The organism is Halococcus salifodinae DSM 8989 (assembly GCF_000336935.1).
Classification (GTDB): domain Archaea; phylum Halobacteriota; class Halobacteria; order Halobacteriales; family Halococcaceae; genus Halococcus; species Halococcus salifodinae.
This window is the reverse complement of sequence record NZ_AOME01000068.1, coordinates 1-57,671: the sequence shown is the minus strand read 5'-3', so window position 1 is coordinate 57,671 and position 57,671 is coordinate 1. Positions and strand designations below refer to the sequence as shown.

General features: G+C 57.6%; 52 protein-coding genes and 4 pseudogenes. 30 read left to right on the top strand and 26 right to left on the bottom strand.

Translation table 11 applies throughout. The features are described from left to right. The first annotated feature begins 188 nt into the window (after positions 1-188). Positions 189-1,955 (top strand): C69 family dipeptidase, encoded by a 1,767-nt coding sequence (locus C450_RS12105; protein WP_005043758.1) that lies wholly within the window; start codon positions 189-191, stop codon positions 1,953-1,955. A gap of 316 nt (positions 1,956-2,271) precedes the next feature. On the opposite strand, the gene C450_RS12100 is transcribed toward C450_RS12105, so the two are convergent. Beyond that, positions 2,272-2,916, bottom strand: a complete 645-nt coding sequence (locus tag C450_RS12100; RefSeq protein ID WP_005043757.1) for a helix-turn-helix domain-containing protein — start codon at positions 2,914-2,916, stop codon at positions 2,272-2,274. 758 nt (positions 2,917-3,674) lie between these two features. On the opposite strand from C450_RS12100, the gene C450_RS12095 reads away from it, so the two are divergent. The 3 genes from C450_RS12095 to C450_RS23225 all read left to right on the top strand — a co-directional run bounded on the left by C450_RS12095 (position 3,675) and on the right by C450_RS23225 (position 6,043). Further along, entirely contained in the window at positions 3,675-4,958 is a 1,284-nt protein-coding gene (locus C450_RS12095; RefSeq protein WP_005043755.1) for a Cdc6/Cdc18 family protein, read from the top strand. Positions 4,959-5,171: 213 nt separating this feature from the next. Then, complete coding sequence (locus tag C450_RS23710) at positions 5,172-5,327, top strand: DUF7563 family protein (protein ID WP_005043754.1); 156 nt, start codon at positions 5,172-5,174, stop codon at positions 5,325-5,327. 590 nt (positions 5,328-5,917) lie between these two features. Further along, positions 5,918-6,043, top strand: a complete 126-nt coding sequence (locus C450_RS23225; protein WP_275039280.1) for a hypothetical protein — start codon at positions 5,918-5,920, stop codon at positions 6,041-6,043. A gap of 24 nt (positions 6,044-6,067) precedes the next feature. Here the strand turns inward: C450_RS23225 and C450_RS12085 are convergent, their stop codons facing one another. Continuing rightward, entirely contained in the window at positions 6,068-7,684 is a 1,617-nt protein-coding gene (locus tag C450_RS12085; protein ID WP_005043752.1) for a lamin tail domain-containing protein, read from the bottom strand. Positions 7,685-8,013: 329 nt separating this feature from the next. Here C450_RS12085 and C450_RS12080 point away from each other — a divergent pair, with 329 nt between their 5' ends. Next, the gene (locus C450_RS12080; protein ID WP_049910175.1) at positions 8,014-8,991 is read left to right on the top strand and encodes a mechanosensitive ion channel family protein; all 978 of its coding nucleotides are present in this window, start codon (positions 8,014-8,016) and stop codon (positions 8,989-8,991) included. A gap of 75 nt (positions 8,992-9,066) precedes the next feature. On the opposite strand, the pseudogene C450_RS12075 reads toward C450_RS12080, so the two are convergent. The 13 genes and pseudogenes from C450_RS12075 to C450_RS12015 all read right to left on the bottom strand — a co-directional run bounded on the left by C450_RS12075 (position 9,067) and on the right by C450_RS12015 (position 24,602). Beyond that, positions 9,067-10,100 (bottom strand): annotated as a pseudogene (locus C450_RS12075) (transcription initiation factor IIB). 231 nt (positions 10,101-10,331) lie between these two features. Further along, positions 10,332-11,516 (bottom strand): SPFH domain-containing protein, encoded by a 1,185-nt coding sequence (locus tag C450_RS12070; RefSeq protein WP_005043749.1) that lies wholly within the window; start codon positions 11,514-11,516, stop codon positions 10,332-10,334. Positions 11,517-11,869: 353 nt separating this feature from the next. Continuing rightward, positions 11,870-12,604: a helix-turn-helix domain-containing protein gene (locus C450_RS12065; RefSeq protein WP_241430399.1), complete on the bottom strand. Its 735-nt coding sequence runs from the start codon at positions 12,602-12,604 to the stop codon at positions 11,870-11,872. A 668-nt stretch (positions 12,605-13,272) separates the two neighbouring features. Further along, a complete protein-coding gene (locus tag C450_RS12060) occupies positions 13,273-13,938 on the bottom strand; it encodes a hypothetical protein (protein WP_005043746.1) in 666 nt (221 codons plus the stop codon). 148 nt (positions 13,939-14,086) lie between these two features. Then, positions 14,087-15,880, bottom strand: coding sequence for a hypothetical protein (locus tag C450_RS12055; RefSeq protein ID WP_152424494.1), 1,794 nt, complete (start codon positions 15,878-15,880; stop codon positions 14,087-14,089). 8 nt (positions 15,881-15,888) lie between these two features. Further along, the gene (locus tag C450_RS12050) at positions 15,889-16,677 is read right to left on the bottom strand and encodes an ABC transporter ATP-binding protein (protein ID WP_005043743.1); all 789 of its coding nucleotides are present in this window, start codon (positions 16,675-16,677) and stop codon (positions 15,889-15,891) included. 66 nt (positions 16,678-16,743) lie between these two features. Continuing rightward, the gene (locus C450_RS12045; protein WP_005043741.1) at positions 16,744-18,387 is read right to left on the bottom strand and encodes a hypothetical protein; all 1,644 of its coding nucleotides are present in this window, start codon (positions 18,385-18,387) and stop codon (positions 16,744-16,746) included. Continuing rightward, positions 18,384-19,823: a PH domain-containing protein gene (locus tag C450_RS12040; RefSeq protein ID WP_005043739.1), complete on the bottom strand. Its 1,440-nt coding sequence runs from the start codon at positions 19,821-19,823 to the stop codon at positions 18,384-18,386. The genes C450_RS12045 and C450_RS12040 overlap by 4 nt, the downstream gene beginning before the upstream one ends. A gap of 156 nt (positions 19,824-19,979) precedes the next feature. Next, entirely contained in the window at positions 19,980-20,444 is a 465-nt protein-coding gene (locus C450_RS12035; RefSeq protein ID WP_049910182.1) for a PH domain-containing protein, read from the bottom strand. Between the two features lie 295 nt (positions 20,445-20,739). After that, positions 20,740-21,402 carry a Yip1 family protein gene (locus tag C450_RS12030; protein ID WP_005043736.1) on the bottom strand — a complete coding sequence of 221 codons (663 nt, stop codon included), beginning with the start codon at positions 21,400-21,402 and terminating at the stop codon, positions 20,740-20,742. A 65-nt stretch (positions 21,403-21,467) separates the two neighbouring features. After that, positions 21,468-22,322 (bottom strand): ABC transporter permease subunit, encoded by an 855-nt coding sequence (locus C450_RS12025; RefSeq protein ID WP_005043735.1) that lies wholly within the window; start codon positions 22,320-22,322, stop codon positions 21,468-21,470. After that, entirely contained in the window at positions 22,319-23,326 is a 1,008-nt protein-coding gene (locus tag C450_RS12020) for an ABC transporter ATP-binding protein (protein WP_005043732.1), read from the bottom strand. Before C450_RS12020 ends, C450_RS12025 begins: the two co-directional genes overlap by 4 nt. Positions 23,327-23,714: 388 nt before the next feature. Further along, positions 23,715-24,602, bottom strand: a complete 888-nt coding sequence (locus C450_RS12015; protein WP_005043730.1) for a hypothetical protein — start codon at positions 24,600-24,602, stop codon at positions 23,715-23,717. A gap of 164 nt (positions 24,603-24,766) precedes the next feature. On the opposite strand from C450_RS12015, the gene C450_RS12010 reads away from it, so the two are divergent. Then, a complete protein-coding gene (locus tag C450_RS12010; RefSeq protein ID WP_005043729.1) occupies positions 24,767-25,114 on the top strand; it encodes a winged helix-turn-helix domain-containing protein in 348 nt (115 codons plus the stop codon). Then, positions 25,114-25,452, top strand: a complete 339-nt coding sequence (locus C450_RS12005) for a DUF7521 family protein (protein ID WP_005043727.1) — start codon at positions 25,114-25,116, stop codon at positions 25,450-25,452. Before C450_RS12010 ends, C450_RS12005 begins: the two co-directional genes overlap by 1 nt. Before the next feature lie 144 nt (positions 25,453-25,596). On the opposite strand, the gene C450_RS12000 is transcribed toward C450_RS12005, so the two are convergent. The 5 genes from C450_RS12000 to C450_RS11980 all read right to left on the bottom strand — a co-directional run bounded on the left by C450_RS12000 (position 25,597) and on the right by C450_RS11980 (position 29,919). Further along, complete coding sequence (locus tag C450_RS12000; RefSeq protein WP_005043726.1) at positions 25,597-26,316, bottom strand: DUF7519 family protein; 720 nt, start codon at positions 26,314-26,316, stop codon at positions 25,597-25,599. Then, positions 26,316-27,599: a DUF58 domain-containing protein gene (locus tag C450_RS11995; RefSeq protein WP_005043725.1), complete on the bottom strand. Its 1,284-nt coding sequence runs from the start codon at positions 27,597-27,599 to the stop codon at positions 26,316-26,318. The genes C450_RS12000 and C450_RS11995 overlap by 1 nt, the downstream gene beginning before the upstream one ends. After that, positions 27,596-28,237, bottom strand: coding sequence for a DUF7269 family protein (locus C450_RS11990; protein WP_005043724.1), 642 nt, complete (start codon positions 28,235-28,237; stop codon positions 27,596-27,598). Before C450_RS11990 ends, C450_RS11995 begins: the two co-directional genes overlap by 4 nt. Next, a complete protein-coding gene (locus tag C450_RS11985) occupies positions 28,230-28,895 on the bottom strand; it encodes a DUF4129 domain-containing protein (RefSeq protein WP_005043723.1) in 666 nt (221 codons plus the stop codon). The genes C450_RS11990 and C450_RS11985 overlap by 8 nt, the downstream gene beginning before the upstream one ends. Before the next feature lie 184 nt (positions 28,896-29,079). Then, entirely contained in the window at positions 29,080-29,919 is an 840-nt protein-coding gene (locus C450_RS11980) for an ABC transporter permease subunit (protein WP_005043722.1), read from the bottom strand. A 358-nt stretch (positions 29,920-30,277) separates the two neighbouring features. Here C450_RS11980 and C450_RS11975 point away from each other — a divergent pair, with 358 nt between their 5' ends. From C450_RS11975 to C450_RS11965, 3 genes are all read left to right on the top strand, one after another. Next, entirely contained in the window at positions 30,278-31,102 is an 825-nt protein-coding gene (locus tag C450_RS11975) for an IS5 family transposase (protein ID WP_005043721.1), read from the top strand. A gap of 319 nt (positions 31,103-31,421) precedes the next feature. Further along, complete coding sequence (locus C450_RS11970; protein WP_005043720.1) at positions 31,422-32,150, top strand: DUF7437 domain-containing protein; 729 nt, start codon at positions 31,422-31,424, stop codon at positions 32,148-32,150. 9 nt (positions 32,151-32,159) lie between these two features. Beyond that, positions 32,160-32,690, top strand: a complete 531-nt coding sequence (locus tag C450_RS11965; protein ID WP_005043719.1) for a hypothetical protein — start codon at positions 32,160-32,162, stop codon at positions 32,688-32,690. Between the two features lie 550 nt (positions 32,691-33,240). On the opposite strand, the gene C450_RS11960 is transcribed toward C450_RS11965, so the two are convergent. Continuing rightward, positions 33,241-35,022, bottom strand: a complete 1,782-nt coding sequence (locus C450_RS11960) for a transposase (RefSeq protein WP_080510309.1) — start codon at positions 35,020-35,022, stop codon at positions 33,241-33,243. Between the two features lie 367 nt (positions 35,023-35,389). Between C450_RS11960 and C450_RS11955 the strand changes: the two genes are divergently transcribed. Next, on the top strand, positions 35,390-35,860 hold the full coding sequence (locus C450_RS11955; RefSeq protein WP_005043716.1) for a hypothetical protein: 471 nt from the start codon (positions 35,390-35,392) through the stop codon (positions 35,858-35,860). A 139-nt stretch (positions 35,861-35,999) separates the two neighbouring features. Here the strand turns inward: C450_RS11955 and C450_RS11950 are convergent, their stop codons facing one another. Then, positions 36,000-36,998 (bottom strand): transposase, encoded by a 999-nt coding sequence (locus tag C450_RS11950; RefSeq protein WP_005043714.1) that lies wholly within the window; start codon positions 36,996-36,998, stop codon positions 36,000-36,002. Positions 36,999-37,118: 120 nt separating this feature from the next. Here C450_RS11950 and C450_RS20925 point away from each other — a divergent pair, with 120 nt between their 5' ends. Beyond that, positions 37,119-37,409, top strand: a complete 291-nt coding sequence (locus tag C450_RS20925) for a hypothetical protein (RefSeq protein ID WP_080510308.1) — start codon at positions 37,119-37,121, stop codon at positions 37,407-37,409. A gap of 232 nt (positions 37,410-37,641) precedes the next feature. Here C450_RS20925 and C450_RS11945 read toward each other — a convergent pair whose 3' ends face one another. Continuing rightward, positions 37,642-38,115, bottom strand: a complete 474-nt coding sequence (locus C450_RS11945) for a hypothetical protein (protein ID WP_241430398.1) — start codon at positions 38,113-38,115, stop codon at positions 37,642-37,644. Between the two features lie 692 nt (positions 38,116-38,807). Between C450_RS11945 and C450_RS21670 the strand changes: the two genes are divergently transcribed. From C450_RS21670 to C450_RS11895, 10 genes and pseudogenes are all read left to right on the top strand, one after another. Next, positions 38,808-39,863 carry a hypothetical protein gene (locus C450_RS21670; protein ID WP_152424492.1) on the top strand — a complete coding sequence of 352 codons (1,056 nt, stop codon included), beginning with the start codon at positions 38,808-38,810 and terminating at the stop codon, positions 39,861-39,863. 135 nt (positions 39,864-39,998) lie between these two features. Next, complete coding sequence (locus C450_RS11935) at positions 39,999-40,760, top strand: ABC transporter ATP-binding protein (RefSeq protein ID WP_049910171.1); 762 nt, start codon at positions 39,999-40,001, stop codon at positions 40,758-40,760. Then, positions 40,753-42,414 (top strand): hypothetical protein, encoded by a 1,662-nt coding sequence (locus C450_RS11930; RefSeq protein WP_049910169.1) that lies wholly within the window; start codon positions 40,753-40,755, stop codon positions 42,412-42,414. Before C450_RS11935 ends, C450_RS11930 begins: the two co-directional genes overlap by 8 nt. Before the next feature lie 56 nt (positions 42,415-42,470). Continuing rightward, a pseudogene (locus tag C450_RS22980) lies at positions 42,471-42,704 on the top strand (hypothetical protein); the annotation flags it as partial. A gap of 204 nt (positions 42,705-42,908) precedes the next feature. Continuing rightward, entirely contained in the window at positions 42,909-43,754 is an 846-nt protein-coding gene (locus C450_RS20915) for a halocin C8-like domain-containing protein (RefSeq protein WP_161606962.1), read from the top strand. Between the two features lie 42 nt (positions 43,755-43,796). Then, positions 43,797-44,180, top strand: a complete 384-nt coding sequence (locus tag C450_RS11915; protein ID WP_005043707.1) for a hypothetical protein — start codon at positions 43,797-43,799, stop codon at positions 44,178-44,180. Between the two features lie 13 nt (positions 44,181-44,193). Continuing rightward, positions 44,194-44,670: an SHOCT domain-containing protein gene (locus C450_RS11910; RefSeq protein ID WP_241430397.1), complete on the top strand. Its 477-nt coding sequence runs from the start codon at positions 44,194-44,196 to the stop codon at positions 44,668-44,670. A 73-nt stretch (positions 44,671-44,743) separates the two neighbouring features. Then, positions 44,744-45,814, top strand: a complete 1,071-nt coding sequence (locus C450_RS11905) for a flavin-containing monooxygenase (RefSeq protein WP_005043705.1) — start codon at positions 44,744-44,746, stop codon at positions 45,812-45,814. A gap of 153 nt (positions 45,815-45,967) precedes the next feature. Next, a complete protein-coding gene (locus C450_RS11900; protein WP_049910168.1) occupies positions 45,968-46,651 on the top strand; it encodes an IS6 family transposase in 684 nt (227 codons plus the stop codon). 164 nt (positions 46,652-46,815) lie between these two features. After that, the gene (locus tag C450_RS11895; protein ID WP_049910167.1) at positions 46,816-47,700 is read left to right on the top strand and encodes a UbiA family prenyltransferase; all 885 of its coding nucleotides are present in this window, start codon (positions 46,816-46,818) and stop codon (positions 47,698-47,700) included. A 302-nt stretch (positions 47,701-48,002) separates the two neighbouring features. On the opposite strand, the pseudogene C450_RS11890 reads toward C450_RS11895, so the two are convergent. Beyond that, a pseudogene (locus tag C450_RS11890) lies at positions 48,003-48,512 on the bottom strand (transposase); the annotation flags it as partial. Between the two features lie 180 nt (positions 48,513-48,692). On the opposite strand from C450_RS11890, the gene C450_RS11885 reads away from it, so the two are divergent. After that, complete coding sequence (locus C450_RS11885) at positions 48,693-49,685, top strand: IS110 family transposase (protein ID WP_005043700.1); 993 nt, start codon at positions 48,693-48,695, stop codon at positions 49,683-49,685. 192 nt (positions 49,686-49,877) lie between these two features. Here C450_RS11885 and C450_RS11880 read toward each other — a convergent pair whose 3' ends face one another. Together C450_RS11880 and C450_RS11875 are read right to left on the bottom strand one after the other, a co-directional pair. Continuing rightward, the gene (locus C450_RS11880) at positions 49,878-50,771 is read right to left on the bottom strand and encodes an IS4 family transposase (protein ID WP_005043698.1); all 894 of its coding nucleotides are present in this window, start codon (positions 50,769-50,771) and stop codon (positions 49,878-49,880) included. Between the two features lie 91 nt (positions 50,772-50,862). Next, positions 50,863-51,705 carry a hypothetical protein gene (locus C450_RS11875; protein WP_005043697.1) on the bottom strand — a complete coding sequence of 281 codons (843 nt, stop codon included), beginning with the start codon at positions 51,703-51,705 and terminating at the stop codon, positions 50,863-50,865. Positions 51,706-51,891: 186 nt separating this feature from the next. Here C450_RS11875 and C450_RS21660 point away from each other — a divergent pair, with 186 nt between their 5' ends. The 7 genes and pseudogenes from C450_RS21660 to C450_RS11850 form a co-directional block, all read left to right on the top strand. Continuing rightward, on the top strand, positions 51,892-52,827 hold the full coding sequence (locus C450_RS21660; RefSeq protein ID WP_152424491.1) for a twin-arginine translocation signal domain-containing protein: 936 nt from the start codon (positions 51,892-51,894) through the stop codon (positions 52,825-52,827). A 122-nt stretch (positions 52,828-52,949) separates the two neighbouring features. Then, a complete protein-coding gene (locus tag C450_RS11870; protein ID WP_005043695.1) occupies positions 52,950-53,312 on the top strand; it encodes a hypothetical protein in 363 nt (120 codons plus the stop codon). A 401-nt stretch (positions 53,313-53,713) separates the two neighbouring features. Continuing rightward, positions 53,714-54,598: a flavin-containing monooxygenase gene (locus C450_RS11865; RefSeq protein ID WP_275039281.1), complete on the top strand. Its 885-nt coding sequence runs from the start codon at positions 53,714-53,716 to the stop codon at positions 54,596-54,598. 149 nt (positions 54,599-54,747) lie between these two features. After that, positions 54,748-55,740, top strand: coding sequence for a UbiA family prenyltransferase (locus tag C450_RS11860; protein WP_241430396.1), 993 nt, complete (start codon positions 54,748-54,750; stop codon positions 55,738-55,740). 61 nt (positions 55,741-55,801) lie between these two features. Beyond that, positions 55,802-56,056, top strand: a pseudogene (locus C450_RS23705) (helix-turn-helix transcriptional regulator); the annotation flags it as partial. 3 nt (positions 56,057-56,059) lie between these two features. Further along, on the top strand, positions 56,060-56,605 hold the full coding sequence (locus C450_RS11855; RefSeq protein ID WP_152424490.1) for a transcriptional regulator FilR1 domain-containing protein: 546 nt from the start codon (positions 56,060-56,062) through the stop codon (positions 56,603-56,605). 576 nt (positions 56,606-57,181) lie between these two features. Continuing rightward, on the top strand, positions 57,182-57,671 hold a 490-nt coding region (locus C450_RS11850), incomplete at its 3' end, for a phage integrase SAM-like domain-containing protein (RefSeq protein WP_005043690.1).

Genomic DNA, 57,671 nt, shown 5'->3' with positions numbered 1-57,671 from the left:
CGAGCCAGTTTACGGTATAACTTACGGTAAACCGGCTAGTTCACGGTTGAAGCTACACTCAGCGCTTTGAAAAATCTGACCCTCAGAAGACCAAGAGGCTCTGCCAAGAGCGTATCCACCCCCAATTAATGATGTTCTGTTATTGTGGAAAGTAGTTAATGAACGATCGTCCGATAGGCGACGGCGCAATGAGCCTGATACATCTCACACGACGAAAGTTCGGGGCGCTTACAGCTGCCTCCACACTCCTCCCCGGATACGTGAGAGGAAGCAACGCTTCCGGTGAAAAGGACGCAACCGCACGCAACCCGAACGCCGACGCGACCACTACGACCAAAACAAAGAATCCACCGACCAAGAGTATCGGCTTCTACGTCGGCAGCGATCTGACCGATGATGGGTCGACCATGTTGGGTGGGTTCGGGCACGAACAGTCCAGCCACTGGATCGATATCGTCCCACGTCAGCAGTTCCCTAAAGACGCCACCACTACGGTAGGTGTCACTGAGAACGCCAGTATCTCCGGCGAACTGATGGAGATTCCACAGGCTGAAGAGACCAACAAGTACATCTCCTCTTTCTACTCTGAGTGGGCTGGGTTTCCGCCGCCGCTGACCAACGGTGGATTGAATGAGCACGGCCTGGCTGCGCGGGATATTTGGTCGCCCTCGCGCGAGGAGCTCGTCACGATGGCTGAAGAGGCGGCACCCCTGCGCGGCCCGCAGTATTCGGACTTGGCGCAGGCCGCGATGGAGCGCGCCTCAACCGCTCAAGAGGCCGTCGAGGTCGTCGGTGGGCTGATGGACGAGCACGGCTACTCGACTTACGGTGGCAACTCACACCTGTTCGCCGATGAGAACGAAGGTTGGGTCTTCATCAACTTCGCCCATCCCGACGGTGATCTGTGGGCCGCCGAACGCCTCGGTTCGGACGAGGTCAGGGTGTCGTACTTCGGCTACATCCTCGACTTCCCGGCCGACCACGAGGACAACCCGGACTTCATGGCCTCGGATAAACTGTTGAGCTTCGCCAAGGAGCAGGGGTGGTGGGACGGCAGGGGTGACACCCTGAATCTGCTCGACGTGTACGGCGTCGGCGAGTTCCCTGCCGAGAAGCCGGTCGAGGACTACATTTACGCCACGTTCTTCCAGGATGCCCGTCACCCCCTGAAGCGTGAGAAGGAACTCGAAAACCAGACCCCCCTGAGCCTCGAAGACATGCTTGCCGTGGTCCGAGATCCCCGGTGGTCGACCGACTTTGCTGGCTACGGCCAGGTCGCCCACCTGCGTCCCGACGCGCACAAGAAACTACAGACGCTCTGGACCGCGGTGACGAGCGCGATCACCACTCCCTTCGTGCCGATCCCGATCGCCGCTGAGGAGGTTCCGCCGGAGTTCCGCCAGCATCGGTACATGACGAAAAACTCCGCATCGAACTTCTTGGACCATGGCTGGCAATTTCAGGAGGGCACGCGCTACGCGACCCGTGAGTTCAAACGGTTGCTGTACCTCACCGGTGAGCGACCAAGCGAGTTCCTGCCCGGCGTGGTCGGCGCGATCGAAGGTTTCGAGCAGGAATTGCTCGCCGAGCGCGACACGATCGAGAAGGCTGCTCAGAAGCTCTTCGAGAGTGGTGACAACCAGGCGGCCCACGACCTGATCACCGACAACGTTGAGCAGCGGCTGCTGGACAGCCTACAGCTCGGTATGGACCTCAACGAGGGGGTCGAGGCAGAGATCCGCGAGCGCTTCGGATACCAAGAGCCCGAGAGTCGCAACAGGCCGGGTGAGACCACTCCCCCCGCCAGCCAGGCCATGGCTGCGGCCAACTGGAGTTCGATGGTTCACTGCTACGACCACGGCTTGCACGACGACAACCTTCCGCGGAAGCACGGCGCGTACACAGTCGATTCGTCATCTAACAGCGGCTCAAAGAAGAAGATCCGCTTTCCGTAGTGTTGGATTCGGTGGCCCACTAGACCGTAAACTCGAGGACAAGTAGCGAATGCCCCCGGCGTTTCGATCCTTGGTGCCCTCTAGCGCATGCTGTTCGAAGGTGACACTGCACCGGCTGGTGCGGCTAGTGTCCTCGCACACGGGCTCTCAGTGACATTTGTTGTCTCCGCAATCATTGGCATGATCGCACTCAAGTTCGCCTTCGATATCCTAGTCAACCACCGGCAGGTACCATAGTTCGGGGACGACCGAGCCAGCCACAGGTCGATCGCAGATCCGTCTTCACCCCGTGATACCCACCTTCGATCTCGTCGGCTCAATCCTCTATGAGTGCGGTTTCGACGAGCTTGGCGGTCCCACGTCGGAGCCGACCGCCAATAGCTGTCGGTGACAGGTCGAATTCGTCTGCGATCTCGTCAAGAGGTGCCTCACGTGGTTCTTCGAAGTAACCGCTCTCGTAGGCGGTCATCAGCGCTTCGCGCTGGGCCTCGGTCAACGCCGTGGGTTCCCCGCCGTCCCACTCGTCCTGCCGGAACATTTTCTGGAGCGTGAATGAGATGTCCTCGTTATCGCAGTAGTCCGATAGCGCGGCAAGTGCTTCCCTGTGGGGAAACTGGAGTTGGACTGTCCATCCGCGGGTGTTGGTGGTCGCCTTGCGCATCAGTCCGCTGAGCTCACTGGTCTTCGGCGAAATGAGCTTCGTCTCAGGCGAATGGCGGATCCGATAGACGCGGGTTGCCTCCGAGCCCGCCACTAATTCCCACTCCGCGACTGTGTGATCCTCGTTGAGATGGTTATTGAACCCCTTGCTGGCGTTCTCGACGAGGAAGAAGAAGATCCCCGTCTCAGGGTCAGTCCCGGAGTGATGGACAACCCGAATCGTCGTGTCGGAACACTCGCGAATCGTGGGTGCCAACGGCATATCCGAGTGGCCGATGTCGGCGACAGCGATCACGTTCACGATGGATCACCCCTTAGAGTGCGTTGGTGTGTCATAGTCGCGATCGACCTACCGAACGAACAATCGATCGGTGATTGAGCGTCACGCCGACCGAAGCTCGCTCGCATTGGAACGCTGAAACCGGTAGCTGAAACGTGACTTGCCTGCGGGTGGTCGCTGTGGAGACGTACTCTGCCATCCAGTAATCGACGTCTGCTCTCACGATACTGCGAGTAGTTTGTCGACAGTCGGTTAAGCAATTTTGGCCGATACCACGATGTCGAACTCTGATCACTGTTTCTCGCCTCCCGATTTCGGGATGCTATCCTATCGCCGAGAAAATGGAGATAACCTCCACACTCACACAGCGGTTTTCCTGAGTTATCTACTCGAAAATGAGGGCTGAAGTGACAGCAATAGTGCTGGGACAGCAGTTTTCCCGAGTTTAGCATCACTATATCAGGACATTCACTTCGACTGGAATCTGCACCCGCATAATAATACTATTTATTTGTAGTGGTAGTAGTAGTAATTGCTGCTAGCCACATCAGTCCAAACACCCAGAAGACTAACTCACACAATCCATCAGATCTAGAGCATCCAATAATACTAGTAGATAGTTTATATACTATCTGTAGCTATGAACCGCGTCCTTAGAAGAGAAAGAAAACACTGACTGAGGAAAACCGCTGTGTGAGTGACGGGGATCTTTACCGACTAACGAAACTCAAGAAACTCGGGAAAGCTTGATGGGGCTGGATACTACACATCATATCAGAATGTCCGATGCCGATTCCATCTTCGCTGACGACGTTGAACTGATAAAAAACGCCACTGTCCTCGAAGAGGACCATACACCGAAGCAAATCCTCTGTCGTGATGATGTCCTTGATCAGTACACAAGCGTCTTCAAACCTGTTTACAAGGGCCGTCCTCCACAAAATGCGTTCCTCTATGGGGATACGGGTGTCGGAAAAACTGCTGCAACGAAGTATCTCCGAGAAAACCTTGAACAGGACATCGAACGGAAGAACGAGAACGTACCCAAAGAGGAGAAAGTTGCTCTCAACCTCGTCTGGATTAACTGTGAGAACTTCACTACCGGCGATCACAAGACCTCTTCCTATCAAGTCGCCGTTGGGATCGTCAATCGCTTACGGAACAAGGGGAATCGCATTACTGGGACTGGCTATGCTCCCCAGGATGTCTACGATATCATGTATGAGGAGCTCAACAGCCTTGAGGGGACTGTCCTCGTAATCCTGGACGAAGTCGATAAAATCGGAGACGATGATACGCTTCTCTACGAACTTCCGCGTTCCCGAGACATTGGGTACGTTGAGAACATCCGGGTTGGAGTCATCGGTATCAGTAATGACTACACGTTCCGCAAGAACCTCTCTCCAAAAGTGAAAGATAGCCTTTGCGAGACTGAGATCAAATTCTCTGCCTACGACGCTGAGGAGCTTTCAGACATCCTTCGCGCTCGGGCAGACAAGGCTCTCTACGATGATGCTTACGATCAAGAGACGATTTCCCTGTGTTCGGCACTTGCATATCAAGAAGCTTCAGGAAGTGCTCGTCGGGCAATTCGCCTCCTCCGACGGTCGGCAGAGATCGCCGAAGAGAACGGATCTGATCTGATCAGGCCACCACATATTCGTCAAGCGGACAATGACTTAGAATACGGCAACATTGTTGAGTCTATTGTCGATCAAGATGATGAGAAGCTCTACATTCTCAAGGCGCTCGCTCATCTCGATTCAGCCGGGCTGACACCGGCCCGTACCCGCAAAGTACACACTGCCTATTCTCAAGTGGTTCAGACCTACAAATCAGAGAGTGGGCGAGGTCCGCTCACCCAGCGCGGTATGTTCAATCACCTCTCGAAACTAGTGATGTTTGGCTTTGTGCATACGATCGATCGCAACAAAGGTGTTGGTGGGGGACAATGGAACGAGCACGAATTTAGTGATGATGTCACTCCTCAACAGGTGAAGGACGCTTTTGAGAATCATAATCTTGAGTGGATCGAGATGGATCTACGTGGGATTCATGATTAGATACTTTCTTGGAATAAATACATGAAACCAACAGCATCGATTGGTAATATCTCTCACCTTGGTGACTGAATTCCTCGCCAAACCGCATTGCTTCTCCCCTGATCGAGTAGTTGGCATGAATAGAAGATCTCCGACGGAACGAAACGTCTAATTCCATTAAGAATACCTTAACTACATCGATAAAATAAAGTGAGATGAACTTCGTCATCGGTCATGCCTGAGTGCGAGAATTGTGGTGCGTTCGTGACCGATCAGTACGTCCGGGTGTTCGCTCCGACTGGGATGGATACCGTCCGTGTGTGTCCCAAATGTCCCGATATGCTCCGGAGCGATGGCGAGGTCCGGGAAGCCAAATCTCGCAGACAGTAGTGATCGAGGCGACGGTCCGACTCTCTGATAGCTGACTACGGCCCGGGAAAGACGCCGATCACGCCACCAGTCCGGTAGTTCGGTTCTCTCGTGAGATCCTGATCGCTTGACGTGGCGTAATTCTCGTCTGTTTCAACCATAATTCCTTCAACTTCCATGTGATCGATACTGTATCTTGTGGCCGAAGTCGAGAAAGAATGTCCGTGCAAACGTCGAACGATGGGATAGTTGGCGATGTTGCTGGGCTCTCACTCGTCGTCGAAAAGGCTACTATCAGCTTGGAGAGTCACACCTCACGGACCACGATAGTGGGGGTGTCGGCGGCGCTGGTGAGCGCTGTCACGGCTGGCTTCCATGGGAAGAATGGGGCCACAACTTGCCACGGAAACGCATCGTCCCAGCGCGCCCGCCGTGACAGTCTGGTTTGGCTGGCACGCCTTTCGGCAGTCCTGCTTTAACGAGCCTTATGTAACTCACGACGTACCCTACTGATGCGAACCATTACATAAGGCAAAGAAAGAACGTCTCAAACCTCTCGGCCACCGCAAACGGCGAGTAGACTCATATGGTGCGAGACGCAACACCAGACGATGGTCGAATTGGTCTACGAGTGTGTCAAGTGCGAGAATCGCGTCCGCGACGGCGAGGGCAAGCACCCCTCCTCGTTCGCCTGCTCGGAGTGCCGGGGTGTGATGCGACTCGTCGACAGTTCTTAGACTTCTCGCTTGTCGTGGCGGAACTCAGTACTCCCGACTGAGAATCGCATTTCCACTCGTGTCGGTCACCGTCACTTCGTCGCCCGTATTGTTCCAGATCGGTGCCGAAGCGCCCCAGTACAACCCCGTATCGTCGTCGGATCCAGAACCCGTATGGAGTGTCACCGCCTCACCCGGCGACAGCGTCACGCCCTCCGGAAACGCATACTCGTGGCCGGCCTCGTCGTGAACCACCGACCCGGTGAGATCCAGCGTGTCGTTTCCTGGGTTCGTGAACACGAGATACTCGTCGTTCAGATTCTCGTACTCGTCTCCTGCTGCATTGGCGTGGATCTCCGCAAGCGACAATGCTCCCTGATTGCCTGAGTCCGACTCCGGACTGTAGGCATCGAACAGCGGGAACGAGCTGTCGAACACCGTGGTATAGGGAAGCGACGAATCATCGTTCACCTTGTGCGTCGCATCGAATACTTGATCCTCATTAAGTCGGAGATCCGATCCTAGTCGCTCCACGAGGTCATCCAAATTCTCCCGTGCAGTGGCGCTCGCTGTCGCGCTGCCCAGAACCACGACCGCCCCACCGTTGTCTCTGAACTCCGCAAGTAGATCGACTTCAGTATCAGTATATGGGGACGCAGGCGACGAGACGATCATCGCCCGTGCATCGGCGAATCGCGACTTCGTGAACTCGTTGACCTGTTCGAACTCGATCCCATCCTGGCCTTCGAGATATCGCTGGTAGTAGGCGGCCTCCTCGTTGGTGATCGCGTACTCTTCACTGAACTGACTATGACCGCCGTCAATGAGAACCGACCCGGAGCGATCACTCAGGTAATCGATGAGATTCGTGAGAAACACGAAGTTCTCGAAGTTCGCCGTATCCACCTCGAACCCTTCGGCCTTCTCGTATTTTTCGTCGATGAGCAGCCCACCGATCATGCCGGTTCGGGCGTCGGTATCGGTCCCAACCAACGGCATTCGGTCATATTCAACACCGTGGTCGCGATCCTGCAACTCCTGTCGGGCGGTCGCCTCCGCAAACACCGGCACGCGGTCGTCCGCGAGCGCTCCCGAGTCGGTACGGATGCTCGACGGTTTCGGGATGAAGAGATCGGTGACGGGTCGATCGCGGGACTCGGTCGTCGCTTCGGGATTGCTCTCCGCCCATAGTCCAGCGCCGTTTGTGCGAGCTTCGTCTTCGGCCGCCCAGAACTCCGCATGGTGTGTCAGACTGGAGCCGTACACCCGTGCGAGACCCTCCTCGATGAGCGCGCGATTGTAGAGGCGCGCTTGGCCGTCGTCCTCTGTTGGCGTCTCGACGTACATCAACAATCGGTCGTACTCACCGCGTATCGGCTCGTTTTCGTCGAACGAGACAGTAACTGTCGCCCCGGAGAGTTCGGTCTTCGCGTACTCCTTTGCGTTCTCTCCCCACTGGGTGAGATATTCAGAATCTTCGATCCCTTCCCACTCCTGTGGCCGTTCGAACTGACGATTCCTCTCCGTCTCAGGCGCATCGATCCCGATCACCCGGAGCTCTTCGGTCGTCCCGTCTGAAAACTCGACATCCAACGTATCGCCGTCGGTGACGTTCGTGACACTGACTTCGTAGGTTTCGCTCCGGTTGTAGTCGGGTGCCATCGTTCTTCCATTCTATACGGACTGTAAGAAGCATTTGGGAACCCAATAAAGATTTGATAAAAAGGCGCACGAGTGGGATGACCTGGTACGATACTACCCCCGATCTGGGTACTGGTGAAAGCGTTTCGACCTCAGAAGAACGTCTTTAGGTAGACTGAGAAACGATGCCCGACCGTGACGACGGACGAACGATTGAACGTGCCAGCGGTGTCGAGGGCGCGTTTCAGATCGGCAAAACCAACCATTGAAATTGGAAGTGTGACGTCTCCCGATCAGTCCAGCGACCGCGAATCACTCGAACAATGCGGTAACGCAGCAATACACGCCTGATGAATCCTCGTCTATCAGCGTGGCTCTTGCAATCGGGAACACAGACCCCAAACGGGACAGGAGCAAACGTCTCCGAGGTCATCTCGAATCCGAAAGTCGGTCCAGTTGGGGAGTTCCTCCACAGTCTGAATATCCCCTACTACAAGATCCTCGGTGCGATGATCACGTTCGTCATCGCGGTGTTTGTCCTATATTCACTCGGGCGGGCGTTCGTGATCCCGTTCGTCAGTCGGTTGTTGAATCGTCGCGGACTCGATGCCCACGAAAAGAAACCATTGCTCCGTCTGACGAAGCTCTTGGTCGCGTTCGTCGGCATCGGTATCGCGTTTCGAGTCGCTGGCTATACGGGATTGCTCACCTCTATAGCAGCGGTTGGAGCCGCCGCGACGCTCGCGATCGGTTTCGCGCTCCAGGATACCCTTTCGAACTTCGTCGCCGGGGTGTTCATCTACACGGATCGACCATTCCGGATCGGCGATTGGATCGAATGGGATGGTGGATCATACGCCGGCACCGTTGAGGACATCACCTTTCGGGTCACACGAGTACGTACGTTCGATAACGAACTCCTCACCGTACCGAATTCGGTGCTCACAGGAGGCGTCATCAAAAACCCAGTCGCGAAAGACGAACTCCGCCTCCAGTTCACCTTCGGTATCGGCTACGAGGATGACATTGAGACAGCGACCGACATCATCATGGAGGAGGCCGAAAACCACCCGGACATCCTCGACGATCCAGCTCCCACGGTGCGAATGAGTACTGACGGTGCACTCGCCGACTCCTACGTTGGACTCACCTCGCGTTTCTGGATCTCGGATCCTAATCGTGCAGATTACCTGAAAACCCGCGGCGAGTACGTAACCAACGTCAAGCAGCGGTTTGACGAGGCAGGCATCGACATCCCCTACCCGCAGGTCGATCTCTCGGGAGGGATGGGGATTGAGAGCTCACAACGACTCCCCCCACTCGGCTGAGTAACTGTAGCTGGATTCAGGCATGGAGTATCGGCGTGGGCCGTCGGCCAGTGTTTAGCTTCATCTTGTGATCATCTAGTGAATGCCCATTGACTCGATCTGTTCCTGATACCGATTCCGAATAGTGACCTCGGTCACCTGTGCAACGTCGGCGACTTCGCGCTGAGTCTTCTTCTCATTACAGAGCAGTGATGCGGCGTAGATTGCAGCAGCAGCGTACCCCGTCGGCGATTTCCCCGAGAGGAGCCCTTCTGCTGCGCTGGCTTCAATGACCTCGTTAGCTTTGGATTGGACTTCCTCGCTCAGGTCGAGGCTGGAACAAAACCGGGGAACGTATTTCTGTGGATCGACCGGTCGCATTCCGAGTTCGAGTTCGCGGGCAATATAGCGGTAGGTCNGGGAACGTATTTCTGTGGATCGACCGGTCGCATTCCGAGTTCGAGTTCGCGGGCAATATAGCGGTAGGTCCGGCCGATCTCTTTCTGTTCGACACGAGCGACGTGGGTGACTTCTTCCAAGCTGCGGGGGATTCCTTCTTTTCGACAGGCAGCATAGAGAGCGCTGGCGGCCACGGCTTCGATGGAGCGTCCGCGGATCAGGTCCGCGGAGAGCGCCCGCCGGTAGATGACCGAGGCGACCTCCCGAACCGAACGGGGTACACCGAGCGCGCTCGCCATCCGGTCGGTCTCACTGAGTGCAAACTGAAGGTTGCGTTCACCGGCGTCTTTCGTTCGGACCCGTTCCTGCCACTTCCGGAGACGGTTCATCTGTGTCCGTTTTTCCGCTGACAAAGACCGGCCATAGGCGTCTTTGTCCTGCCACCCGATCTGAGTAGTGAGTCCTTTGTCGTGCATCGTTTGGGTGGTCGGCGCGCCAACGCGGGATTTGCTCTGGCGTTCTGCGTGATTGAATGCTCGCCATTCAGGCCCTCGGTCGATGTTATCGTTTTCAAGAATCAGGCCACAATCCTCACAGACGAGCTCTCCTTGATCGGCGCTCTTGATGAGACTGGCCGACTCACACTCGGGACAGGCTTGTTCGTCCTCCGTTTCCTGCGCTAGCTCCTCGGTTTCGGTATTGCGCTCGCGCTGGCGGGTGGGACGCTCCATTATGATTTTACATGATTCATGCGTAAGCCCTTGTCGGGACAAATATAAGAAATGTTATATGAATGACCGGGTTCGAACTGAGGCGTCCGCCACCGTTGACCGTTCTCGTGTAGTGAGAGTCTGGATTCACCCAAGAATCACGAGTCGAAGTCGGAAACAGATGGCGAGTGCTGTCGCCCAGCGTGGTCGGGGAAGAGAGCCGAGGAAGGCCTCAGCGACCGTCAATACGACTCAATTGGGTTCTGATTCGAGTTCCTCGGTTTCGGCGTTGCTCGTGGCGGTCCCATCGCTCGTCGCGCTGCTTCTGTCGGGTTGGTCCATCTCCGCGATGACCTCGTCGGGGTCCTGGATGTTGCCGGTCGCCTCGCCGGTTTTGATGGCTTCTGCTTTCTGTTCCATCGCCTCGATGTCGAGTTCGGCGTCCTCGTCGATTTCGTTGAGAATCTCGTCGATGTCATCGAGCCCGATCAGCTCGCGGGTATCGTCGTCGAAGTCGAGACTCTCCAAGTCGTGGCCGTCCTCGCGGACGTCGCTCCCCGTGAGGTGTTTGCCGTACCGGCCGAGCATCGAAGAGAGCTCTTGGGGCAGGACGAACGTCGTCGATTCGCCCTGGCCGATCGATTCGAGGGTTTCCATCCCCTTGTCGATCACCGCACGCTCACCCATCGATTCGGCGGATTTCGCTCGCAGTACCGTTGAAACCGCGTCACCTTGGGCTTCGAGGATCTGACTCTGCTTTTCACCCTGGGCACGGATGATGTTCGATTGCTTTTGACCTTCAGCACTTTCGACTGCGCTCCGGCGTTCGCCCTGTGCTTCGAGGATCATCGCACGCCGGCTCCGCTCGGCGGAGGTCTGCTGTTCCATCGCCTGCTGGACGTCCGGCGAGGGGTTGACTTCGCGAACCTCGACCGACTCGACTCGAATACCCCATTCGTCGGTCGGCTCGTCGAGTTCCTTGCGGATCCGACCGTTGATCTCTTGGCGCTTACTCAGTGTGTCGTCGAGCTCCATGTCACCCAGCACGGCCCGGAGGGTGGTCTGGGCGAGATTCGAGACCGCACGTGTGTAGTCCTCGACTTCGAGGAACGCTTTCTTCGCGTCCATCACCCTGATGTAGACGACGGCGTCGGCGGTCACGGGCGAGTTATCGCGTGTGATCGCCTCCTGCCGCGGGACGTCCAGGGTCTGGGTCCGCATGTCGAACGTGTAGGTCTTGTTGACGAACGGCGGGACGAAGTTGATGCCGGGTTCGAGCAGCTTGCGGTAGTCGCCGAACACGGTGAGCGCACGCTTCTCGTAGGCGTTGACGATCTCCACTGCGCTGTAGACGGCGATGATCGCGACCGCCAGCACCAGCAGTACCACGATGGCTGGGGCGAGCGTGAGTCCGGTCTGGAGCAGAATGGGTGCCATCAGATTTAAATTTCGGGTGACAGGATCATAAGGCTGCTCCTACATCTCGTATTTCACGGGATTAGCCATCGATACATCGAGATTTCTGCTGAAATGTGAAATATGGGGTTCCTCTGTGGATTCGACCCGTGGTGACAGCCTTGAGAGTCTCAGAAGATGCGGGTTTCGATGCGACCGCTCGGGGTCATTCTCTCACTCCAACAGATTTCCCTCCGAACGCGGGGTGTGGCCGTCCTGATCACGCCGGAGCCCTCCCCCCTGTAAATAAAGGAGTGGCTACCGACGGGGTGGCCGAGAAAGAGTCGCTTCATGACCTAAACGCAGATAGCACTGTCATGTGAATGTGACCGGGTTCAATCAGCTGTTGCATCTTCTTCGATACGTAATGCGTTCTTGGCCATATTCTCGGTTGCACGTCGGAGCCGTTCGGACAGCGCTTGGTGAGAGATGTCGAGTTCGTCGGCGAGGTCCTCTTGAGAGACATCACGCGGAACCTGATAATAGCCGTTCTCGACCGCCATGACGAGCGCGTCTCGTTGCTCGTCGGTGAGTTCAAACCGAGCTTGTTCACGGGCGTCGATACCGTAGATTTGCGTAAGATTGAGCGAATATCCGCTCTCCCGAGCATACTCATCCACCGCCTGAAGCCCCTTTCGCTCAGGAAACAGCACGCGGAGGTACCACTGACCGTTCTTTGCGGTGGCATTCTCGACTGTCGCCCCCTGTTCGACAACCATGTATCCAACAATCCGCGCCTCCTGTGTCCACTCCATCCGATAGAGACACTCCTCCTCGGTATCAGCGAGTAGCTCGACTTCTTCGACAGTTTCGTCGGTTTCGAGCAGTGACGTCAACCCTTCGAACTCCCCCTGCGTTGCTGTGACATATGGCACTACGCTGTCGGTGGCGTTTGCGACAACGCGGTCTACCTCGAATACCATGTTCGGTCGGCGTTCGAGGGTCTCTCGAAGCGCAAATTCAGTAGCTGGGATGCTGAATTCTGCTATCGTCGCCATGGACGCTACCGATCCTGCTTGCTCATTAATGCTGGGTTGGTGACTGTGCAGAGTATACCCACCCGTACGCAACCAAGACACCCCGTACTCCGATTACCGTCCACGCCGTCGCGTGACAAACGCGCTACAGTGCTCGCTGCCGCATCCACCCCCGCCGCGGCGCTGGCAGGATAAGAATTAGTAGGCGGCTTGCTTCGAATGCTGTTCTGGATTGATATGGTCGTGTCGGTGTTTTCCTACACTAACGAGGTCTGATTTTTTTCTTCAGGTAGCGGGTGTAAAAGACCGTACCAGAGACGGTACCCAATTATGCCGAGGAGGCTGCCAATAGTGCGACTGTACTGGAATGAGTTTGGATCTGAAGCGTACCGCTTGATGAGCCTGCCCTGTACTACTCCACGAAAGGAGAAGAGGATACCTCGCCACCGATTTGTTCGGATTTGAAATACGTCACGGTCGGATAGCCAGCGTTCGATAGTGCCATCTATTGCTCCAGCTGCCAGAGCAGGTAGTGACAATCGAGGTGGATCGATCTCATCTAATTCTTCCATCTCGTCGGCGTACTTGGATGGAAGCTTCCAGAGATAGATGCAGACAGGCAGTGATATTGTGCTCATGACGAGTTCTGCGAGGGCACGGGTTCGTCGCTGGACCATACGCTTACTTCGACGTACGGTGACAACTTGTATATTGGTGGCCGTATCGGGGTCGTCTCAACTACGGCACCGTAGGACTGAGGATTAGGTGTTTGCGGCTATCCGGCTGAATGGGCGGAGAATTCGTCGGGGAAGCCAGCGGAGAAATCTGGCAGCAGGCTCCAGCCGCCCCCATCGAGACGGGTTCGCACGATATCGGCGTCCTGTTTGTTCTACACGTCCTTTGCTAACCAGAAAGTCGAGGGCTGATTCAGTGCGTGACTCGGTGAGGCCAAGATCAGCAGCAAGTTCTGCGGGCGTTTGTGGCTCGCCGACGGTTCTGAGTCGTTGATAGACGCTGTTCAGCGTCTGCATTCGGAGCATCACTTCATTCGCCTGATCGTCGAGGCCTGAGACGTACTCATGCGTCGTCTGGTGCGGCTCATATCTGACTGTCGTTGCGCCATCGAACACGAACCAACATCCAACAAGGGCCAAGAGACCCCCGACCCACATCCCGCCGAGAACGGCTAGGTATGCGCCAGCAATGACGACAGTTGTCCCGTATACAAGCAGGTTCGTTCCATCGGGCAGATCGTACCTTCCGTCAGCGATATCGTGTCCCACTACCCCACCAACCAAGATAACCAGGGGAATGATGGACTGTAACGTCATTTCAGTGAACACAAGGAGTACAGCGAGGACAGCAACTGTCCCAACACCCTCTCGGAAGTGACTGTTTTCCCAGAGACGAGGATTCCGCTGCGCCATGATTAGTTCCACATCCTAAAGCCACATAAACCATCTAGTTCACAATGATTTGATCGATGCACGCTGGCGTTCCCACTTCCGTGACGGATCACTCTCACGGCCTCCAATGGGGCCGGAGGTCGGTCGGAATGCGTATGGAACTGATCACTCATTGTTGTATCCCCTGATCGATCGTATATCCCTCGTATGTCCGAACGACACGACGAGTAGCAAGCAAAGCCACACCAGCTGCGAGCAGTGCCGTTACACCTGCGCCGATAGCCGGGGCACTTGGCGTCGTTTCGATCGCTCCAGCGAGATCCGTCAGTAGTCCCGGCGCTTGTGCAATCACGTCCGGGAGCCCACTCAGTAGTGCCGTCCCGAGTCCGCCCAGTGCGCGGGGAATCACCGGCACTTGGGCGACGACACCGGGTATGCCGATCGCGAGGAGGCCGATCGTATAGACCAGAAACGCCACGATACTCGGTCTGACCGCCGACCGGTTGCGCGTGATCCGTGATTCCTCGAATTTCGGGTACAGCGTGCCGATGCCCGCCGCGAGGACGCTCGCACCAGCACATAGAATCGCACCGAGCACGGCGAGCGCGGCGATTTCGATCATGCCGAGTGGACTCAGGACTCCAAGCCCTATCGTCGCCACGACCGTTATCGGGACACCCGGTGTGACCCCCGAAAGGACCATTCCAGCGAGATACGTCCGTCCGGACACGCCCGACGTGAGCGTCAGCGGCAATACCGCCCCTTCGTCGCCGAGCGGGTTGAGTGCGAACGCCGCGCCAGTCATCCACGCCCCACAGGCTGCAATATACAGCACCAGCCACTCTGGCACCTGGCCTGCGTTGAGGAGTGGTCCGATCTGGAAGCCGACGAGCAAGAGTGGGTAGGCGGCGTACCAGAGTTTCAGTGGTGCGCGACGTGCTCGCAGCCAGTTTTTCTGCGCGATTCGCAACACCGGCCAGGAGACGACGCCGCCGAACACTCGTTCCGAGAGCGGAGGCGTTCGACTCGTCGTCGTGGGTGCCTCTCCGCCAGCGCTTGTCCCTCGCGCAGACGATCCGTTCGCGCTCGTCGACGTTCCATCGGCGTCATCGTCGCTTGGCTGGACTGGATCAGCATACCAGAGCCGCTCGGCGAGGACGGTCGAGAGTCCAACGAGCAGTGGAACGCCGATCAGGACCGTTCCGATGCCACCCGCGGCGCGGAGGGTATTGGCGCTGACGCTGGGTGCGCCTATGAAGCCGAGATCGACGAGCCAGCCGATCGGTGAAGCTTCGAGCACACCGATTACCGGTGCGAGCGCTGAATTGAGTGAGTTGGAGGAGACGACAGCGAAATACGCGACGAACACGAGAACACCGATGATACTCTTGTATCTGGCGAGGAACGACGATCGGGCGAACGCGAGTTTCACCACAAGTCCGATGGGGTAGCCGAGAGCGAGCCCGCCGATGATGAGCGCGAACACCGCCGCGATGATCGGCACGACACTCACCGGCGCGCTCGCGCCGGTTGCAAATGCAGTGGCGACAGCGAGCGTCGGCAGGGTTGCCACCCCGAGAAACAGAACACATTCGGTGAGGAGGAGACCCGCGACCGCGTCGCGATGTGGGACAGCCGTCAGGATCCCCGCGGAGCGATCGATAGTCCCGCTGCCCTGTACGGTCCGCGACCCCGCCACGAACGCGACGAATAGCATGACGCCGCTGACACCAGCGCGAAGAAGGCTCAGCGGAAGATCGATCGAACCGGTACGTAGCCCCTCGCCGAGTGTGTGCGCGAAGAATGTTACCGCCCCTCCAACCGGAAGGACGAAAAACAGCCCGGCGAAGGCCAGAATTGCGAATTGCCATCTGGAATACTCGCCGAGTGCGCGGCGTTTGCGCCGGAGTTCGGTCTGGGCGATCAATCGAGCGTGCGTCGATGAGGGGAGAGTTCGTGACATCGGTCGATTCACTCCGTTCGACCCGCGGGCTCGGTTTCAGCTCCGCGTTCATCGTAGGCCTCGTCGGTAGTGACGTCGAGAAACACGTCTTCGAGTGTCCCCTCTTCGCCCGTTTCCATGCGCTCTTTCAGTGCGTCGGGCGGACCCTCGGTGACCAACTCCCCATCGTAGAGGATGCCGACCTCGGTGGCGAGTTCTTCGACGACCGGCAGGATGTGCGTCGAGAGGAACACGGTGGTGTCGCCGGCGGCGAGCTCGGCGATGGTTTCTCGCACTGTGCGCGCAGCCCGTGGGTCGAGTCCCGACGTCGGCTCGTCGAGAACGACCACCTCGGGCCGGTGCATCAACGCCTGGATCAGCCCGGTTTTCTGCTTCATGCCCTTCGAGTACGTCGAGATACGGTCGTCGGCGTCAGTGGTCAGGTCGAAGCGGTCGAGAAGCGTACCGATGCGCTCCTCGATCTCTGACGGGTCCATGTCGCGGAGGCCGCCGTGATATTCGAGCTGCTCGCGGGCAGTGAGTTCGTCGTACAGCGGCGGCTCTTCGGGCAGATAGCCGATGTGTGGGACCACTGCCTGCCGGTCGGTGATCGACTCGCCCACGATCTGTGCCGTGCCGCTGGTCGGCGTTATCAGAGTCGTGAGCATCCGTATGGTGGTTGTTTTGCCAGCGCCGTTCGGGCCGAGGAAGCCATAGATCGCGCCACTCGGGATGGCGAGATCGAGGTCGTCGACGGCGGTTGTGCTACCGTACTGTTTCGTGAGTGCGTCCGTACTGATCGAGAGTGCGTCGTTCATTGGTTGTGTCGTATTGGAGTTCATTGCTCGTTGCGTTCGTTTCATTGTGTGTGTTCGTTCAGGTGATCACGACAGCGTGTACTGATCGAAGCAACGGACTGCCCGCCGGTACGTGACCATCGAGACGCCGACGGCGAGGACGGTCGTCAGACCGAGTGAGCCGACCCGAACGACGACGGACGGGACGCCGATCATCGTCGATCCTGGCTCGAACACGACCGGGAGATAGCCGAACACCGCCGGCAGACAAACGAGTCCCAGTAGCCCCAGCAGGTACCCCATTCTAACGAAACCCGCCCGCCCGATTTCCGCATACATCGATGTATTTGTGAACGGAACCGGGGCTGGCACCAGTTCACGGTACGAGACTCGCATTCCAATCGCGACTGCGACGGTGACGCTACAGACGCTGAGTACGGCACCGACGAGTCCCAACACCACTATGTCAAGACTACCCACTGGCGCACCCGCCCGGGTTGCCAGAAGGAGTGGCGCGAGAGTTGTGATCGGCGTACCGATGGCCACTCCGGCGAGAATCGTTCCGCGGACGAACTGTTCGCCCGTGATCGTCGTGAGTGTCATCTGGAGCGACGAATACTCAGTCGGGATCGGGCTCATCCCAAACGCGAATCCGGTACCGGTGGCGAAGAGGAACGCGAACAGTATCGGGGCAAGCAATGCACCACCGGCCACAAGCGCCGGAAAGAGTACGAACAACACGATCAAGGGGAGGTAGCCCACCAACAGGAGGGCCTGTGGGACGCGCCGTTCCTGGAGCCACCGCTTTCGAGCGACTGTCAGCACGGGCCGCGAGACGTGGCCAGCCAACAGTCGCTCCGCGAGTCCATCACCGACGAGCGACCGCGAGCGGTGCAACACTGCGGCACTGACCGGCTCCGTCTCCCAGACACGGGTTGCCAGCACTGTCGTCACGCCCGTCAACACAGGGAGCCCGGTGACGACCAGCGCGAGCGCACCGAGGCCACGGAGCCAACCTACCTGTCCCGCCGGTGACCCCACCAGTCCGAGGTCGACGAACCACGCCGGTGGCATCACGGACGCCAATCGCTCCAGGACGCCACTCGTCACGAGGCCAACGTCGACTGCCGACCAGCCGACGAGGACCAAGAAGAACCCGATAACGACGAAGACGCTCTTGTACCGACGGAACCGTGGCGAGCGAGTCGTGACGAGATCGATGGCGACACTGAGACAGACGCCGACGAGTGCCGTGAGCGCGAACAGACCAGCGACGGCGACGAGGATCGTGAGGGCAGTCGCCGGCGACCCGGTTCCAGCGGCGAAGCCGACGGCCACACTGACCGCAGTAGGGGCGATTCGGAAGGCAGTCCGTCTGGAGACGGCCATCACCACGCCGAGGACGACCGTGCGGGCCGACACCGTCGTTAGGAGATGATCGGTGCTGAGGCGTTCCATGAGGCTCGACGTTTGTTGGACGAATCCGACGAGCAACGCGAGAGGACCACCTATTGCGACGAGGTATAGCGTTTCGAGCGGGAGCGTCGCCTGCCCGTCTCGAATCAGCGTTCCAAAGGTGTACGCACCGATACCGCTGCCGACTGCGAGCACGACGACGACAACGGCGATGAGCGCCCGGAGGGTTGACGAACGCCCGAGTTGCCGTCGGCTCCGCGTGGTCTCGACTCGTGCAATCTGCACCCCGTATCGGAGTCCCCCACTGAGATTCATAATGTGTCCATTTGGGCTTTCGATGGTTGACGACGGGCTGTTAGACTCGCACCGAAGCGCTGATGGATCGTTTCGCGCAGTTCCGTCGCTTCCTCAGCATCGATGTCGATCGCGCGGGCACTTCCACCGAGGAGCGAAAGCGGCCCCGATCCAGCAGAATCCACGACAACTGTTGCAAGCCCGAGACGTCGCTGGAAGATCGACCGCCGGTGAATCACCGTCTGGATCCGGTAGTAGGGAACGATCTCGATGCCTCGATTCCAGAACCCGTTCCGCGTCAGAACGTGATCGTCACCGATAGCATATCCACGATTGCGCCATTTGAGATGGGCAATGACCGGAACGAGGGGCACCAAGAAGAGTGGGGCGTACCAGTAGTCGAGAACGGACAGCTCCGGCATGACCATCTCGATGCCAGCAATAGTCGTCCCTGCTCCAGCCAGCGTCTCGAGCGCGATCAACGCGCCAGTGAGGAACAGAATGAACAACACGTACCGGCCAGCGTAGCGTCGTCGCGCCCGCTTGGGTGGCCGTGTGAATGTGAGGTCCTCGAAATCGAATCCCTCGATGGAGCGAGCAAATCGAAAGACCGATTCACGATCTGTCAGCGGAATCGCCGAGGGAGTACCTTGGGTAACCTCCTGAGCTGCATACCCTGCGGTGATCGTGTCAAGACCGGCGTACCCAAATCGACGTTCGAGAACGTTTTCGTGGATCAGCAGTGTCTGAATTTTGCCGAGCGGGATGGAGCCGCTGTAGCGCTGGAGTAGCCCACGCTCGTAGCGCAGTTCGTCGCCAGCATCAGTCAGCTGAAAATCATAGTAGCGCGCGAACGTCGCCACGGGACCTGCAACTACTGTTCCGACGACAACAACAAGGACTGCGAGACCGGGGTTGCGTCCGATAACAGCAGCCAGCGTTCCTGAGAGTAACTCTGTGCCCGCAATCACTCCGAGAGTGATCGGGAGCAGTGGACGGAGGTTGAGTCGGACGGCGCTCACGAGCAGGAGATCGCGCAACGGAAGGTCAAATAGCACTCCTTCAGATCCACCTGAAGTTCCGCCTTCGGATGCATCGATTGATTGAGCCCCCGATTCTGTCGTTTGGATTCCAGCTGAATCGGCGGACAACTTCCCGGTGTTTGAGTCGCTCTCCTGTTTCAGCCGCTGTATCTCATTTTGGAGACGGCGTGCTTCAGCATCAGCCACGTATTTCAGACTGACCTCGGTCTCACCGCCGCCCGCAGTTTCGAGATCGATTGCTGCGACGCCGACCAGCCGTGCGAGTGGGCCTTGGCTGATATCGAGCGTCTGGACCCGTCGCACTGGCACGTTGCGCTCGCGCCGCGAAACGATTCCTGACGCGACATCGAGCGTGTCCGAGGTCAGCGCGTACTCGAAGCGAAGGTGACGGAGAATTTCTAACAGGGTATACATGACAAAGAGGCCAACAACGCCGGCGAGAGCGCCGAGCAGTTTTGCATCTCCACTACTAGTGAATCCAATACCAGCCATCATTAGCAGTTGGAACCAATCAACCTGTGAGATTGCACGTAGTGGAACCGAAAGTGGATGGAGCTTCATGATAGCGCTCTATACAGCATCATCGTGCTCGCTCTCGATGGCCAGGTCACGAAGCTGCTCACGGATCATCCGCGCATGATCCGGCGCGAGGCCAGGAATCGTCACATCGGCACCACGCGTCCCTGCCGTATAGACCACGACGCTCGAGAGTCCCACAAGTCGTTCGATAGGACCGCGTTGGGTGTCGACGTTCTGGATACGCACGAACGGTACGACCGAATCAACGCGGGTGACGACACCACGTTCCAAGTAGACCGCGTCGTCCTGGATCTCGAAACGCCAGATCCGGTAGCGCAAGAGCATGTAGAGTCCACCGAGAACGGCGAGCACTACCGCAGCCGCCGGTCCTACCCAGCTATCGACCGGGAGGACGAACCGGCTGAGTGCCCACGTCCCGCCAAACCCGACGATCAGAGCACCGAGAATCGCCAGCACAAGCCAGACGACCCGAACACGCGGACTAAGCGACTCCATTGATTCGTTCGGATCGCCTTCGCTGGAATCACTCGTCATTGGTTTCGAAGTCAGTACAATCGTGCGTGTTGCTGTCCGTGTGACACTTCGACGACTGGAGGGAGTGATCGAGCAACTTTCGCATGGTCAAGACGAGGCGTCTCGTCAGGTCGGAGGGGTCGATCGCGTACATCGTGGAGGTTGTGAGGGTGTGGATTAGTGGTTTGGTGGTCGGTGGTCGGTCTGGATCGACTGAACTGTTGTGTGAGGGCAGCAGACCGGAACGGACGGTCGATGAATCGATGGGATCGAACGATCAGATCACCCATCCGTTCAAGAGATTGTAGAGATTGAAGAGGACGAACACTCCGATAGGAACCCCAACAGCGATTGTCGCCCCACGAAGAGAGAGATCGCGTGCGTGCATCGTCGCATGCGCCCATATAACGGCCTGCCAGATCGTAAGCAGGATGACGATCAGACTGGCAATTCGAACTGCGGGCTCGCTTTGAATCGCCATCTGAAAGTTCGTCAGGGCCTCCGCGAATTGGGTGGCAGTCTCCTGGTTGAAATTCTGTGGGAGATCGGGAACCGCAACGTTTTGCAGCGCGATGAACTGTCCGATGCCGGAGACGATTCCCGCGATGATTGCGGGAACGAACCCCCAACCGTTCAGTTTGAGCGTATCGCCGAGCGAACCGCTCCCGCCGACCGCGATCGAGAAGAGATAGAACACGATGGCGAACACGATCCAGGCCACAAACTGTCCGAAGAACGCGAAGATGATGCTTCCCGCCTGTCCGAATACAGCGAGTGGGGGTGCGCCAGCAGCTAAGAACTCACGATAGCTGAGCAGCGGGGCGATGATCGCGGCGACCGCCGCGAGGAAGACCACGCCGAGTGGTCGGAGCAGACCAGGGTTTTCGGCTCGATGATTGAACGATTCGTTCGGGTCGGTGAGTACGTTGGTGATCGACATTGTATTTTTCGTCGGTGATATTTCGTTCGTACAGTACTATTCTCGTATTGAATCGATACGTCTCGCTAGAGATCGGTCGTGTTGAATCGGTAGTAGCCCAGCACGAGTGGGATGATGATCCACGCTGCGAGGGTCACGAATCCGAACGAAGGGGCGAGATAGAACGGCACACTACCACCGCTAGCGAGTGAACCGCTCGCGAGATCGGGAATCAACACACCGAGAACGTTTGAATACGCGGTCGTCGGATCGAGTTGGACGAAAAATTGCGCCCACTCGGGCTGGACCGACATATCTAACGAGAGTGGCGTGTACTCGTTGAGGACAAACCGTACGAGCACCGGGATAAGTCCCCAAACCGAGAAGATGAACAGCACGGTAATGACGCCAGCCCCCGCAAGCGAGAGTGTCGAAGATTTCGTCGCTGCCGAGAAACTGACCGCGAGCGCGACGAACGCCAGCGCAAGCAGCAGCGTCGCCAGCACGAACAAGGCGTAGTTGACAACTGAGAGTGAGCCGGCCAACACGACGACGACGCCCGCAGCGATCAAGAAGCCGACGACTGCCGAGACGAAGACGACCCCTGTCCGACCGAGTACCTTGCCCAGTACCACATCACGGCGGGTGTGGGGCAGTGAGAGCAGGAGGGCGATGCTCCCGCTTTCGCGTTCAGCGACAATTGCCTTGTAGCCAACTATTACCCCAATCAGTGGGATGAAAAACGCGGTGAGTCCCGAGAGGAAGTCGATGATCGACAACGAGGAGACCGCGCCCCCACCGCCACCACCGATCGAACCGATCGCAATGTAGATGTATGCCGCCCCCGCCGCGAAAACGACGAACACCGCAGTTAATCCGAGCAGCAACCACGACCGAATCCCATCTTGGAAGTCTTTCCGCGCGACCGTGAGCGTACTCACGTCTTGACCTCCGTGATCTCGTCAGTGGTTCGATCCGTATTTTCGCCGGAGCGAGCCGTCTCATCTCCCGATCGTCCAGTCCCAACGTTCGATTGAGGAGAGTTGTCGTTGGTATAGGAGGCAAACAACTCTTCGAGCGAGGCGTCCTCGGTCGAGAAGTCCTCGACGGTCGCGCCGGCGTCCTCGATCGTCCCCAGGACTGTGGTCTTCGAGGAGTCCTCACACGACACCCTGATCGTGGTGCCCTCGGCGCTCGCGTCCGACACCGCCGGGAGCGAGCGCACCTCCTCCAACACCCCGTCGGGCACCCGGTCGACCTTGACGACGAGGGTCGCCTCGGCGCTGGTGGCGTCGCGCAGCCCCTCGACGGTGTCCTCGGCGACGAGCTCGCCGCCACGGAGAATGCCCACGCGATCGCAGATCGCGTCGACCTGGCCGAGGATGTGACTCGAAAAGAACACCGTCGCGCCGCGGTCGCGCTCGGCTCGGATGATCTCGCGCATCTCGCGCGCGCCGTTGGGATCCAATCCCGTCGAGGGCTCGTCGAGGATCAGCAGATCTGGCTGGCCGACGAGCGCCATTCCGAGGACGAGGCGCTGGGCCATCCCCTTCGAGTAGCCGCCGGCCTTCCGGTCGATCGCGTCGGCGATCCCCACGCGCGCGGCGATCTCGTTCGGATCGTCGTCGCTGCCCTTCGAGTCGATAGCGAACTGGAGGTGCTGGCGGCCGGTCAACCGGTCGTACACGTCGAACCCCTCGGGGAGGACGCCGACGCGCTCGCGGATCCGCTGGCTCTCGGCCTCGGCGTCATGGCCGAGCACCCGCGCGGTGCCGCCGGTCGGCCGGATGAAATCCAGCAGGAGGTTGATCGTGGTCGACTTCCCCGCACCGTTCGGTCCAAGAAAGCCGTAAATCTCCCCCTCGTGGACATCGAGATCACAGTTTTCGAGCGCGGTAACGTCACCGAATCGCTTCGTGACGTTTTCGAGTTCGATGGCCGCCATGATTATACACGAGCCACCGGATTTTGCGGAGGCTGCTGTGATCCTTTCCACCGCTTCCGAGTACAGTGTCGCTGTCTGGTCCGTTGTCGAAGCAGACGGAAGGAGCTCAGATCGCTCATGTCCACCTATCGTGGTTTTGGAGCTTAACCGGCCGCGTGTGTCCGTTCTGGAACATACAATTGGCAGAACGAACCAGGTGAGGATAAAGAGCCTATCCAGTTTTCAGGCTCAGAAAAACGGCGGAGTTGCTAATATACGTCCCGGCGTATCCCCGTACTGAGCACCCGATCGTTGCACAACGGGTGTTCAATACCGGGACCCGTTGCGTGGCATCACCCCTGGCATCCTCCCGGTACTTTCTAGCGCGAATGAGCGAAGACGAACCGTTCTATATCCGTTGATCATCTGCTGTCTTACTGAGGTAGGGTGGACTGAGTCCCGTTTCATCGTCGTGTAACTGCACGTACGCACGCGCCATGATCGCCAGTATCGCGATCTGAACGATCGCGCTCTCGATAAGAACGAGAATCTGAGCGGGAAGTGGCGGCAGAAATTCAGATAGTCCGACTGAAAGGATCATATGAGGGATCAACAAGACGAACGCAAGCGCAAGCAGGCGTATTCGGTTGTGCCGAGTCAGTCGCCAGCTCCCGATAATTGCTCCGATCACGTTCTTGTCTCGGACAGCCACCTCCTGTCCGACAAAGATCAGATTCACGCCAAGAAACGCTCCAGGGATGAAGAGAACGAGACAGGCACCGACGAGGAGTGCTCGTCCCGGCCACGTACTGATCAGATAGAGCAGTGTCGATTGATCAGCCAACCTAAATAGCCCCCAACCAGCGAGCACGAACAGGCCGATTGTGAGTCCACTCACCACGATTGAAACGATCCAACTTCCTAGGAAACTATTGACCGATGCCCAGCCGAGACGATGGAAAACGAACTCTTCGGGTATATGGTCGGTGAACTGACTCACGAGCGCACGACTCGCCACGACCAATACAGGGATCGTTAGAAAGCCGCCCGTGAATGACGCAATCAAAACGGCCTGCAACGAGATAAGCGGCGGGAGTTGAGTCCCAGGACTCGGCATCTGTCCGCCCGCCGCTGGCGCAGCGAAACTATCGAGCGGAAGTGCGGTCGTTGAGACCATCAAGACGAGTCCTCCTTGAAGCAGACTGATGAGAAGATATGTGCCGATCAAGATCCAACCGTTGCGGCGAAACGCACGGGGGATCCCATCGGCGAGCGCGCTGCGAACGCGGAGACTCATAGCGTCGATGTTGTGGAGGCCGCACTTAGTCAGTCTGGTATCGATGAGTACAACCAGCTCACAGGCAGACCAAAGTCAGAGCTAGCAGAACTCAGACATGGGGCGGTTTTCTGGCCCGGAAAATCGCATGGGTCTTTTAACCCCCTCTCGATCCACCAAGAAACGTGAGTGAGGACTGTCCGACGAACGAGGTGTTCGCACTCCTCGATGACGAATACGCTCGGACGATCCTCACCGCAACGAGTACACAACCGATGTCCGCGAAAGCCCTCAGCGAGGAATGTGATGCGTCTCTGCCCACCGTCTACCGGCGGGCCGAACGTCTCGCCGAGTGTGGTCTCATCGAAGAAGGAACACGACTCGCCGACGACGGACACCACTACAGCGTGTATGAGGCACGGCTGGACCAACTCACTGTTGACCTCGAAGAGGGCGAATTACAGATCACCGTCGAAGAGAAATCGACCGAAGACATCGCCGACCGCTTCACCGACATGTGGGAGGACATCTAATGCTTCAGTTACCACTCCAATTCGACTCCGTACAGGGGTACGCCGGCTATCTGATCCTTTTGGCGGTCACGCTCGGAGCGATGATGCTGGGGTTGTTCATCGCGTTCCAGGCCTACCGAGGGTATCGACGCAATCGAAGTCGGCGGATGCTGTTCCTCGCGCTTGGACTCGGGTTTCTTACCGTCGTTCCGTTTGCACTATCACTGGTTGCCACCTTCGTCGGGCAGCGCCTTGGCTTCGGGCCGCGTGTCTATACGTACTGGCTGCCGATCACAACACGGCTCGTCGAGATCTGCGGGCTCGGTTGCATCCTCTACTCGCTCAATATCCGACAGTGACTCACTGTATCGCCCAATCACTGACCGCTGTCGGTTTACCCTGAACCACAAACGACAGCGATCGATATCACAGACCTGACAAAGCGCTTCGAAACCACAGTTGCATATGAGGCAGTACGCGTGTAACAGAACCCAGTCCACGTCTCACGTACCGGACAACCACTCACTATCTCCGAGAAAGAGCACGAGCAACAACAACAGAACAGCCCCTAATAGGAGTGCGAGCGCAGCAATCGGAATCGCTGGCAACTGGACGCTGTCCACCACCAGTGTGACCGTTCCAGCTGCGAGCCCGACTCCGAGACTCCCCACGAAATGGATCATCGTCACTGGATACGTCCGCGCGCTCCGCCCGACGTCGTTTCCAAGCGTAATCGCGTGCTCAGCCACATCCCACGTGACGATCGTCAGGCCAACACCGAGTAACAGTTGCACTCGACCCGGATCCGAGATCCACGCCAAGAAGATGAGACTACAACTGAAAAGCACGATCCCGAACCCGACGAGAGAGCCCGCCCACGACTGCCGGAGCGGAAACACACCGAGGACGACACACGCCATCGCGAGCGTTCCACCGAAGAACGCAATCCGCTCGAACAGCCCACCTGGAGACAGTAGACTCAGACCGAGCGCGAGACAAACGAGACTACACCCCACAAATACAAATCCGCCACCGAGCACGCGATGACCGCGACGACGAACGAGACCACTTCCCAACAGCAGGACTGCACCGACCGCTCCCACACCAGCAATCGACACCTGAACGGGCTGACTCGCCAGAACACCGGTTACGCAGGCCGCCGCGACCACGGCAAGTACACTCCCCGCGTACGTCGGCTGTTTCACGATAGACGACGCTTCCATCAGCGCACCCCTCTGTGGTGGCCCACGGGCCAGACCAGTGGCTTCTCGGGCGACCAGTCCGCGACTGGCATATCCCGATTTCGCAGCATCTGGACCCGGTTCGCACGCTCAACCCTCACGAACTCCTCGCTGACGGTCTCGTCCGTCGTCACGTCCGGACTGATAACCGTTACTGAGTACCCGTGCGCGTCCAACTGCTGTGCAGCAGTTTCGCCGAATCCATCGACGAGTGGCGAAAACACTATGACCTCGGTATTTCCCTGTGTCTGTGCGATCAATTCCTGAACCTGCTCCGTCGAAGACACCGTGATGTCGTCGCCGTCGATCGGAACCGGCTGGTCGTACTCATGATCTACTAATAGCTGGTCGATGTGAGCATAGTGTTCCCGGCCCGTGCTTGGTGCCCGCCAGTTGAACTCGGATCCGAAAATGGCGGCACCAACCTGTTCGCTCTGCTGCTCGAGCGTCGAACAAACTTGCTGGGCGGCGGCGACACAGTACGCTACTGCGTGCGGCTCTGTCGATGCTGCGGCTCGAATCGCGCTCTGGCGTGCATCCACGCAGAGCACGACGGCTGTCCGGTGTTCTTCACGGAATTCCATCGTCGTGAGCTCGCCGGTCCGAGCATACCGCTTCCAGTTGATTCGATGCATCGAATCGCCTCGTTGATACGCTCGTATCTGCTGGAATTCGAGCCCCGACTCACCCGCCTCAGCGGGCGTCTGTCCAGCATACTGCCGGGCCTGCCGGTGCAACTGAAACGCCCGGAGGTCGACCATACACTCTAGTTCTTCACGGATGGTCGACTGTTCGCCGGCTGCAACCTCAGTCTCGACACGCGTATTCCCGCTGATATCGTGGGCAATCACCGTCGTCGGGGTGAATCGGTGACTTCCGTGCTTCGCAGCGACCGTATACTGAAATGTTGTCGACGCGCCTGGTCGAAGGGTGGCTGTATGCCGCGGCGTGCCATCGGTGACCGTCAGAAGGCTCGGCACACCGTCGATGATCCGGAGGTCGGCAAGCGTCCGTGGCCCAGTGTTCGTTATGGTGACGGTAACTGTCACGGGGTCGCCGTGGTCGGGCGTTTCATCCGTGACTGTTCGTGAGAGTTCGAGATCAACGGTTGGCGGGCCGACGAAGAGTGGATAGCCTGCATACGCGACGCCGAGGATCGACGTCAGGAAAACGATCGGGGCTTCGAGATACAGACCCGCTGTGCTCGTAAAGAGGACGAATGCAAAGGCTACTCGCCAGCGGTGCGTCCGTTCGACCGAGGTCATGGTGAGTGGGTTCTCCGTGACTCGTGGCGCTGTTCGTAGGCAACAATTTCGTGGACGGTTTGACGAGCCCCGTGCCGGAAGGCATGTCCATCGGAGACTCGCGCGTAGAGGCGGACTGATCGAGGGGGCGGTGTTTCCCCGAGAAACCACGCGGCGGTAGCGTTCTCCGTCCAGTCACCACGCTGTACGCGGGCGCTGGCGTCCTCCATTTTGATGCCCGTGTGGCGGTGGGTCATGGTGACAGCAGCGTCTCGGAGCCGTGTCCGAATCGCTTCTTGCTCGTCGTCAGTAACGCGGTATCCGAGGAACGGGTTCCCGGTCAATGGCTCGATCTCTGCGCCCGCATGCGGAATCTCGGGCGTAACTTCAGGCTCGTAGGCATCCGTGTCAGCGTCTTCAGGCTTCGTGCTAGTGTCTTTGGGATCCAAGTACAGTGGGATGGAGAGGAGCGAACCGCTGAAGAGGGCGACGACGAGGAATCCCGTGATGAGGAAGACACCCTCTCGGGGATGACGGAGTATATCGAGTAGCGACGGATCGACGGCGGCAATCCCGGTGATGAGAATAGCAGTAGCGACGAGGATGAATGCTGCCAGCATGATCCAGCGACGGATGCTGGTCCGGGAGAAGTTATCCATCTGTGGCCCCCTGCTGGTCTTCGAGCTTGTCGAGCGCGGCCCGAACGCGTTTCCGGCGAGTGTCTGTTTCGGGGGCGTTCCCGTACTGAATGGCACAGAACGTCGCAGTGATCGTCTCGACGGTGTCAGCTGGAAGGCCTGCATCAACCGCGATCTGCTGCCACTCGGTTGGAGTTCGCGATGACGGTTTCTCGATGTCGTCGACGCGTTGAATCATCGCAATCCAGGCTTCCTGGACTGATTCCGGTTCTGTGTCTGATGGCCAGTCGGCACTCCCGGTTGCTATCAACGAGGACCGGGCGGCTGTTTCAGGAGCTTCGCTCGTTGACTGGAAGACGCGAGGCACAGCAAGATGATGGCGATACTGGTAGAGGAGACCGACGACAGTGAGGAGGACGGCAATCACGATAATCGCAAGGCGATGCTGGTAGATGACTTGGAGGATCATGAATAGAAGTTCGAGGATGGAACCGCCGGAGGATTGGCCGGATGGAGGCTCAAGGGTAATCCCGAAGAAGGCGAGGAATGCGTTGAGGAGCATGTAGAGTAGCGCGAGGAGTGAGATACCAGATGTTGGTGCTGATTTCGGGGGTTGGGGAGCAACTGACGTCGAGATTGAAGGTTCGAGAGTGCTCGTAATGATGGCGAGCAGCGCCATACTGGCAACGATGGCAAGCGCTGAGAGCAGGCGGCCGCGGAAATCAGTGATTCGATGTGACATTGGTGGGTGAGGCGATACCAGACGGGAATGGATAGCAGTATATCGAATGGTTCTGCTTGGTTGGATTAATCTATCGGTACGGTGGGGCATCCCTCAGTTCATCTGATGACGAAGGAGGATTTCACAATATGTTCGCTCTGTTGAATAGAAAATTGCCAAGGGCTAGTGGGATAAGTATCCATAATCCCATGACAATGAAACCGTACCAGTCAACCCAGAAGCTCGCTTCTAATAAGGGGAAAACCGTGATTTCACGGGTTGCAGGGATAACTGCCCTCGTTGCCTGAGCAAATGCTGTTGATGGATTCATGTAGAATAGGGCTATTAGCCAATCTGGGAATGTGTCTGACTGGGATGGGTTCTCAACGAATACGATTGTGAGGACTGCTACAATTGAGTCCCATAGTATTAGAACCACTAAGTAAATCCCCCCTGCACCGATAATCGCCCGCTGTAGCGATCGTGTACTTGCAGAAAACGAAACTGCAATAGAAATACATACTAGCGCATAGAGCATCGAAAGCAGAGTATATACCACAAAGGCAGCGAGCGCAAACGTATCGTATGTGAGTAACGCGATAAGGGCAGCAGCACTGTATCCAAATAGTATCGCAACTGAAACCACAGCAGTTTGGCCGATAATCTTCCCGAGAAAAATGTCACTCCGCGTATTTGGGAGTCCAAGTGTCAGCCGAATACTGCCATGTTCACGCTCGCCAGCAACTGCTTTATATCCGACCACGAGTGCCACCAGCGGAACGAGATACACCGCTGGTTGTCTCATACTATTTAGCAGTGCTATTGTGTCGAGATTGCCAGTCACCGGATCGCCCATCTCTGGTATCCAGTGAATCGCGGCCCAGAATCCCGTTATTGCCACAAAGATCACGATGAGTCCGAGGAGCGTGTACGACCGGATGGCGTCCTGGAATTCTTTCTTTGTGACTGCGGCCAAGCTCATTCCGTTAATGTTGGCTCAACTGTTTTTTAGAGCTATTGGTTTAGAAGCCGTCCGTGCGAATGACCCTTGTATACAAAACCTCGCTCCGACCCACTCCTGCGGTCTCTCGGGACCGAAGGCCACGCAGGATTAGTACGAACCCGTGAGCAGAGATACGGGAGTGTAGCTCGCTATTCAGTCGATTTCGACCGGTGACGACACGATGCTTGACGGTGACGTCGGGGTTGAGAGCAGGAAATACGCTCTCGACGATGGGGGCGAACAGACGTGAAGTGTGAGAAATCATGCTTCGTTGATCACCGCTTCCTTCTGCGGGTTACATCGCTGAGCTCAGGGGAATTGGACGCCCTCTTGCGATATGGGACGTCTCCGAGACCAGGCGAAGAAGTATCGAGAGATTGGGAAAGAGCACGTGGATGATCCAGACGCGCCTGCCGTCGCCGACGAAGACGGCGACGGCGAGCATGCTGAATGGGTCAAAATCGGGTTGCTGTTGCTCCGCGAAGAGGTCGGCAAGCCGCTCCGGCACTGTGAAGACTACCTCAACGAGATGCCCGGCATTCTCGATGTGTTCGGATTGGAGAAATCGCCGGATCACACTACCTTCCACAACTGGGACAAAGAGTTTTCGGCGCGGGAGTTGCGGAGCCTGCTCCGCCGTTCCGCGGAGCAGGCGGGCATTTCGGGTACCGGAGCGATCGATGCCAGCGGGTTCCAGCGAGGTCAGGCCAGCTATCACTACCGCAAACGGGCTGGATACTCGTTTCGCAAGCTCAAGTCCACGCTCCTTGTCGACACGGAGTCACTAGCGATAATGGACGCTCATTTCACGACGAAAAAGGCCTACGACGGCCACATTGGATTGCAGGTCTTTCGGCGGAACGCCGAAGACCTGCAAGAGTTCCTTGGGGACAAGATGTACTCGTGGAGTGATCTCCGTGAGGGATGCCGAGAAGAATCGACGCGTCCGGTGATCAAACATTGCGAGCAGTCACCGCTCCAGAAGGCGCACAACGCCCGGATCGACGACGATCTCTACCATCAGCGGACGATGAGCGAGACAGTGTTTTCGCTGCTGAAAAACGATGACGGCGAGAAGCTGCGTTCGCGCACATGGCACGGGCAATTTCGGGAGATGATACGGAAATGTATCGTCCATAACCTCTCGCGGGCGGCCGGCTGACGCCGCCGCCCGCTCTTTTTCCGGCAGATGATCTGAGAGGCATCACCGGCGATGCGTCGGTCTTTCACCGAATTGATCACGATCTGGCAGTTCTGATCTTGCTAGTGAGCCACATTTTCACATCGTCCGTCACGCCGGATCGGCGGTCTTAGAGTTTGAATACTGAATAGACGCACCCCACCCCTTTGCTGTCATGCGATCAACAGAGAAGCCTACCTCGCTCGCTCGAACGTGCTCGTTGATTCAGCCTGATTGGAGACGGTGATCCACGCGAGAGCGTGGACGGTAGTCTGAAGTACATGGACTTCGAACTAAGGGTATGGACCTACCCCCCGATCACGAATACCTCTGTCCTGATGGCGGTACGGGTGAGGTGTTGGATCCACCACCGTTCGACGCGGTGGACGACGCAGCGCTCACCCCCGAGGCGCTCGCTGAGAATGCTCCCCAGCTCGAAACGGTCGTCCAGTTGCTCAATCGTCCGGCGCTCGCGCGGGTCTACGTTTACGTCTGCTACAGGGGACCAGTGACACCACCAGCGGTTATGGATGCTCTCGCCCTCTCGAAGTCGACCACCTACGAGTACGTCGATACGCTGACCGATCTCGGCTTAGTCGAGCGAGACGACTCAACCCGCCCGCAGCGGGTGACCGCCGAGCCACTGGTCATTCTCGAACAGTACGCCCCGATCATCGTCACGCCGACGGTCCTCCACGCCATCGGACTCCAAGAGGTCGATGAGGACATCGCGTACTTCGTCGAGCGTCACGGCGTCGGCAAGCTCGTGGCCGCGCTGCGCGGGGCTGGCCTTCACTTTGCGGGAAAGACTACCCAGCGGATGGTTGCTACCGACATCGACGTGCGCGACACCGAGGCGATGATGATCGTCTACGCGCTCAGGCCAGCGCTCGCGCTGGGCCGCGACCACGATCCTTACTTCGCGTACCTCTTCCCTGACGTTCACGACCAGCTCGACCTCCCCGACCCCGACCCCGACGACGAAGGCGGTAACCCGGAGCGATCACCAACGACTGATGCTGACGAGTGAGCCGTCGGAATGAGTCGCTCGTCGCCGCTCTCGGCGGACGTATCGGTCATCGTCGATGCCAACGTGTTCTTCGCCATCGGGCGTCCATCGAACCCGAAGTACGAGCGGTTCCGGCGCGAGGTTCGCAATGCGGGCGTCGTCCTCCAGCTCCCGCGCCGCGTCGTCGGCGAGCTCGGTGGCCCGGAAACAGACCGTATTCACCGTGCGCTCGACGAGGGATGGGCCGATATCGTTGACGCGCCCTCGCCACAGGATGCGGATGCAGTCACTGCCAGCGACATCGCGCGACGCGTCATTGCGAACGAGACCGGTCAGCCCGAACACGAGGTCGAGAAAACCGATACGATCCTCGCCGGATTGGTGATCCAGTATCTCCGAGACACGGAGTCGACGGATGTCGCCGTCCTCACTGACGATATTCCGGCGAAGCATGGGATCGAGACCGCAGTCGACGAGTTGGGCTACGGGGACGCAATCGGCGTCTACGGCGTCTCGGATATCATCGACGACGATTCGGACGACTCGTTGACCCTCATTTGATTTGAAGTCGGTCTGATCCATTCGTCATGCATAGACACCTGCGAAATCCAGATTGTTGACATAGATTTCCGCACATCTCGACACGTCGTAACTCGTCGTCGGCCGTCTCGATCGCACCGCAAAGCGTGATTCGCTTGCGCGTTTACCTACCCAGGTGATGAGATGTCAAGATGAACGACGACCGTTTTCGGTACTCATGTGTCAGTTATTTCCCTTCTAGAATGCCATCTTAGTGTGTAGTTGGCGGACTGCTCTGCTGATTGAGTCAGCGAACTCCGTGGAACTGATTCATGAATGTGTTGTCAGTTATCAGAAATCCAAATCTCAGATGTGTAGGGCTTCATGAATCTCGCAGTTGGTCGAACTACAAACGAATTCGGCGAAAAACATACAGATTACTAGTCTTGTCTGTGTGTAAATTACTCTGCGGTCAGATCGAGCAGAGTGACTCAGGCCACGATAATTATTACTTGCTATAATTAGAAGAAAATAACATTGCTGCGTAGCGACGCCACTACCGAATTTCGAACCCAGCCGCGAAATCCGGTCGTCAGCCGACCGTTCGCAGGAAGGTGCCGATGAATCTGGCGAACGTCCGACTACCGATTTCGGGATCGTCCCGAATCGGTCTGTCGAGCTTCCGCTTGAGCAAGTAATCGGTGAGTCGCCAGAGATTGTAGATCAGCGTCGCGAACACGAAGTTCACGAACCGGACGCGGTAGTCCATCGACGACGTTCGCGGCATGAAATCCTTGATCGCCTTGTATTCGATCTCGATGTCCCACCGACGCCGGTATTTGTTCACCACGCTGTCCACCTCGTCCGTTTCGACTCGCTGGTTCGTGGCGAACATCGCGTATTTCCCGTCCTCGTTCCGCGACGGGACGTAGATGATGCTCAGCTCGTGAGTCCGATCACCATCGCTCGACTCCACGCCATGTTCGACGGCGACGTTCGCTTCCGGATCCGATTCGAGATTGTCGAGGTATGGGATGTCCTGCTTGTACTCCTTTTTCGGCGTAATGTACGTGACGTTGTGCTCATCGACCGTGTTGAACACGGCGTGACCATAGAACTCTCGGTCGAACAGCACCGTGTCGATGTCGACGAACTCCTGGGCCTTCGTCAGCAATCGATCCACGAGGTGGGAAAGGTCGTATGACACTGCATCCTCGGACTCCCAACCGGACGCTTCCTTGACGGGTTCGACGCCGAGGATGATCGGAACGTTGTCGCCGACGAGGGTGATCGTAGCGTATTTGAACCCGTATCGGGCCTCCTTCGGACCGCTCCCGTCGTCCTCATCAGCCTGATCGTTGTCGCCTTTCAGGTATCCGCTCGCCATCTTCGGGAACGCCTCGTTCGGTATCTCTTCTTCACGGTCTTCCCATGGCGGAACGTAGATCCGCTCGTAGGTCATGTCGATGGCGGCGATCGTCTCCCGGTCGGCGAACGGCGTGTCGCCGTTGATCGCCGAAATCGTGTTCCGCGTCGAGAGATCGAACGCGGTGACGGCTGCATCGCGGATCGCGGCGATATCGGGCAGTTCTTCGGCGTCGGTCAGGTAGTCGTCGAGTCCCGCCTGTCGTGCTTCTTCCTCGGGCGTGCCGAACTTCTTGATGGTTCTCAGGATGGTCTTTCCGTCGGGCGTGTAGTCGTCGTCGGTGAGCCACCCGATCTCGCCTTCGGAGTTAGCGGACCCGGTGGTCGCGCACATCCGGGCCAACACGTCGAAGATCTCCTCGTCGAGATATTCCTTGTTGTCGGCGCGACTCGTCTCGAAATGGGGGATGGCAGTCTGGCGCGCGAACCGCACGGTCTGATGGGTGGCCTGCCGCTTGCGCTCGCGTTTCGACGGCTCTTCGTCGGAGTCGTCGTCGGACTTCAGAAGGCTGGGTGCGAGTTCTTCGACGATGGCGTTGCAGTCGTCGGCTTCGCGTGCGATCGCCTCGGCAGCGATATCGAGCACTCGCTTGGTTTCGGGCGTGAAGCGTTCGCTTTCGGTTTCGGAAAGCGTTTGTTGACGTGGGACGTCGTCGGCGAACTCGAACCGAATCTGAAGATAGGGCTGTCGCTGTATTCGATCAGCGACTGTTTCTTGGGAAAAGCCGCGCACGCGGCGGTAGATGTATACCTTGATCATCTGCTCGAACCCGTATTTGCCCCGATTCTCGTCGTACGGGTCATCGCCGATGGTCAACGGGACCGTCGCGTTGGTGATCGCCCGGCTGAGGTTGTCTACACCGTCGTCGAATTGTTCCTCGACACGCTCGATGAGCATCTCGACGGCCCGAGCGGCGAGGTTAGGAGGGGCTTCAGAGGATTCACTCATCCGTTGTGAGACCCCCGCACCGCTCGGCGGCGGTACTGTAACTCGTCGCGCTGGTGCAGGCGGTCAGGCGGGAGTGTTCAAAGCGGACGATGGCTCGTCCGCTCGACTGCTGTGAAAATTTGATCGGATAAGACGGGCGTGTGTTGGACGAGAGCTCGGGAGTGAGTGGTGTATCGGTCATGGTGGCGAGCGGGTGTTTTCGGCGGTACTCGCGTGGTGATCGGTACGAGGGCGAATCGTCGAGCACGACGGACTGAGACGCTCATCTGCGCCGCCGTCGTTGCATCGACGTATTGTTTGATTCGAACAATCGTGCGTATTCCTCCGCCACACATAAACCTTCGCAAACAGATGTTCGATTCAAACAATGGCCGAGAAGGAGTCCGCTCACGAGATCAGTGCCGAGGTTGCTGACCTCCTACAACGGAAGGGAACTCTCGAAATCATCGTCCGGATCGGCGAAGAAGACTTCCTGCGCCATACTGACCTCCGCAGGGAACTGCTGATGAGTTCCAGTACGATTCAAAAACGGCTCAAGGCCGGTCGGGAACACGGTCTCTGGGACCAGAGACTCGAAGAATGGGGCGACGTCACCGCCAAGGTTTACGCGCTCACTTCGTTGGGCAAGTCGCTCTACGCACGCGCAAGAGAGCACGAACTCGTCGAGTTGTATCAGTCCCGACGGGAGATCGTCCGGACGATTCAGAATCGGGAACGTCGGGTCGTGCTGGAGTCATCGCCAGCTGATGCGAACTGGATCTCGGACATCACGATGGAAGAACACGATGCCCAGCACGTCCAGAAATTCCTTCAGCAATTTGCGGACACCGAATCGTGATGAGACGATGCAAGAAAACCACCGGCATCTGACGGAGCCAGGAACGATCGCTTAGTTGACGAGGCAGTAGGCAAAGATCATCGACTCAGTCCAATCACACCCCGATTAGCCCAATAGCGAGGATGTCATAGAATGGATCTCACACCGTGATCACGGTGCTTCCGGGATTGTCTCCGCGTTCGTAGTTGGTGATAGCGACGACGAGTCGAAGACACAGCGCGAGGTAGCACTGTGTTCGCGCATGGACGCGGCCTCGGGCGCGCAGCGTCCCGAGGCCGCAGTCGGCACAGGCTCCAATCGTTCGTTCAGCCTGTGATCGCCGGTCGTACGTCTCGTCCAGAATCGATTGCTTCAGCTGAACGTCGTCGCTGTACTTGTCGATGCGGTCTTCGACCCTGTACTCGATATCTAGCGGATCATTGGTGTTGCGCGGGTTGTACGGAGCGATCGGCACGACCCCTGCTTCCAGCAGGCGGTCGTGCCAGTCAAGCAGGTCGTAGGCTCCATCACCCAGCATCCAGATCGGCTGCTTGACGGCGAGCGCGTCACATGTGACGCGCATCGCCGTCTCCTGTTTCGCCCGCTTTGCGTCGGTGAACTCCGCAGCGATCGGTATCTTCGATCCGGTCGTCACGACCGTACAGCCGAAGCCGTAGTAGAATTCCTCAGCCGTCGGATCGTAGTTCCAGGAAGCATCGTCGTTCCACGGAAGCGCCTTTACATCGGTCGAATCGATTCGGAAGGTCATGTCGAGCAGGCCGCGGACGGCGGCCTGCTCGACGAGGCGGGTGAAGACGTCCTCAACGACGTGTCCGAGATCGGTGAGAAAGCGATCGACCGCGTCGCGTGACGGCGGTCGATCGAAGCCACAGCCAAGCCAGACGAGATCGTTGCGGAGTTCGCGGGTGACAGGGCGTGTACCGTAGACATTCTTGTAGTAGCAGTGCAAGAAGCCACGGAAGAGTTCCGGGGGCTCGTGATCTCGTGTTCGCCCCCGGCGAGCGGGGGCGAACACTTCGTACTCGGTGAGAAACTCGAACTCAAGATGGTCGAACAACGCGAGCGTCTCGGTAGCCACGAGATTGAAGAACTCGTGGATAGAAGCCTCTTCTTGCAGGGTTTGGGAACTCGTAGACACAGTTTCCACTCCCTGCGTCGTCGTGTGTGACGCTTTCTATGACACCCTCCAATAGCGACTGTTTGTGAGGAGTGCTCTGGACAACAGCAAGTTAAGTCCACGGAGCACCTCTTGACTGGTATGGCCAGAGGCAGCCGGAAAATCGACCGCGACCCTGAGAAACTCCCTCAGGGAGCGAGTGGTGCAGGGACTCCAAATGGATTCACTATTCCTGAGCGGCTCGTCGCCCGCGTTGCGAATATCGACTTGGGCTCGGTCGAGAGTGGCGCTCATTCGAGGCGCGACTCCTCTGTTCCGCGGGATCCAGAGAAACCGGCACCGGACGAAAGCGGTGTGTGGAACAAACGCGGCTTCAGGATTGTTGATCGGATCGTCAACTGGATTATCACCGGCGATCCAGACATGCCATAGCTTCGATGTGCGACTGGTTCAGGAGATTCTATTTTACTTGAAACAAGGTGTGTGGCGAGCGACCGATTTTCATCCCCCATATGTGAGGGATGGATATGACTGCACCGTTCGGTGTGATCTAAAGAACACTTATCGAGCACACTCGGGATTCATCTGGTGGTGGATGCGATCCCGAAGGACTGTTACCGAAGACCGAGTCGCACAGGTAGTGCATCAACGAGGCGCTCGACATTCAAACGGGGCTTGCTTGTGACCCAGATCCGGCCGCAACAGTCTCGTTCCATTCCATCTCGAAGAGGCGAGCATCGCAGTCCTGACAGGCTGAGGCGATCACATCATACGAGCGGCAGCACGACTCGACCACTTCTTGCTCTACTTGCACAGGGCCGTTGCACTCAGGACACTGTTCGATAAAGACTCGGAGACTCATCAGCACGCGCGCGATCTCGGCGGGCCCAAGCTCCTCCCACGTGAACGATCGGTCACTGAGTTCAGTCGCAGCGGCAACGTCGGCGACGGTCGCCGCTCGTGAAGACCACTGGCCGATTACCGTCTCATCGGTATAGGCAATGTACGCTTCACCACGCTGTTCGATCGTGACATCGCTTGTCTGTAGTGGGACCGCAAGCGCGCCAGCGAGGTATTCTTCGTTGAGACCGTGTTCCCGACCGGCCTTGAGCCGTTTTTGAATCGTACTGGAACTCATCAGCAGTTCCCTGCGGAGGTCAGTATNCTTGTCTGTAGTGGGACCGCAAGCGCGCCAGCGAGGTATTCTTCGTTGAGATCGTGTTCCCGGGCGGTCAAGATTCGCTCGCGCCATGCGTGCTGGAACTCGTCGGTGAGCCGGAGATCGGTTCCCTCTCGATAGGGTTCGACCGCGCCAGCGTTGAGGAGGACTCGCTCGGGTTCGACGTCGATACCTTCGTCGGATAATGATGCGGTCGCACTCGTATCCTTGTCGAACCACCGGAGCACACGCTCGGGGAAATAGCGCTTCGTGAGCGTGGGCGTACCGGGCACGAGATAGCCTCGGAAGTAGATCGTCCCGACTGAGAGGACGAAGACCCCGACGCCAGTAATCGTCGAGACGACCGCGACGAGCGCGCCCGCGACGGCGGCGATCACGAAGTTGACGGCGGTACAGGGCGTACACCGATTCTCGCCCGTGTATTCTGGCTGTCGAAGACGATCAGCGAGTGTCATAGAGCCATTCATGTTGACCGTCGGTTTCATTTCATCCACGCCGATGTTTTCCAGATGTGGCTATTCGCTCAGCGACGTGAAAATCATCACTGATGAGCAAATGCGCGTTCGTGCTGAAATCGCCAACGTTGCACAATCTCCCCTGCGGTGAGATAACATCGGGAGGGGGTGTAACTATGGGTGCAAGGTGCGACAATGTCCAGCAAAGATGCCGACCGAACAGTAGAAGCGTATCAAGACGAGCTAAGCGAAGCCGCTAGTGATGGAAGCGGCTGCGCCGAGATGTGGAGTACACTATCAGATATGCGGGAAGGAAGCTCTGATCACGGTCAATTCACGAGCGGTCGCCGTGGGTTCATCTCCCGGGTCGCTATGACCTTGGGGGTGATCCCCATCGGTGCAACCGCAACAGCGAGTGCGTCTTCATCAGATGGTCCCAACACTAGTGGGCCTGACAGTGAAGCAGACGAAGACAACTCACCAGATGTGGAGGAAGTCCACGGCGAAACACGGGAACAACTCGTACAAGCGGCACACAAGTCTGAAAAAGTCGCATTCGTCGCTGAACATATAGGTGAACAGAAACAAGTAGCCTCAGTGTTCAAGTATACCCTTCAGAGCGGCACTACTGGCTATGGCGTGACTCTCGGTGTCGGTGATAAATCAGCGGGTCCAACGATCCGCTACTATGAGTCCGACGCATTCGAAGACCAGACATCGGTCGTGGGTGGAAAACCTGCTGGGGATGGGGTGATCGCGGTTGATGCCGACAACAAGCTCGTTCTCCACGTCCATGGGACTCCTCAATTGAGAAAGACAGTAGAACTTCTCTCTCAGAATGAGGAGTACACCGGGTTCAAGCAGGGGGCCGACGAAGGCACTGTACGAGAAGACGAAGCCGTCCTAGTATACGGGTTCTCTGACGGCGAAGAGCGGACAGACATCCTTCTTCCGGTGGAGAAGAATGGCAAGATGGTCGACCGGCTGGTACTAAGTGGGTCTGGATGGCCGAACGACTCAACCATCCAGCAATACTCAGCAGCAAGTTCACCAAGTGCTGAAGGGCCCATCCAGACTCAAATTGGCCCATGTCCCGCAATCTGTACTGTTCTCACAGCGGCCGGTGCATTCGGCTGCACAGGTGTCTGCCTTACGAACCCGGTCACAGCCCCGTTCGCATCGCTCTGCGGCCAACTATGTTCGGCAGTTGCGGTGGGAACCTGTCTGCCGACTTGTAGAAACCTCATCTGAACACCCAGAAATAGTACTCTACGTGATGATTTCACGCTGACGGATATATTGAGCTTCGAAGACGGAAACCACATCAAGAGAATATCCCTCCGAAATCGTCATACAGATTGAGAAACAATGGATGTTAGATAAAGTATGGGCGCGGTTGAGGCAAGGAGATTAACAAAACGGTATGGTGACGCGCTCGCTCTCAACGATCTTACTTTTTCAATTCCAGTAGGTGTTGTCTATGGATATCTGGGACCGAACGGAGCCGGGAAAACAACGACGATGCGAATACTGACGACGCTTACCCAACCAACGAGCGGGGCAGCATCTATCAACGGTACACCGATCACCGACAGAACAGCAGTAACACGCCAAATCGGATATCTCCCCGAAGCACCGCCACTCTACTACAATCTCACGGCCCACGAACAACTCGACCTCGCGGCTGGCCTGCGTGACCTCCCGGAGGACCAGGCGACAGACCGTATCCAGTCGTTACTTGATCGTCTTGATCTCCGCGAGGACGCAAACACCCGTATCGCGGATTACTCGACCGGAATGCGGCAGAAAACCGCGTTCATTCAGGCCATCCTCCACGAGCCCGCGGTCGTGTTCCTCGACGAACCGACCGCGGGCCTCGATCCGCGTGCCGCGCGCACACTCCGTGAGATGATCGTCGAACTCGCGGACGAGGGAACGACGGTGTTCCTCTCGACCCACATCTTACCGGTCGTCGAGGAAGTAGCTGACACAGTCGGCGTCCTGTACGAGGGACAGCTCGTCGCGGAAGGCACACCGACTGAACTCACGCACCGCGCAGAGACCGGTGACCACCAAACGCTTGAAGAGGCGTTTCTCGACCTGACGAGCGACGAATCCGACACCGTAGAGGCTGATGAGTATGACTGAGGCAAACTGGATGCGGCACAGCATCCAACTAGGGATCGTCGGCGTCCGGCGAATACTCCGTGGGCTTCGACGGAACCCATACCAAATCCGTCTTCTCACAGTCTCCGGCATCGCTCTCGGAATCTTCCTCGGCGGTATGGGCGTTCTCTTTGCCTTACTCTTGCGAACACTCGACGCCCCGATCTCGATTCCTAATGAGGTTCGCTTGACCGTGAGCGCCTTGTGGGTGGGTGTAGTGTGGTTTCTCGGTCAGCGGGCACTCTTGTACTGGCGGCGGCCAAAAGCTGAGGCATTTGTGCTCACAACCGTTTCAACCCGGACAGCGGCCGTCAGCATGCTCCTCACGGAATTTTTCGCTGCTTGTCTGTTCCTCGTGTTGCCAACAGTCTTGCTGGTCGGCGTCGTCGGGTATGCATTTCTCTCTCCGGTGAGTCTGTTGTTGGTTCCGCTGGCTGTCGGCCTGTTCGCGGCGAGTGCCACCGTCGTCGGGTACGCTCTCGGGTTTGTTTATCTGGTCGTGAACGCTCGCTCCCGCAGGTTTGCCACCCAACAGGGACAGCTGATTGTCCAACTCGTGTTGCTCGCAGTAATCGCGTATCTCGTTATCCAATTCCTCGGGGAGATTCCGGCCGTCTGGGATGTGACGTCGTTTGTGTGGCTCCCGACCAGTTGGCTCGTCGATCTGGCCAGTTTGGGGACACCTGTTTCGGCTTCGCTTGGTCGCGCGCTGGCTGGCGTACTCGGGAGCCTCGTCGTGATCGGTGGTGGGACTCTCGTCGTCGAGCACCTCGCGGGCACCTACTGGGTGACCGATCCCGGTAGTGCAACCCGCGATGACGGTGACACTGCACCTGAGCCCCGATCTCACGACAGCGGGACGCTGGCCGCTGGCATTTCGCCGCTCGTCATCCCTCGGTTTGTCGGGCGGCCGACGCAGCGGGTGGCGCAACTGGTGCTGCTCCGTCTCCGACGAGCACCCCGCCGACTACTGTTTCTCTTCACACTGGTCGTCTCGCTCGGGATCTATTTCGGCGTCGTCTACACGCAACTCGACGACCCGCTATCACTCGTGCCGGTCGTGTGTGCGCTGTTCTTCCCGTGGCTTGCGGGAGCCGCGTTCGGGTTGAACCCCCTCGGCGACGAAGGCACTGTCCTGCCAGCGACTCTTACGTCCTCAATTTCTGGGCGGCAGTTCGTGGGTGGTCTGATGCTTCCAGGACTACTATACGGCCTCCCGATCACAGTTCTGTGTACGCTCGTCGGAAGCATGATGAGTTCATACCCATTGGAGGTACAGGTGGGGTTCGTGTGTATCAGTGCGGTGCTGACTGTGGTTGCAGTCGGCCTCGCACCGGCGGTTGGTATGCACTCCCCGAGGTTCAGCGCGGTTACCATCAGTCAGAGCGGAGGGGTCGTCCCGCCAAGTATGACCGCGATAATCGTCTATTCCGTACTAGTAGGGCTTCTCGGTGGTGGCGCGATTTTCGCGCTCCTTGCGCCGGCATCTCTCTTCGAATTCGTTACGGGTAGTTTGGTTTCGGTCGGACTGCTGCGCATCGGGAGTATTACGGGTGTGCTGGGTATAGCGTTAGTGCTGGTGAGATGGAGTTATCGCAATACAGCCCGACGGTTTCGACAATACACACTTGATTGATCGTAGGCTACTCACAGGCGAAATAGGCCGAATACCTCGGATTCTCCATGCCGAATCACGCCACCGCCGCGTTCTTCGAGATTCCCGACTCCGCGATCCAGAGCATCCTCGCGCGAGCCGAAGCGAACTACGACGTTCCGTTCGACAACGATCAGTGGCGGCTCGAACGCGCAAAGGTTGACGTCGGCGAGAAGGACCGCCGCAAGCGCGCTCACGACGAGGGCGATGAGGAGATTGACGATGGTATAGGGCGTACACCGATCCTCGCCGGTGTGTTCTGGTTGCTGTAAGCGCCCAACGACTGACATCGAAGCGTACTACACTGACCATCGGTTTCATTTCATCCACGCTGATGGTCCCCAGATGTGGCTATTCGCTCAGCGACGTGAAAATCATCACCGATGAGCAGCCGGGCGTTCGTGCTGAAATCGCCAACGTTGCACAATCTCTCCTGCGGTGAGATAACATCGGGAAGGGGTGTAGGAGGAGTTGCGATGTCCGAAGAAGACAACGCGGACGGAAGCGGTTCCGAGAGGAACAAAACCCCGATCAATCGGCGTACCTTCGTCAGGAATCTTGGCGTTGCAGGAGGGGCCGCAGCCTTCGGTGGGCTGGGTACGACTACTGCCTCTGCGAAAACTAACGAGGCGATCCAACAGGATTTCAGCCAAACTGAACTGACGGAGGGAGACGCAGAAAAGGCTCTGCAGTCGCTCACAAGGACCAACGAGTTCGAGCAGCTTCGCAGGTCCATCCGAGAACAAGGGTTCGAGCTAGATCCAAGCTCACTGACCGCTCACCGATCTTCCTACCGTGGCAACGCACGCACGTTGGTGTCGATTCCACTCCGCCACGATAGCGACCATCGCCTCATCATCGGTCGAGATGACAATACTGACGAAGTCGTGACTGCCACGTTGGAACAAAAAACGGTCGGCGAAGCTAAGACAGAAATCGAACTCAGTCAGGTTCCGTCACTCGCCCAACAGAGTGAGTTTCCCACGGCAGAGAGTACGAACAACGATGGGCTCGTTACGACGACGCTCGTCGTTGAGGGAAAACCGAACGACATCTCCGTCTCAACGGGAGACGGAACGCCGGAGGTAACTCCGAACGGCATTTACTGCTTCAACTGTCGTTTCCTTGCTGCCCTCATCTGTGACGTCGGCTGTGCGTCAGGTACGGCATATATCTGTGGACTCGCCTCGGTCGTAACGAGTGCGATCGGACTTGCGGCCTGTCTCGGGGTTTCGGGTGCTATCTGTCGGGTGATCGGCTTCGTCGGCTGTGGGATACCGTCGCGAGGTATCTGCTGCCGAGCCGGTGGCTGGTGTTGCTGAACGAAGATTCAAGACCAAATACCCTCAATCGAACAGTAATTCATGGACTATACTGCCACGAACACGAAACTCCGTCTCGTCGCCGTTGTCTTCGGGCTCTGTGGCGTCGTGTTGTTCGGGGTCGCGCGGTGGGTCCCCGACATCGACAGTACGACGATAGCCGCTGGCTTCGGTATTGGGGCCGTTGTTATCTTCGTTGTCGGGGTGCTGCTCAGCGAGCTCTGGCACGCTGTGGCGAGTGCTCTCACGCCAGCGCTCGTAGGCGTGTTGGTTACTGTCTTCCCTGAGAGCATACAGACGATGGCCCTGCTCATTATCGCTGGCGCTGTCGTCGAAGTGCTCCTCGTGCCGGTGTATGTACGAATCGGCGAATCCGGGGCGTCAGCCGGCAAGAAGGCTAACGCGGACAGCGATTCCTCGAAATAGGCTGCTCCCAACGATGCCAGCTCAAAACCCAACCCAAGAGATGCTCAAGAACGAAGACCACTGGTTTACGCTCATCGTTGCCGTGGTGACGGTGGGAGGACTTGCACTGATATCCAACCTCCCGTGGTTCTGGCTGTTAGTGGTGGGGATGGTGGTTTCGGGAGTGATTGAATTTGCTATCAAGGAGATTCCGTCCGACCCTGAAAACTACGATCCGGAGCAGTATCGGCTATGGGACGCCGGATTCGGACGTGACTCCGAGATCAGTGATGACGAACGACGGAACAGGCCTTACGCCGAGAACCGAGCTACTGGGAGCGAATCGGGTCGCTCCACGCCCGACGGGCTCGAAGCGTTGCGTGACCGCTACGCCCGCGGTGAACTCACCGAAGACCAGTTCAAGCGGAAAGTGGATCATCTCCTCGAAACGGACACACCGGAGAACGCGGCAAATTGGCGCGAAACCGAGCGTGAAGCGCTCCAGAAATGAACGTCGGCTCGACGGACAGTACCAACCCGATCAGACCGGACGATTTCAGCATTCACTACGAACAACGACGTGCATGGGTGATCCATTCCAACACCTAGATACCATCGTGATCGGCGGCGGCCAGTCCGGCTTGGCCGTCGGGTACTATCTGAACCAGCACGACCGCGAATTCGTCGTTTTCGACGCCAGTGATCGGATCGGGGATGCGTGGCGGCACCGCTGGGATTCACTCCAACTGTTCACGCAAGCTCAGTACAGCAGCCTGCCGGGACTCCCGTTTCCAGCTCCGGATAACCATTTTCCCACGAAGGATGAGGTAGCCGATTACCTCGAAACGTATGCCTCAACGTTCGATCTTCCGGTGTGCCTCGGGACGACCGTCGAAACACTCAGTCAGCAGGATGGACGCTACGTGGTCGAGATCGAGACCGAGCGGGGCTCACAGCCAATCACCGTCGAGAACGTCGTGGTGGCGACCGGCGCGTTCGCTACCCCGAACGTGCCCGCGTTTAATGACACCCTCGATCCGGCCATCACGCAGTTCCATTCAACCGCCTACCGCAATCCCGAACAGATTTCTGAGGGGGCTGCGCTCGTCGTCGGAGCTGGCAACGCCGGAGCTGAGATCGCCACCGATCTGGCGGCAACAGGCCAACAGACGTTTCTCTCCGGGCCGGAAACCGGCTCGATACCGCTTCGACTGTTTAATAGCCGTCTGTTCTGGTGGCTGGGCCGCAACGTCATCACGGCGGGCTCGTGGCTCTGTAAGAGGATCGAACAGCGAAGCCGCGCACGCGGCGATCCGCTGGTTCGGCTCACTGAACCCGAGATCCGGCAGGCGGGCGTCAAGCGGGTCCCCCGGACGCAGGGTGTCAAGAACGGCAGGCCGGTACTCGACGGGGAGCCCCTTGAGGTGGCGACCGTAGTATGGGCAACTGGATTCCAGCCGGACTACAGTTGGATCGACCTCCCGGGACTCCGATTCGATGCGGGTGGCTACCCGATAAACGATCGCGGCGTCGTACCGGAACAACCTGGTCTGTACTTCATCGGACTGCCATACCAATCGACGGTCGTTTCAGCCTCTCTTGGTGGGGTCGGTGCGGACGCCCGGCACGTTGTTGATCATCTCTGTACCAACTGATCACGAGCGACCGACTGTTCCTTGACCGACCGCTCGTATCAGGATATGCTATTTTTGGCATCAGTAGTGTCAGATTTTTAATACAGACCATCCCGCGGCACTGTTAACTTAGTCGGCTGAAGTGAGTGGAGTTCCTCCGTACATGATAGGGCCATGATAGAGGAACTCCGATTGGCAGATGGGGACGCCAGCACTGTACCGTTTTTGGACGGGGAGCGCACGCCAGCCGGCCTGATCCGGCTGGCGTGCGCGTTGCATGCTTCAGCCGCCTCACTCGCCGAAATCCGCGACATGTTAGGCTGGTTCGGCGTCGACCGCAGCCGCCCCGCTATTCGTAACTGGTGCCAGTCGTTCGCCGAGTCTCACGAGCAGACGTTCACCGCCGAACCTGATCGCGTTGCGGTCGACGAAAAACAGGTTCAGCTGGCCGAAGAGCGCGAAGTCTGGCTCTACGCGGCGATCGATATCGATTCGAAAGTCGTACTCCACGCACGACTTTCTGAACATCGTGGAACCGACCCAGCAACGTCGTTCCTCCGCGAATTACAAGAGAAACACCGCGTCTCCGACGCGGAGTTTCTCGTCGACGGCATGGGCTATCTGACTGCTCTCGCAAAGACTGATCTCAGCGGTCAGCTTGACTACACCGACCGCAACATCGTCGAGAAGCTGTTTCAGACGTTCACGATGCGGATCGAACGGTTTCACGAAACCTGGAACGGCAGTCAGCCAAGCGCCGAGCGCTGGCTGACTGCCTACGCCTACTACTACAATCACCTCCGGAGCCACCAAGCGCTTGACAATCAACCGCCGGTCGAAGCTGCGGGGCTAAGTTAACAGTGCCCATCCCGCAGTTATATAAAATCTCAAACATGATGAAATACCCAGAAGCGTGAATTTCTACCACAGATGATGTGATATTTTTGCTCGGCTAATGCTTTGCTATGGCCCCACATCACGGGAGTTCGAACGGCACTCCCAGCCCCACTTCCTTATTCCGGTTGATCCGCGATTTCGCAACAATCAACCGCCTCCCCGAGACGATCGGCTACAACGTTGCGTATCTCGGTGTCGGTATCGGCCTCGCAACGACATCGCGTGGAGTCACGGCGTTCGGTTCGAATTGGGATATGCTCTTAATGGGCTTTCTCGCCGCCATGCTTTCGAAGATGCAGGCATCCGTAGCAGACGTGATTCACGACCGTGAACTTGATCGAGGGAACCCGGAAAAATCTCGTATCCCCAATGCACTTGATCGACTGGGAATCGAGGGGTCGCTGACGATACTTGTCGCCGAACTGATCGGCGGTGTCTTTCTCTGGGGCTGGATCGCGGTTTCCATACACATGCCCGCGTATCTTGGGTTCGGCGCGGCCATGTGTCTCTTAGGATTTATTTACACCTACCCGCCGAGGATCAAGGAGCGCGGATTGTTTAACCATCTGACAACCACCGTCGTAGACGTTGGGTGCGTAGCGGTCTTCTTTTTCATCGCTGGTGGATCCACCGTCGGAGGACAGGAAATCGCGGTGCTTACTGTCGTGTTCCTGTACGCCTTCGGCTACCACGTTTCCCACCAAGCAGCAGACACCTACTACGATCGGGTTCACGGCATTTCGACATTCACCCAACGCCTCGGTGTCTGGCGGAGCGTGTTGCTCGCGGGCGTCTCGACGGCGCTCGCCGCACTTATCAACATCTATTACGCGCTGTTTCTGGCTGGAGGGATACTGTTGCTCTTTGCACTCTGTTATTTATATGTGGCTCTCCGAATACGGAACACCAAACAGCAGGTGCAATCCGATCGCGTCTCTCGCTGGTTCAGCATCGGCCTCTGGGGTACGATAATGAATTCTTCGATAGTCATTGACCTCGCGCTGTTGTGAGCTACATGTACAATCTCTCATGGAGGCGGGCAATGGTTTATGTTGCTCTGGCCGAAACACTACGTTGATGTCTGGTCGTGGGAGTCCAGATCACTGGTTATCGCTTTAGGTCAGAATGAACGTTCTGTGCGGAATCTGGCCTGCTGATCGCTGTAGAATTTCTCAAAGATGGAGAACGAAGGGACGAATCAAGATCGATATTGCTGGCGTCAACTGATCTCAAGTCGGTTTCCCTTCAGAAACGCGCCTAATCGAGAGCGTTGCCACTCAATACGAAGTTTTCCCGGCTCGGCTGACGGTCGTCAGCCGGGCCGGATCGTCGCCAGTTCACCCGCGTTTCGCACGTTCGGATCGACGCTTCCGTGAGCCACTCGCTCCGTGAGCGCGTGGCGATCCACGTTCGGGTCGATCGCTCCCTCGACGATCGCGGACCCGGCCCCGTCCCACCCATACCCGAGCTGTTCAGCCAATATCCGCAGCAAATCACCGCTAAACAGGTTGATTCGCTTGGAAAACCTCACCGGCTCGATCCGATCTTCCTCCTCGACTGATCGCTGTGAGGCGGGTCCGAGCCGTGCTCGTACCCGCCGCAGTAGATACCGACTCACCAGCACCATCAACAGCGCCGCCATCATGAAACACTCAACTGCTGCCTCCCGTCGCACCGTCATTTCGTCCAACTCGAACACTGATTTCAGCTCGTCGATGACCGTTTCGATGCTCCAGCGGTTGCTGTACAGCGCCGCGAGTTCTCGCGGCGCGAACGCGTCTGCTGGGAGATTCGTCGCATACAGAATCCATGAAAATCCCGCGCTTAAGCCCCTGGGCGTGAACAAGAGACACAGGGGCTGGTTGAGACCGCACTATCATCGGTGCATCAAGCACGCGACTACAGGATGGTCCTAACCGTGATAAGAAGCGAAATCTTGTGCCACCGAGCACGAATACGAGGCTTTCCTGTTCACGCCACAGCCCCAGCGGAAACGTCAACCATGTTCTTGGGAATCGACCTTCACGACCACGAAGCGCAAGTTGCCGTCGTGGACGACGACGGCAACTTGCAAGAGGAGATTCGCCTACCAACCAACCGACTCGACGAACTCGCCGAAGAGTACGCTGGCGGTGAGGCGGCTATCGAGGCATCGAGTCATTACCGCGCCGCCTACGAGATGCTCGACGAGCATCTCGACGTGACGGTAGCGAACCCATCAGAGAACCGGGTGATCGCCGATGCGACAGTCAAGACTGACCGTCTTGATGCCAAACGGCTCGCACACCTGCTTCACACTGGGTGGATAGCCGAGAGTTACGTGCCAGAGGACGAGATCCGCGAACTGCGGGATCTCGCCCGAGCACGCAGGTCGCTCGTCAAGGAACGGACTGCGGAGAAAAACCGCGTCAGGGCGGTCCTCAAGCGGACCAACAACACCTACGACAGCGAATTGTTCGGTCCTACCGGACGAGAGTTCCTGGCGGAACTCTCTCTGAGCAGTCCTGATCGAACGATTATTGAGGCCCATCTGGCCGTGATCGACGAACTGGATGAGCAGATGGAGATGCTGGAAGAGAAGATCGAACGGCGAGTGTTGGAATCGCCAGCAGCGCAGCTGCTGCTGACGATTCCGGGAGTTGGGCAGACGACGGCTGCGGTGATCGTGGCGGAGTTGGGTGAGATCGATCGGTTCGACACTGACAAGGAGGTAGTGAATTACGCAGGGCTGGATCCGATGGTGCATCAGTCGGGTGAGACGGAGATCCATGGGAGTATCAGCAAGAAGGGCCCAGGCGCGTTGCGCTGGGCCCTGGTAGAGTCGGCGCGGATTGCGGTGCGGTGTGAGGAGTACTTCGGGAATTTCTATACGCGGTTGAAACAGAAGAAGAACGATCAGATCGCAATCGTAGCAACGGCTCGGAAGCTCCTGGTATCGGTCTTCTACATGCTGAAGCGAAACGAGCCATTCGATCCACCGGAGGCAGCCACGTAAGGACCGATTCAGCGACAGCCGGTAACCGCCCCGCCGCCCAGCCACAGCTCCGCAAGAGGATGTCTCCGCTTGCCGGGTCCTTCACCAACTATATCCGGTCGTTGTGCGGTGATTTTGACGTTGCTCACGGATGAACCGAATCCATCCGAACATTTAATGTCGAGTACGTGGCTAGTTTCGCCTGCGGGATTTTCATACGAGGTGATAGTCGTGATCGGCCTCGACCTCCTCCGTCCGGTGATCGTCCTCGTCATTTTCGTGGCGGACGCCGACGACTCGAACATCGTAGGGAAGGTGCGGATCGTCCTGATCCGCACCGACCGTCCCCGTTGAATCGATAATCTGCCGATAGAGGTCGGGCAGCACCTCCTGGAGGTGGCTGCCCTCCAGATCGATCGTATCACCACACCAGGTTCGGAGCTCATCGATGATCTCAGGGTTTGCGTCGACGTTGAGTCGGCTCACGAACCAGCCGCCATTGCGGTCAATCCGTGCCAATCTCGCGTAGTCGAGGTAACCGAGATCGAATAGGACCAGAGAATCTTCGACCCAGTCACCGATCTGGAGCTGCGTGGTTTCTTGGGTGCGAGCGTCAGTGATCGACGAAAAGACCGGAGCTCGCGAGGCGAGCGACTCGATCACGTGGAGCTTCGCTCCAGCGTGATCGTCACCTAATCCGGGGAACTCCTCGAAGGATTCCGCAGAGAGCGTACAGATGGTCCCATCCGAGATGAAGACATCTCGGAAGCGCTCGAAGCGGCCTTCGAGCGCTGATTCTGTTTGTCCAAGCTCGACGCTGATGTAGCCGCAGATGTCTCCAAGTAGCTCGGTGAGTTCAGCTGTAACCCACTGCTGAATGGACGAATACGCAACGGAATCGTTGGTGAAAGCCTTGTAGAGGTCTTGAACGGCAGCGAGAGACCCGTTGGATTGGGTAGTGCCGAACGTGAACGACCAGAAGAACGGAAAAGCGTCGATGAATCGGTCGCGTTCAACGAGGTCGGTAGCGCGAGCGTGCTCGCGCACCGACCGTGGCGGAAGCAGATACCGGAGTTCTTGGCCGAGGATATGGAGCCATCGATCCATGAGTTCCGGCTAACGCGGGAGACAGTAGCGCCTGCTGATCCGGACGAATCCTTAAGCGATAACGAGTGTGCGTCAACGGGGTACTCGACACTTAGGCGGGGCTTGCTTGTGACTCAGATCCGGCCGCAACGGTCTCGTTCCATTCCATTTCGAAGAGGCGAGCATCGCAGTCCTGACAGGCAGAAGCGATCACATCATACGAGCGGCAGCACGACTCGACAACTTCTTGCTCTACTTGCACAGGGCCGTTGCACTCAGGACACTGTTCGATAAAGACCCGAAGGCTCATTAGCACGCGCGCAGTCTCGGCTGGCCTCAGCTCGTCCCACGTAGGCGATCGGTTACTGAGTTCAGTCGCAGCGGCGACATCGGCGATGGTCGCCGCTCCTGAAGACCACTGCCCGATTACCGTCTCATCGGTATGGGCAACGTACGCTTCACCACGCCGTTCGATCGTGATGTCGTTTGTTTGGAGAGGGACCCCAAGCGCGCCCGCGAGGTATTCCTCGTTGAGGTCGTGTTCACCGGCGGTCGAGATTCGCTCGCGCCATGCGTGCTGGAACTCGTTAGTGAGACGGAGGTCGGTTCCGTCTCGATCCGGTTCGACCGCGCCAGCATCGAGGAGCACCCGCTCGGGATCGACGTTGATGGGTTCGTCACCCAGCGGTGCGGTCGAGTCCGTATCTTTGTCGAACCATCGGAGAACGCGCTCGGGGAAGTAGCGTTTCGTGAGCGTGGGTGTCCCGGGAACGAGGTACCCGCGCAGGTAGATTGCCCCGACCGAAAGGACGAACACGCCGAGCCCGCCGACCGTCGAGATGATCGCCAGAAGGGCGCTCACGACGATGGCGATGAGGAGGTTGACAGCGGTGCAGGGCGTACAGCGATTCTCGCCCGTGTATTCTGGTTGCTGAAATCGATCAATGACTGACATCGAAGCAGACTACGCTGACCGTCGGTTTCATCTCATGGACGCCGATGGTTCCCAACTGTGGGCATTCGCTCAGGAACGTGAAAATCATCACTGATGAACAGACGGGCGTTCGTGATGAGGTCGCCAGTGTTGGACAATCTCCCCTGCGGTGAGGTAACATAGTGAGGGGGTGTAGATGGTGGTGCGATGTCCGAGAAAGACAGAGCGGACGAGACGGCAGAGGCAGAGAACCACAGTTCAGTGAATCGACGGCGGTTCGTCAAAGCACTCGGTGCTACCGGTGCCGCTGTTGGATTTTCAGGAATGGCATCGGCGGACGAATCGGAATGGGTTTCTGCTAGTAAGAAGCGAATCGAACGCCTCCGGCAGGCCCCTCGGGTTGCATCTCTTCGGAAAGAGCTGAACGGCCTCAAAATCACTTCCAACAATACACTATTTAATGACTTCGAAAGTGATGGGACTGGACTCACAGCAACAAAGGTAACGACTCACAGCGGAACACTCTGGTTCGGCGAGACAGATGAGGGTAATACAACAGCACGGTTCGATTTCGACACCAACCCCGACCTCAACAGCGACCGGGACCGGCTGCCTCGTCAGTACCGAGACATTCCTGACGAGGTTGAGGCCGCTCTCATAGCGAAACATAATGATGTGATTTTCCGTCGTAGTGCGACTGAGAGCGAACATCGCGCTATTGCCGAAGCAACAGGCCTTGAAACTCAAAATTCAGTCGCTGCAACAGGGAGCGATATAGATGGATACTACATTATGTCGCGCGATCCCGATTCGCCGGTAGAGTACCGAGTCACTGTTATAGGCGCGGCAGAGTCCAGCATGACGGGCGAAATCGACCATGCGGATCTCGTGGTCGATTCGGTACAGAAAGTAACCGATGAGACGGATAAAATCAATGCACAGGCGAAGTGTGTCACTCCTTGTGCAGCCTGCGTAGTGAGTGTCGCTGGCAACTGTGTTCCATGCTATTTCACTTGTGCCGGTTCTCCAACTGGTATAGGTGCAATCGCATGCGTCTATTGTCTCAAAGTGAGATGTCAACTCGCAACCGGTGGTCTATGCGTGATCTGTTTAGACTGTGCCGAGAAAAACGGATACATCTGAAATCATCCGCCGTACTATGATACAGAAAGGTATATATTATCTGGTGTTCGATAATTAATACATTACACCCAACAACCCACACGCAAGACCAGAACAAAGCAATCTAGCGAGAAATCGAAAAAATGAAACAAAAGTGGCTGCTCTGGTATGGAGTATTGCTCTCGATAATAGCTTTTCCTGCAGCAGCTTTGATTGACCCTACTGGTTTCGTCTTACTTGCATTTTCAGGCATCATCTTCGTTATATCTGGATTGAAACAAGAAACCAACATAGGGCCTTGGCAAATTCCATGGTGGCAGGTCGGCGGTGTTGGATTTTTGGCGCTCATTCCTAGCTTCTGGCTAATAGTATTCTCAGTTTATACCGGGACAGAAATTCCGCTAATCTACGTCTTCACCGTGCTTGTTAGCGATATGACTTTCGTCGGTATAGCGATTGAACTTCTCATTGGTGGCCGTTATTTATTTCCAGATATGACCAGTTAGTGGACTTAACGATTCCCGAAACCCAACTGAGCAAACAGCAGCGCGATTTCCTCATATTATCAGATAGATAACAGGGAATGATTGGTTATTTTGTGATGGATACGTATTACTGACTTTTAAGAGATATAGTCAGGAGATGTTCGGATCCAGATCACCACCCGTCATATTACGATAACTCCAATCGCGGCTATCAGTACTACAAGGATTCCATATCTCAAAAATCTGAACCGGGCAGGTGGATTGTTCATGCACGACTGAGCTCCAAATCTATATCGATCGGCGAGAAGCATTTTCCTATCACTTGAGTACGCGGAGACGCATCGCGTTGCCGGTCACACCAATATCTATTCTGACATCAGCCGCGAGCAGTGCCAATCACGTTGGCACGGAGCTGAGGGGGACTGCGACAACGAGTTCGGCCTCGACGACCAGACGACACATATTGTTCGACAAAAGACGAGGTGGCCGACTACCTCGAAACGTATGCCGCGACGTTCGAGCTTCCAGTGTGTCTCGAAACGACCGTCGAAGCCCTCGGTCAGCAGGACGGACACTACGTGGTCGAGACCGAACAGGAGGCTCGGCAAGTCACCGCCGAGAACGTCGTGGTGGCGACCGGCGCGTTCGCTACCCCGAACGTACCGGCGTTCGGCGACGAACTCGATCCGACTATCACGCAGTTCCATTCGACCGCCTACCGCAATCCCGAACAGGTTTCTGAGGGGGCTGCGCTCGTCGTCGGTGCTGGCAACGCCGGAGCCGAGATCGCTACCGATCTAGCGGCGACGGGCCGACGAACGTTCCTCTCCGGACGAAAAACCGGCTCGATCCCGCTCAGCGTCTTCAACAGCCGTCCGTTCTGGTGGTTGGGGCGCGACGTCATCACCGCGGACTCGTGGCTCTGTAAGAAGATCGAGCAGCGGAGCCGCGCACGCGGCGACCCACTGGTTCGACTCACTGAGCGGAAGATACAACAGGCGGGTGTCGAGCGGGTCGCCCGGACGCAGGGCGTCAAGGACGGTAAGCCTGTACTCGACGGGGAGCGCCCTCTTGGTGTGGCAAGCGTGGTCTGGGCAACGGGATTCCAGCCCGATTACGGATGGATCGACCTCCCGCGACTCCGATTCGATGGGGGCGGCTACCCGGTTCACGACCGTGGCGTCGTCCCGGCACAACCCGGACTGTATTTCATCGGCCTGCCGTACCAATCGACGCTCGTTTCGGCCTCCCTCGGTGGTGTCGGGGCGGACGCCCGGTACGTCGTCGACCACCTTCGTACCAACTGACCTCGGAGTACCGTCGTCGCTCCACCAACCGCGTGTGCCACGCCGTGCTCCCTATTCTTCTCAGATGTCTCGAAGCACTCCCGATACGAACAGTCACCTTGCGTTCGTACCTCTGTTCAAACATGATAAAATCCTCAGCGACGTACGTTTTGTTCACAGATAGTATAATATCCGGTTTCAACGAATGCCTTGCTATGGCTTCACACCATGGGACTCCGACCGCTACCTCTACGTCCAGTTCCACACCTTCGGTTCAGTTGTTCCGTGATTTCGTGACGATCAACCGCCTCCCCGAGACGATCGGCTACAACCTCGCGTATCTCGGTGTTGGCGTTGGTCTCGCAACGACGTCGCGTGGGCTCACGTCGCTCGGTTCGAACTGGGACCTGCTTTTGGTGGGCTTTCTCGCCGCCATGCTCTCAAAGATGCAAGCGTCCGTCGCGGACGTGATCCACGACCGCGACCTCGATCGGGAGAACCCGGAGAAATCCCGCATCCCCGACGCACTCGACCGACTGAGTATCAAGGGGTCGATGACAATCCTTGCCGCCGAGCTGATCGGTGGTATGTCCCTTTGGGGCTGGATCTCGGTTTCCATGCATGCGCCCGTGTACCTCGGGTTCGGCGCGGCGACGTGTCTGTTAGGGTTCGTCTACACCTACCCGCCGAGGATCAAAGAACGAGGGCTGTTTAATCATCTGACTACCACCGCCGTGGACGTCGGGTACGTAGCGGTCTTCTTTTTCATCGCTGGTGGATCCATCGTTGGGGGACAGGAAATCGCGGTGCTGGCTGTCGTGTTCCTGTACGCCTTTGGCTACCACGTTGCCCACCAAGCAGCGGACACCTACTACGATCGGATCTACGGCATTTCGACGTTTACTCAGATGCTCGGTGTTCGACGGAGCGTGTTGTTCGCGGGCGTTTCGACGGCGCTTGCCGCGCTTATCAATATCTACTACGGGTTGTTTCTGGCTGGGGGGATGTTATTGCTCTTCACCCTCTGTTATTCATATATTGCTCTCCGAATACGGAACACCGAACCGAAGGTGCAATCCGATCGCGTTTCTCGCTGGTTCAGCATTGGCCTCTGGGCTACGGTAATGAACTCCTCGATGGTGCTTGACCTCGCACTGCTGTGAGCGACGTGTGCGATCTCTCGTGGTAGGGAGGCACTAATTTATGTCGCTCTAGCCAAATACCATGTCAATGCCTGACCACGGGAGTCCAGATCCGCTGAAGGATACGGTCTACAAGCGCGGTGAACTCCTGTGTGCTATCGACGAACAACCGCGTGCGAAGCCCGCACTTACCGAGGCGATCGACGCTTCTCGATCGACCGTCGATCGAGGGGTAACCGAATTACTCGAGGCTGACTGTATCGAGCGCCACGGCAGCAAATACTCTCCGACCTTGTTGGGGACCTTATCCTGCACTCGCTATCGGAGGTATCGCTCGAACGTGAGCGCCCTCGATAACACACAGGAAATCGTCTCCAGTTTGCCCCCTGCCACAGCGCTGAGCACGACCTTTCTCAAAGGAGCTGACGTTCACCCGGCCGATCCTGCGGGACCCGAAGCTGCGCTTCAACCAGCCGTCGATCTCTTAGCGGACGCGAAGCGCTTGCTCGGACTCGCTCCCGTCAAGATTTCGTTGTACGTCGACCTGATCTGCGAACACGCGACGGCGAATAACCTCTCCGCCGAGATCATCGTCGAAGAAGGCACGCTGCAACCACTCTTGCGAAAGGACGAGAAACGACTCCGGGAACTCGCCGCGGATGGCCAGATAGAGATACTCGTTAGCGACGAAGTCCTCCGATATGCACTCTGGTGGATGAAGTCCTCCCAACAGACCGTCGCTGGTGCAACGGTCTACGGAGACGGCGGTATCAAAGGCCTCATGCTCAATTCCGCGCCGGAGGCTGTCGAGTGGGCTCAAAACGAATACGAACGCCGACGCGAAGCGGCCGAAAACAGGCCGATCGACGAACTTCTCGACGGGTAGCGTTCTCTCCGATCGTTCATTATCCATTAAAGCGTCACCGTGCCCTGACTTCAGTCCGACTGACCAGCAGTGAGCCGAGGGCTATGGCGAGGAACACCGTCTCAGGACATCGGTGCCTATACCGATGTGCTCAGATCGGTTCTTCGCGTGACGGTCACGGAACGGGGTAGCCTCAACTGGGCAATCTCAGCTACGAACTGATGACGTCGGGTGGCCAGCGTAAGGGTACGGGGCCATCAGGCCAATGATCTGCGGTAAGCAAGCCACATTCGAATTATCATTTATCTGTTGGTTTGTAGAAATCCAAACGCCTGATCTCTGCTTGTCGGTTGGCTGAGTTTCGATAAACCACTATGGAGTGTATGAGGGCGGGTTCTGGGGTTATACGGCCTGAGATAAGTGAAATCGGTGGAATTGGCAGACCTACACGTTACTCGTGCTTAATCGAATAAGGACGAGTACTTTTACAGGCACCCCCGCCCTCTGGCACAGCACACCAGATGCGACAACCCAGAACCCGGGTTACTCGTCCCGAGACTAGCGACCAGGCGACCGAACGCAACGGAGGTTCGTAGCGTGGTCCGCATCGACGCCGTCATTGAGGACTTCCTGACGGACAAGGGGAAAGGTCAGCGCGGCGAGAGCGGGAACTACCGCCAGGATGCAGATCGGGAGCTCGGCCGGTTCATCGACTTCCTCGCTGATCACGAGGACGTCGTGACGACGTTCGAGAAGCTTGACTCGGGCCACCTCCGCGAGTACGCGCGCCACCTCGCCCGCCAGGGCTGGACCGCGGGAACAGTGCGCACCTACTATGCATACATCTCGGCGTTCTGTGGCTGGGGAGTTCGCGAAGGTCATCTCCCTGAGAACGTCGCCCAGCGGCGCAACGCGACCGAGCCGATTCCCGACAATGGCGGTCACCAGAGCGGCGACCAGCAGGCGTGGTCCGCCGAGGATCGCCAACAGCTCACCACGTTCGTCGACGAGCAGGCTAGCACCGCGATCGACGATGTCGGCGAAAATCGAGAGGCAGTGATCAAAGCCTGCCGTGACCGCGCGCTGG

Excerpts from the sequence above, each read along its gene's own strand:
- C450_RS12070 (WP_005043749.1), bottom strand. The coding sequence starts at position 11,516 with ATGGCACCCATTCTGCTCCAGACCGGACTCACGCTCGCCCCAGCCATC.
- C450_RS12080 (WP_049910175.1), top strand. The coding sequence starts at position 8,014 with ATGAATCCTCGTCTATCAGCGTGGCTCTTGCAATCGGGAACACAGACC.
- C450_RS11995 (WP_005043725.1), bottom strand. The coding sequence starts at position 27,599 with ATGACCTCGGTCGAACGGACGCACCGCTGGCGAGTAGCCTTTGCATTC.
- C450_RS12105 (WP_005043758.1), top strand. The coding sequence starts at position 189 with ATGAGCCTGATACATCTCACACGACGAAAGTTCGGGGCGCTTACAGCT.
- C450_RS12020 (WP_005043732.1), bottom strand. The coding sequence starts at position 23,326 with ATGGCGGCCATCGAACTCGAAAACGTCACGAAGCGATTCGGTGACGTT.
- C450_RS11875 (WP_005043697.1), bottom strand. The coding sequence starts at position 51,705 with ATGTCAGTCATTGATCGATTTCAGCAACCAGAATACACGGGCGAGAAT.
- C450_RS11965 (WP_005043719.1), top strand. The coding sequence starts at position 32,160 with ATGAGTCGCTCGTCGCCGCTCTCGGCGGACGTATCGGTCATCGTCGAT.
- C450_RS21670 (WP_152424492.1), top strand. The coding sequence starts at position 38,808 with ATGTCCAGCAAAGATGCCGACCGAACAGTAGAAGCGTATCAAGACGAG.
- C450_RS11935 (WP_049910171.1), top strand. The coding sequence starts at position 39,999 with ATGGGCGCGGTTGAGGCAAGGAGATTAACAAAACGGTATGGTGACGCG.
- C450_RS11975 (WP_005043721.1), top strand. The coding sequence starts at position 30,278 with ATGGGACGTCTCCGAGACCAGGCGAAGAAGTATCGAGAGATTGGGAAA.
- C450_RS12060 (WP_005043746.1), bottom strand. The coding sequence starts at position 13,938 with ATGGCGCAGCGGAATCCTCGTCTCTGGGAAAACAGTCACTTCCGAGAG.
- C450_RS20925 (WP_080510308.1), top strand. The coding sequence starts at position 37,119 with ATGGCCAGAGGCAGCCGGAAAATCGACCGCGACCCTGAGAAACTCCCT.
- C450_RS11930 (WP_049910169.1), top strand. The coding sequence starts at position 40,753 with ATGACTGAGGCAAACTGGATGCGGCACAGCATCCAACTAGGGATCGTC.
- C450_RS11910 (WP_241430397.1), top strand. The coding sequence starts at position 44,194 with ATGCCAGCTCAAAACCCAACCCAAGAGATGCTCAAGAACGAAGACCAC.
- C450_RS11970 (WP_005043720.1), top strand. The coding sequence starts at position 31,422 with ATGGACCTACCCCCCGATCACGAATACCTCTGTCCTGATGGCGGTACG.
- C450_RS12050 (WP_005043743.1), bottom strand. The coding sequence starts at position 16,677 with ATGAACGACGCACTCTCGATCAGTACGGACGCACTCACGAAACAGTAC.
- C450_RS12015 (WP_005043730.1), bottom strand. The coding sequence starts at position 24,602 with ATGAGTCTCCGCGTTCGCAGCGCGCTCGCCGATGGGATCCCCCGTGCG.
- C450_RS11915 (WP_005043707.1), top strand. The coding sequence starts at position 43,797 with ATGGACTATACTGCCACGAACACGAAACTCCGTCTCGTCGCCGTTGTC.
- C450_RS11870 (WP_005043695.1), top strand. The coding sequence starts at position 52,950 with ATGAAACAAAAGTGGCTGCTCTGGTATGGAGTATTGCTCTCGATAATA.
- C450_RS12005 (WP_005043727.1), top strand. The coding sequence starts at position 25,114 with ATGCTTCAGTTACCACTCCAATTCGACTCCGTACAGGGGTACGCCGGC.
- C450_RS12000 (WP_005043726.1), bottom strand. The coding sequence starts at position 26,316 with ATGGAAGCGTCGTCTATCGTGAAACAGCCGACGTACGCGGGGAGTGTA.
- C450_RS11980 (WP_005043722.1), bottom strand. The coding sequence starts at position 29,919 with ATGAGCTTGGCCGCAGTCACAAAGAAAGAATTCCAGGACGCCATCCGG.
- C450_RS20915 (WP_161606962.1), top strand. The coding sequence starts at position 42,909 with ATGTCCGAAGAAGACAACGCGGACGGAAGCGGTTCCGAGAGGAACAAA.
- C450_RS11905 (WP_005043705.1), top strand. The coding sequence starts at position 44,744 with ATGGGTGATCCATTCCAACACCTAGATACCATCGTGATCGGCGGCGGC.
- C450_RS12040 (WP_005043739.1), bottom strand. The coding sequence starts at position 19,823 with ATGTATACCCTGTTAGAAATTCTCCGTCACCTTCGCTTCGAGTACGCG.
- C450_RS12035 (WP_049910182.1), bottom strand. The coding sequence starts at position 20,444 with ATGGAGTCGCTTAGTCCGCGTGTTCGGGTCGTCTGGCTTGTGCTGGCG.
- C450_RS23225 (WP_275039280.1), top strand. The coding sequence starts at position 5,918 with ATGGTCGAATTGGTCTACGAGTGTGTCAAGTGCGAGAATCGCGTCCGC.
- C450_RS11885 (WP_005043700.1), top strand. The coding sequence starts at position 48,693 with ATGTTCTTGGGAATCGACCTTCACGACCACGAAGCGCAAGTTGCCGTC.
- C450_RS11900 (WP_049910168.1), top strand. The coding sequence starts at position 45,968 with ATGATAGAGGAACTCCGATTGGCAGATGGGGACGCCAGCACTGTACCG.
- C450_RS12085 (WP_005043752.1), bottom strand. The coding sequence starts at position 7,684 with ATGGCACCCGACTACAACCGGAGCGAAACCTACGAAGTCAGTGTCACG.
- C450_RS11955 (WP_005043716.1), top strand. The coding sequence starts at position 35,390 with ATGGCCGAGAAGGAGTCCGCTCACGAGATCAGTGCCGAGGTTGCTGAC.
- C450_RS11985 (WP_005043723.1), bottom strand. The coding sequence starts at position 28,895 with ATGGCGCTGCTCGCCATCATTACGAGCACTCTCGAACCTTCAATCTCG.
- C450_RS11880 (WP_005043698.1), bottom strand. The coding sequence starts at position 50,771 with ATGGATCGATGGCTCCATATCCTCGGCCAAGAACTCCGGTATCTGCTT.
- C450_RS11945 (WP_241430398.1), bottom strand. The coding sequence starts at position 38,115 with ATGAGTTCCAGTACGATTCAAAAACGGCTCAAGGCCGGTCGGGAACAC.
- C450_RS23710 (WP_005043754.1), top strand. The coding sequence starts at position 5,172 with ATGCCTGAGTGCGAGAATTGTGGTGCGTTCGTGACCGATCAGTACGTC.
- C450_RS12095 (WP_005043755.1), top strand. The coding sequence starts at position 3,675 with ATGTCCGATGCCGATTCCATCTTCGCTGACGACGTTGAACTGATAAAA.
- C450_RS12055 (WP_152424494.1), bottom strand. The coding sequence starts at position 15,880 with ATGTCACGAACTCTCCCCTCATCGACGCACGCTCGATTGATCGCCCAG.
- C450_RS12045 (WP_005043741.1), bottom strand. The coding sequence starts at position 18,387 with ATGAATCTCAGTGGGGGACTCCGATACGGGGTGCAGATTGCACGAGTC.
- C450_RS21660 (WP_152424491.1), top strand. The coding sequence starts at position 51,892 with ATGTCCGAGAAAGACAGAGCGGACGAGACGGCAGAGGCAGAGAACCAC.
- C450_RS11960 (WP_080510309.1), bottom strand. The coding sequence starts at position 35,022 with ATGAGTGAATCCTCTGAAGCCCCTCCTAACCTCGCCGCTCGGGCCGTC.
- C450_RS12030 (WP_005043736.1), bottom strand. The coding sequence starts at position 21,402 with ATGTCGATCACCAACGTACTCACCGACCCGAACGAATCGTTCAATCAT.
- C450_RS11990 (WP_005043724.1), bottom strand. The coding sequence starts at position 28,237 with ATGGATAACTTCTCCCGGACCAGCATCCGTCGCTGGATCATGCTGGCA.